The organism is Pseudomonas sp. MB-090624 (assembly GCF_003205245.1).
Lineage (GTDB): Bacteria > Pseudomonadota > Gammaproteobacteria > Pseudomonadales > Pseudomonadaceae > Aquipseudomonas > Aquipseudomonas juntendi.
In genome coordinates, this window is the sequence record NZ_QJRK01000013.1 from 1 (window position 1) to 53,832 (window position 53,832).

Below are 53,832 nucleotides of genomic sequence, written 5' to 3' on the forward strand. Positions count from 1 at the left end.
CGATTACATCGAGATGTTCTATAACCCTAAGCGTCGACACAGCAGTGCTATGCAGCTGTCTCCAGTAGAGTATGAGAAACGCTATTTCCTGAGCTTGGAGAGTGTCTAGGAAAGCAGGGGCGATTCAACACGCCCTGCAAAGCCTCCATGCTTTCAGGATTCAGTGCAAATGGCGTTTTGGTGTTTGTGTACAAGACATCCCCAGAATCAACCGTGATCAGGTTGTACTCCGGCGAATTAAGGAATGGGCCTGAAACATCGTAACCGATCACAAAGCCCTGATGCTGGTCTGCGTAATGAGCCCACATTAGCGGATTTAACGCACTGCGAGTCATGCATAGAATGGCAACCTGATCCTTCAATTGGTCGATCCTTGCTTTTAGCGTTTCCTGCTTGCCGACTGGGCCAACGCTGTTTGACAAGGCGGTAAGCTCGAAGGGATCGTTGAAGTATTCGGGCTTCCTGAACCCTAGGTTTTGGCTCCTGATGGCAGCCTTGCCACCGGCATAACTGTAGTATTTGTAGAGGATGGTCACGCGCAACTCCTTGTCTCGACAGCTCTTGAGATGTTAGCGCGCATGCCGTCTATAGTCTTTCCGACCGACTGGATAAGTGCATCGCTTCCGCATGGAGGCGCTGAAAACCGGCAGCAGTAGTCAAAGCAGGGCACACGATGGGCACAAGCGGATCAACCTCAGAGGCTGTTGTGCCCTATGTGTGCCCTAGAAACGAGGGCACATAAAAAATACAGGCATAAAAAAATCCAAGGACCGCTAAGTCCTTGGATTCTTTGGAGTTTTTTGGTCGGGACGGAGTGATTCGAACACTCGACCCCTTGCACCCCATGCAAGGGGGCGGGTTGAACTGAGAATAGAGTTCGACGCTTTTTTCGATCAGCCGGTACCACGGGTCCGAAGGCTCCACACCAAAGCGCTGTCGAGCCGCACGACCGACAGTCCAGCCAGCTTCAGGTTGTGCAAAGCAGGCATCAGGCTTTCCCGGGCGACCAATTTGAACAAATACAGCGGCCCGCGAAAGGCGGACGCAGGTTAATCCCACGAGGCCCCTGGCGCACTGCCCAGGCAACCAATCATCCATGCAACCGCCTAGTGAGTCGGGTCTGACGTACACTAAAAGCCGCCGGCGACCATCCTGATCCGTGTCAGAAATCGCCATTCTCGATCGCGCATCCAGCTGGGGGTATCGAGGGTATTTTTGGGGGTACATTTCTGCTTTTTCCACCCGCAAAACCCGCCCTAGAGCCCTGTCCAAATGTTCTTTGGGGATCCCGATAGTTTGTGACTTACTTCCACTGAGATCCAGAAATTACAATAAATACATTAGCTTAACTTAAACTCAAGCCCAATGCCGCCCGTCGTATTCCGCCCATTTCCAACGCGTCTGCGGGTTTTTGGGTACTTTTTCTGTTTCGAAAAAAGTACCCGCACATGACGACTTCCCTCCCTACGCCCGGACTGCGGCGAAAACTCAGCGATGCTTTCCTGCGCGCCATTGCCGAACCCGGCAAGTCCGCTGATGGCGGGGGCGCTGTCGACTGGCCACTAGGTACCACAGAACAAAAAACGATTGCAGCCCGGAACAAAGATGGGGATGTCTACCTGACCGTAGCTTTGAACGAGTCACCTTACCAGCAAGCCATCCAGTAACAAACTCAACGCCACTCCACCCTCGGCCAGGCGTGCCTGGCCCTCTTCGGCCTCGGCGATCCAAAACGCAGCCTCGGCCAGGCTGCCGTAGATCAGTGACGCCAGGGCATGCGGGTTGACAGGCACGACAATGCCCTGCTCTATCAGGTTGGCGATCAGGTGTTGCAGCGAGTCCACGCAATGGCGTTGCGCATCCGGCGACGCACCGCCCAGCACCGCCCGGGCGTCACGCAGGACGATGCGCTGGATCGGTGGTTCGACGGCCATTTCGAGGTAGGCGTGGCAGCGCCGGCAGAAACCCTCCCAGGCATCTTCGGCGCTGTCGGTGATCGCTCGCAAGCGTGCGTCCATTTCAGCGTCGAGTTCCGCCACCACGGCCGCCAGCAAGCCTTGCTTGTCGCCAAAGTGGTGATAGAGCGCCCCCCGCGTGAGCTGAACCTGGGCAGTCAGGTCATCCATCGAGGTCTGCGCATAGCCGCGCTCGCCGAAAAGCTGGCGCGCGGTGGCCAGCAAGGTGGCACGGGTTGCTTCCATTTCGGCACGGGTACGGCGAGCCATCCGGCGGTTTCCTTGTTCTGCGGCATGACGGGAGCATCGTCGTCGATGCGATCCCGGCATTCTCACGGCCTGCTGGCGCCGTGACAAGCGCGCCAGCACCGCGGGCTCAACGTGCGAGCAGCTCGCTGATCGCGCGCTCGATCACCTGGGTATCGGCATCGTTCAGGCCCTCACCGGCCACATGGCCCCAGTCGGACTCAAGCACGCGCAACTCGGCGCGGACGATGCCGCGAGCCTCCTGCTCGGCATCCAGCACCGGGAAATACAGGTCGCTGGACGACGGCATGATCACCGTGTCGGCCTTGATCGCCGCCAGTGCCTGGTCGATGTTGCCGCGATAGCGCGGGTTGGCACTGATGTCCGCATGCTGCCCCATCCACAGCTGGGCGAGCAGGTCGTTGGCATCACGCTTGAGGAACCAGCCCTCCCAGAAGTCGATCAGGAAGTCCTCGAGCGAGGCATAACCCAGCACCCGCTGGTCCAGGCGTTCACGGTAGAACGCCTGGGAGAAGCCCCAGCCGGCATAGATACGCGCCGCGACCCGCAGGCCACGGTGCGGCGGCTGGTCATAGAAGCCCTGGTCGAAGGCCGGGTCGAGTTCGATCGCGGCCCGCACGCTGTCGAAGAATACCTGGAAGTGCCGCGACGTCCGTGCAGCGCTCTGGAAGGTGAACAGCCGATCGACCTGGTCAGGATAGGCCGCCGCCCACTCGAACGCCTGGGAACCGCCCAGCGACCAACCGATGGCCAGGCGGATCTTGCCGATGCCGAAGCGTTCGCTCAGCAAGCGCTGCTGCTGGATCACGTTGTCATGCACGGTGATGTGCGGGAAGCGATTGCCGTTGTGCGGCGCCGGCGTGTTGCTGGGGGAACTGGACACACCATTGCCGAACGCGTCAGGCACGACGATGAAGTACTTGTTCGGGTCCAGAGCCCGGCCTTCGCCGATCAGCCACGCGGTGTCGTCATGGGTGGCGGCGAACGACGTCGGGTAGACGATGACATTGTCCTTTGCGGCATTGAGTTCACCGTAGGTCTGGTAGGCCAGCCTGGCTTGGCGCAGGCACCGGCCGGACTGCAGCTGGATGTCACCCAGTTCGAAAATTTCTGCGTTCATGAATCGCGCTCCCTCGGCCAGGCCGAGTGCAAGGGTCGAATGGGGCCGACTGCCGGCCCCGGTTATCGGTCAGGGCAGGCGGTAGGCGATGACGTAGTCGCCACGCGCCTTGCCGGGGCCTTGGGCGCCGCCAGCGGTCACCACCACATACTGGCGCCCGCTGCGGTTGCCCTGGTAGCTGATCGGGGTAGCCTGGCTGCCGACGGGCAGTCGGCCCTTCCACAGCACATGACCAGTGCGGCTGTCCATGGCTCGCAGGTAGTGGTCCATGGAGCCTGAGAAGAACACCAGCCCTCCCTGGGTGATCAGCGGCCCGCCCATGGTGGGCATGCCGATGGGCATCGCCAGCCCCGGCAGCCCTCCAGGCAGCGGCGTATCCTCGGTGCTGCCCATGGGCACCTGCCAAGCGATCTGCCCTGAGTTCAGGTCGATCGCGGTCAGGGTCCCGTAGGGCGGGGCGATGCAAGGCACGCCCAACGGCGAGGTGAACATGCCGTGGATGACGCCATAGGGTGCGCCGCGCTGCTCGGCATAGTTGCCCGATGCGCCGGTGGGGTTGTAGCCGGCCGCCAGGGCCTTCTCGTGTTCGATGAACTGTGCCCAGTGGGCGATGCGGATGTCATTGACCAGCAACAGGCCAGAGGCTTCGTCGACCGCGCCACCGCCCCAGTTGATGCCGCCGTAGTAGCCGGGGTACATCAGGCTCTTGCGGGTGCTCAGCGGGGTAAAGTCACCGACGTAGTGCATCCGCTTGAACTGGATGCGGCAGTACAACTGGTCGAGGGCGGTCATGCCCCACATACGTTGTTCGGTCAGGGGCGCATATCCCAGCGACACACTGGAGTACGGCTGTTGTGGCGCCGGCCGCTGCCCAGCGGGCGCGCCCTCGGCACTGACCGTGCGCGACTCCGCCAGTGTGCGGGTGAACATCCGTGTACCCCTCATGCCCTCTCCCCAATTCTGTAAAGACCTTCCAGGCGCGAGCACGCCTCTCCTGCGACGGGAGACGTGCACGTACATGGTGTGGAACGCCCGGGCGTGACGCCGCCCGGGCCGTGCGTCATTTTGCGGCATTGGCCTGGGCGGCCAGCGCTTCGGGCTTGTGCCCGCCCATGCTTAGCGCCAGCAGCAACCCCAGTGCGGCCAAGCCGGCCGCCAGCCACAGGTTGGTGGTCAGGCCCAGGCCATCGACGGTCTGCCCGCCTGCCCAGGACCCCAGCGAAATGCCGACGTTGAATACGCCGACGTACAGTGCCGTGGCAATTTCCACCGCGGCGGGCGCCGCCTTCATCATCCAGGTCATCAGACCCACCGACACCCCGCCATAGGCAAGCCCCCAGGCCAACAGCACCAGGCTGCCACCGAACTGATTGGCACCGATGCCGAGAAACAGTAGCGGGGTCAGCAGCAGCCCGACGGCGATGGCCACCAGGGTGAGCGTGGTGCGTCGCGCAGCGATGATGCCGGCCAGGAAATTGCCGATGATGCCGGCGATGCCATAGGCGAACAGCAAGGCGCCGATCCACTGCGGGTCGAAACCGGATACCGAGAGCAGTAATGGGCGCACGAACGTGAACGCCATGAAGTGCCCGGCCACCAGCAACAGGGTCAGTCCCAGGCCCGCCTGGAGCTTGCGATTGCCCAGTTGCTCGGCGAACTGGCGCAGTGTCACCGAGCCGTGCACCGGCAATGACGGGATGACCGCCAGGTGAATCAGCAACACCAGGGCACTGAGTATCGCCATGCTGCCGAACGCCCAACGCCAGCCGGCGAAGTCACCGATCAGCGCCCCCAGCGGCACGCCCAGCACCGAGGCGGCCGCCACCCCACCGAAAATGATCGAAGTGGCCAGGCCGATCGATTGCCCAGGTACCAGGCGTGCGGCCAGGCCGCCGGCAATGGCCCAGATCCCGCCCATGCAGAACCCGACCAGCACCCGCGCGGCCAACATCCAGGCCATGCTCGACGCCAACGCCGAGGCGACATTGGCGACCACCAGCAAGCCCAGCAGGCCGCAGAGAATCCAGCGGCGGTCCAGATTGCCCGCGGCCATCACCACCAGCGGTGCGAAGAAGGCCGCCAGCAAGGCTGGCAAGGTGATCATCAGACCAGCGGTGCCCGTCGTGGTACCCAGCGTTTCGACGATGGTGGTCAGCAGGCCGACCGGCAGCATTTCAGTGGTGACCACGGAGAACGTGGCGAGCCCGACGGCCGCGACCGCCAGCCAGGGGTGGCGGACGTTCGGTGCACTGGCGGTGTTTGCAGATGCGCTCATGATTGCAGATCCCTTGAATGAAAATCAGGCGTCGCCGATGACACGAGGCCCGGTGGCGCCCACGGATGATTCGAACTTCCCTGCGACAAGGCGTAGGTGCCCTGCCGGCATCATACATACAGAATGTATGTAAAAAGACACTACCACGCCTCCCAGGCCCCTACAACAGCCCACCCGTCGGGCGTTGCTCAGCCGGCGCGCGGTCGCGTCGACGCCGCGTGATCGATGGTCAGCAGCACGTACAGCGTCTCGCCCTGCACGGCCCAGCTACCGTGAAACACATGGCCATCGGAAAACCTTTCTCCCAGGCGCTGCGAACGCAGCGCCAGCTCGAAACGCCCTTGGTCGTCCCAGTCGGTCAATTGCGCTTCGTCCATTTCCAGCTCCACGTGGCAAAGCGGAAATACTGCCTTGTAGAAGGCTTCCTTGGCACTGAAGCACAGGTAGAAGAACCGCAGCGCCTCGTCACCCCGCATCCGCTGGAAACGCTCCCGTTCCTCCGGGTGCATGGCATGCTCGGCCATCTCGGACAATTCCGGGTAGCCGACCATGTCCTCGATATCGATGCCCAGGCCAAGACACAGCCCGGCATCGGCCACGCACGCCAGCGCCAGCTTCCGGGTGTGCGATATCGACCCCACGGTGCCCAGCGGAAAACGCGCGTAACGATAAGGCCGGGCAATCGGCAACCAACCCTGCTCATGGCCCAGCGCCCCCAGCGCCGCCGCCGCACACACCCTGCCACCGGCGAACTCGCGCCGACGGGGCGCCAGTGCCGGGCCCAGCCAGCGAGCGTCATGCAACACCGCGTCACACGGCGTGCGGTAGCCCTCCAGGTCCAGGGCGAACAGCGCCAGCCCCGCCGGGGGCGGCCCCCGTCGAGGGTGAGGTCGCGATCTGATGCTGCAGCTGTCTCGGGCATTGATGACTGGGAGAACGTCCTGGCGGGCAGATGCACCCAAGTGCATGTTCGTGCCGTCGCGCATTGTGCCGACAGTGTTCGCCTGGAGCATCATGCCCGCCCTGCAAAGCACCTACCCTCCCCCGGTCAACGGTGTAAACCCGCCACCCCACCACCCGATCCCATGGAAGCCCTGGACATGCTTACCCACTTCAGACCTGCCGAGGCCTCGGACGCGCCCGATATCGCGCGCTTCTTTCAACTGACATCAGAAGGCATGGCCGATTACATATGGAGCAAGCTGGCCGCGCCGGGAGAAGCATTGCTGAGTGTGGGCGCGGCTCGCTATGCCAGGGAACAGGGCGATTTTTCATACAGGAATTGCCTGATGGCCACCTGCGAAGGTCGCGTCATCGGCATGATGCACAGCTATGCACTGCATGCGGCCCCTGACCGGCAGGTCGAGACAGACCCGGTACTCGCGCCTTACGCCGACATGGAAATACCCGACACCCTGTACATCTCCAGCCTGGCCCTGGATGAGGCCTGGCGCAGCCAGGGCCTGGGCGTGCAGTTCCTTCGCCACGCCCAGCAACGCGCCGAGGACCTCGGCTTGCAGGGCCTGTGCCTGATCGACTACGCGCAAAACCACGGTGCACGGCGCTTCTACGAGCGTCATGGCTTCAAGATCGTGAAAACCTGCCAGATCGTGCCGCACCCGATGCTCGCCGTCACCGGCGAAGCCTATTTGATGTATCGCCCTAACCCCCAACCTGCACGAGAAATAACCATGACCCAGAAACTGACCGTGTTCCGCGAAATGGATATCCAACCGGTGCGCGACGTGCCCTTCTTCGAAGAGGTGGTGGAAGGCGACCCGCACACGCTGACGTCCAAGTACTACCACGATGAACAGCAAGGTCGTATTTCCGGCGAATGGGAGGCCAGTACCGGAGCGTGGCGTATCGACTACAAAGTCTGGGAATTCTGCCATGTGTTGAGCGGGCGCTGCGTGATCGAGCTCGACGGCTGTGCGCCGGCCACCCTCGCCGCTGGCGACACGTTCATCATCGAGCCCGGCGCCAAAGGCAAGTGGACTGTGCTGGAGGACATGAAAAAGAACTTCGTGATCCTCGTTCCCGCAAACTAGTCGGCGCAGGCGCGTGGGCGCGCCTGTCAATTCAGCGGCGTGACGCTTCCACGGCGCTGAATACCACCATGCCCACGAGCATGGCCGCCACGAACAGCCAGGCTTGCCAGTAGCCGCCAACCAGCAGCACCAGTGCCGGGCCCGGGCAGATGCCAGCGATCCCCCAGCCGACCCCAAACATGAGGCTGCCGCCCACCAGCCGCCGGTCGATGTCGCGCCGCGTCGGCAACTGCATCCGGCCACCCAGCAACGCCACGCTGTGCCGCCGCGCCCAGGTCATGGGCAGCAAAGCGATGCCGATGGCGCCAACCATGACCAGCGCCAGCGAGGCATCCCAGCGCCCGGCCAGGTCGAGAAACCCGAGCACTTTCGCGGGGTTTGCCATGCCGGATAGCAACAACCCCAGGCCGAACAACACGCCAGCCAGAAAACCACTGAGCCGCTGCATGTCAGTTACCTGCCAGCACATGACGAAGGATATAGACGGTGGCAAACCCGGCCACCATGAAACTCAGCGTTGCTACTGCCGAGCGCGGCGACAATCGGGAAAGGCCACACACACCATGGCCGCTGGTGCAGCCTGCGGCGTAACGGGTGCCGAGGCCGACCAGCAACCCGGCGACCACCAGCCACCCGGGCGAAACCGTAAAGTGCGCAGTCGGCAGGGCCGTAAACAGTTGCCACAGCAACGGCGCGGCGAAGATGCCAAGCAGGAATGACGCTTTCTCGCCACGCCCCTCCCCGCCACGTTGCAGCAACGACCCGAGCAGGCCGCTGATACCCGCGATACGCCCATTGGCCACGGCAAACAGCGCAGCAGCCAGGCCGATCAAGGCGCCGCCTGCCAGCGCCGTCCAAGGGGTGAAATCGTTCATGCACAGCGCCTCGAAGAATGCCACGTAAGGGAAACACCGACGTCGTCATTATGGCATTGCTGGCAGGCAGCCTCCATTGACGGTCGCGAACAGTGTCTGTGCCAACGCACCGCAGGTGCTGTCGTGCAGCCCATCACAACTGCCAAGTCAACCTTGAGAACGCTCGGGCGAGATCACCAGCACACTGGACGACAAGCGATGCAGTACCCGTTCGGCCGTACTGCCAATGAACCAGCCAATACCGCGGTGGTGATAGCTGCCCATCACCAGCACGTCGGTGTCATGGTTGTCCATGAACAGGGCCAGCGCCTTGGCCGGGTCACCGATGCGCATATGGCGGTGCTCGGCCGCTATGCCGTTGCGCTCGGCCAGCGCCTGGAAGGCATCGCTCTGGGCTTCATGAAGTGTGTGCGCCAAGTTGGAGTCGAAGATGATCTGGTCATTGAAACCCTCGATCTGATCCTCTGGCCTGGACAAGTCCACCGCCGCCAGGATGGTGCGGGGCAACGCATGGCTTGCCTTGTGCACCAGGTGCAGCGGGATGCGGGTTTCGCGCAGCAGTTGTATATCCAAGTTGTATATCCAGGGAAGTGAACATGGCGCGTGCCCACCAAGGCTCATGCTCGAAGGCCTTGATCAGCATGGCGAACGGCTGTTCGCGCAGGTGCACCAGGATCTCGTCGAGCGGGTGCTGCACCCACAGCACTTCGGTGGTCACGGTGACACCGCTGCGGCGCATCGGTTGCGCCTGGGCTTCGAGCCAGTCGCGGTGCTGCTGCACATAGCTTTCGCGCATTGCCGCCAGGTTCATTGACCAGGCCTGGGGTTGCAAGGCCTTCCACATAGTCGAACGCCACGATATGCAGCGCCCTGCCCTTGGCCTTGGCCAGCGCGGCGGCGCGGTCGTAGACGGGGGTCCGGCGCATCAGCGGCGATGCTATCAACAGCAGTCTTTGCGGGGTTTGCATGGCCCACCTCGGCGGTTGCGTTACGTGCTCGCAGCATCGTTCAGCCATGCTCGGCAGACTTGACGTTTGTCAACTGACGCGCTCACGACAACGGCATTCATCACAACGCGGGTATTTGACGCAGATCAACCGGTTGCCGGACGCCAGGCACAACCTGATCCCATCGCAACGCCCTCACCGTCAGGCAAGGTATCGTCAACCTGCGCGGCAAGCTGGTGGAAACACCCGACATGCCGGCCCTGCTGGCGCTGGAGAAAGGCGAGCCTGCCAATGGAAGACTGCAAGCCCTGACCGTGCCATGCTAGATACGCTGATGGCAGCAGCACCGCTGCTGCGCAATCGATAGAGGTTCACTAGCATGGACGACCCGCTCGCCAAACTCGACCACTACATCGAAACCCTCGGCCCCATCGCCGATGCCCTCGAGCAGCAGGTTGGCCCCTGCCCCGGTACGCGCCCAGCGCTGATCGCGTGGCTGATGGAATGGAAGGGCAGCCACCCGGCACACAGTAAAATCGAGGGTGATCCGCCCTGCTTGCCTGCCAGCCTGAAAGCGGCCTACCGCCAATGGGCGAAACTGGAGGCCAGCGAATAAAGGTAATCAGCCCGCTGAACGATTGCCGCGGGCCGCTGCGCACGGAGCATTGCGAGGTTACCTGCGGTCGAACGCCTGACAGACCTCTGGCACTGCGCTGGGCGGCGGTTCATGCCAGCCGCCGATAAGCGCGTGCCAGGCGTGATTCGGCCCACATTGAGGGCTTAACGGACGGGAAAAGACAAGTATGGTCACATTCGATCTGCACAGGATGTTGCTCGGCGAACTTCCGGTCACCTTTCTCCTGGAAGTCGCCGCTCGGGTATTGGCCGCCTTTCTCGCTGTGTTCTGCTTTCTCAAGTTCAGCGGGCGCCGCGGGATCAAGCAGCTATCGCGCTTTGAACTGGTGGTGATTCTGACCCTGGGGTCTGCGGCGGGCGACGTGACATTCTACGAGGATGTGCCGCTTCTGCCGGTAGCCCTGGTGTTCATTACCCTGCTCGTGCTGTACCGCGGCACCATCTACCTCATGAAGCGAAGCAAGACCTGCGAGGCGTGGATTGATGGCCTGCCCATCACCGTGGTCAAGGACGGCATGTACGAGGTCCATTCGCTGCGTAACCTGAACATTTCAGCCAGTGAACTGTTCATGGAGCTGCGCCAACAAGGCGTGGAGCACCTGGGGCAAGTCCGTTTGGGCCTGCTGGAGACCGATGGCGACCTCAGCCTGTATTTCTACACTGCCGAGGATACCCGCCCGGGCTTGTCCGTGCTGCCTGCCGAACACCGGCCCGAATACAGCTCGCCGCCCGCGGCCGGGCTATACAGCTGCGTAGGCTGCGGCTTTGCGACCTACCATGAGGCTGAAGATACGCGCTGCTGCGAACGTTGTGGCCATGGCGTCTGGTCGCCGGCCCTGGACACCTTGCGCAGTCGATAAAGCAGGCTGCCAACACCGGCAAGGCTAGAGCTTGAAGCGGACATGAATACAGCTCTTGCTGGCCTGGCGGTCAATGGTCACCGCGGCGCTACCATACCCGGAATAGCTTTTGACCAAGCGCATACCCAGGCCGGTGCCCGTCGGCTTGGGGTAGTTGTCCGGGAAGCCATCACCTTCATCGCGAACAGTGAGCAGTGCATGGTCGCCTGCATGCTTGACCAGCACGTCAATGGTGCCTTTGCCGTACTTGAGCGCGTTGGTGATCAGCTCGGAGATGACCAGGCCCAGGGGCGCCATACGTTCAGGCGGCAGTACGAAATCATCTGCCTCCAGAACGATCTTGCGGTCTGCCAAGGCCTTGCCCAAATCCTCGAGCAATGCGTTCAGGTAATCTGCAGCATGCACGCCTTGATCTTCAGCGGCCTGGTACAGCCGCTCGTGAACACTGGCAATGGTGACTACCCGACCAGCCGCTGTTTCGAGCTGCAGCTTGACCGCCGCGTCAGCTGCCAGGTTTGCCTGCAACAGCAATAGTGTGTTCACCAGATGCAGGCTGTTCCTGACCCGATGATGAATCTCCTCCAGGTAGAGGTCGCTGCGGTCTTGCCGAGTGTTCTGCGCCTCAATCAGTGACAGCAGTTGGGCCTCGTACTGATGCCGTGCGGTGATGTCCCGCGACACGGCGATCACCCGTTCAACCTGACCATCCACGGCCATGATCGGCGCCACCGTCACATCCCACCATTTCGGCTCAGTGGGCGATAAAGGGCAGTACGCTTCAAAGCGAATGGTCTCGCCAGCGCCGACTTTACCCAGCGCCTCCCACACAATCGACCTCGATTCCTCTGGCCACAGCTCATGCCAGCGCTGGCCTGTGACTTCGGCAGCGCTGGTGTTCATGAAGGTCAGGCCAGCTTCGTTCATGAATTCGATGTGCCCGTCGGCAGACATGATCTCCACCCAGTCAGGGCTGGCATTGAGGATCGTCTCGGAATAGGGGTCGGGGTGAGGCGCCTCGACCCCTGCGGCAATCCGTTCGGCAGCCAGTGAAATGACGGTAGCGATCCCTTCCAGGAACACCAGGTCGCTTTCCACGAAATCCTCACCATTGCTGCTGTCGGCCTCAAGCACGCCGAATGGGCCGAGTACACCGCGAATCGGTACATTGATCGCGCGCTCGATACCGTATTTTTTCAGCAGCTCAGGGGTGCGGAACCTATTTTCCATGCCCAGATGGTTCGACAGTACCGGCCTGTAGGTGGCCAGCGCATACCCTGCCGGGCTGGCTTCATCTGCACCCACGGTAGCCCTGCCGATGTCTGCAGCATCCCAGCCAACCCCATGGGACAGGACGAAACCGTCGCCGTCCAATTCAGGCTGGAGCACCTTGGCGTAGCGCGTATTCATGCCCTCGGCAACCACTTCACAGGCGCGCGTCAGCAGCAGGTCGAGTTCTGTGACCTGCAACGACACCACGCCAAACTCGACAACCAGCTCATGTTGTCGGTGAAGGCGTGCATGGGTTCGATTCAAGGCTGCACGGATCGTTTCGTCCGTAGGTAGCTGCTGCATAGGGTTCCCTTTGTAGTGTGCAGGAACGCGTCCAGCCTCCATACGCAGCGAAGGCGGTTCGCTTACCGCCCTCCTACGATAGCCGCTAATCGATATACGCGCGCCAGTGCTCGCCCCGCTGCGCCAGCGTAGGGCTGGACTTCAATGGTCACTTTACGCGGTAAATTCAGGGGGCGGTGCATATTATGACGAGGCGTGCAGCAGCGCTGTGCCTGTTCAGCCGGTGGGTGGCGCCCCCTGCAGCGTTGCTACAGCTCATACGGGGTGGCCATGGGCCGCGTAGCACGCTGGCTCAAACCTTCCACCGCGGTAACCCGGGCAATTTCAATACCATTGCGCACGATGACAACCACCGTGCCATAGATGACTTGTTCGAGGATGTACTCAAGGCTGGTCTGGGCTTCGGACAGGTCATATTTGACGTGGTGCACGATGGCGTTCCTTTTGGGAGGTTCGATTGGGGTGAGGTTCACCCCGCAGGCAAGCGGCCCGTGTAAGGCCACATGCTGGTCAATATGATGATGCGCCCGCCGGGGAATGTGCTGCCTAAAAACGCCACCGCTGAAAAGATTTTCGATTATTTATTCTGATTCTCCAGAATTCGCACATTATCTATTCAGTGAAGTGAATGTCTGATCACTTCACAGCCCCATCAGGGCAAGCGCAAACCGGGGCCGGGTCGCGAGGCCCTCAATGCATTTTCACGCCTGCAGAGAAAGTCTTGCTTCATGCAGGCTGTTTTTCCAATCAATTGAAAGGCTTAGCCTGCACCCACTTTCCCAGCCTCTGGATACAACCCATGAAAGCCGTCGTCTATACCCAACCCGGTTTGCCCATTCAGGACCCACAATCGCTCTACGACACAGAATTGCCCCCGCCCCAGGCGGGTGCCAGGGATCTGCTGGTCGAGGTCAAGGCCATTGCGGTAAACCCGGTCGATACGAAAATACGGGCAAGCCGTGGCGGCCAACAGCCACAGGTGCTCGGCTGGGACGCTGTAGGGGTTGTGCGCGAGGTGGGCCCTGAAGTGACGTTGTTCCGGCCCGGCGACGAAGTGTTCTACGCCGGCGCCATCGACCGCCCGGGCAGCTACAGCGAGCTGCATGTAGTTGACGAGCGTATCGTCGGGCACAAGCCCCGTAGTCTGAATAACGCTGATGCTGCGGCGTTGCCGTTGACCTCCATCACCGCCTGGGAATTGCTGTTTGACCGCCTGGGCATCGCAGAGCAGGCTGGCCAAGGGCAAAGCCTGCTGGTGGTCGGCGCTGCCGGCGGGGTGGGCTCCATCCTGATCCAGCTTGCCAGCAAGCTTACGCAATTGACGGTGATCGGTACCGCCTCCAGGGCTGAAAGCCAACAGTGGATCGAGGAACTGGGTGCGGATCATGTCATCGACCACACCCGGCCGATCGCCGCTCAGCTTGCAGCGCATGAACTCGAGTGCGTGGATTATGTGATCAGCCTGACGCACACCGATACCTACCTGGACCAGTTGGTAGAAGTGCTTCGCCCACAAGGCAAGCTGGCGCTGATCGACGATCCGGCGCAGCTGGATGTGGTGCCCCTCAAGCGCAAGTCACTGTCGCTGCACTGGGAGCTCATGTTCACCCGCTCGCTGTACCAGACCGACGACATGATCAAGCAACATCATCTGCTCGAACGCGTCTCCAGCCTGGTCGACAAGGGCGTGCTGCGGACAACCCTGGGCGAGCACTTCGGTGCAATCAATGCCGAGAACCTCCGGCGTGCGCACGCTGTCATCGAGAGCGGCAAGGCCCGGGGCAAGATCGTGCTGGAAAGCTTCTGACCGGAGCGCGAAGCAATCGCGCCTTGGTTCACGAGCAGGGGTGGCACCGCTCGTCGCTTCCTCGGCGCATTGGAACCAACGCGCAGGTACCAGCCTCCTCGAACCGGTATGAGCATTCTCAACTGCAGGAGCTTTTACCATGCGCGACTACCCTACCCCGCCGTTCCCGTCTCAACCGCAGAGCGTTCCTGGTACGCAGCGCAAGATGGAGCCATACCCGGATTGCGGCGAGCAGTCCTATACCGGCCATGGCCGGCTTGCAGGCAAGATCGCCCTGATTACAGGGGCCGACAGTGGCATCGGCCGGGCGGTGGCCATCGCTTATGCCCGGGAAGGTGCAGATGTTGCCATCAGCTACCTCGACGAGCATGAGGATGCGCAGGAAACCGCACGCTGGGTCGAGGCGGCAGGCCGTCAATGCCTGCTGCTGCCTGGTGACCTGGCGCACAAGCAACACTGCCAGGCCATCGTGGCCAAGACCGTCGAGCGGTTTGGCCGCATCGATGTCCTGGTGAACAATGCCGCGTTCCAGATGGCCCACGAAACCCTGGAGGAAATTGACGATGATGAATGGGTGAAAACCTTCGATATCAACATCACCGCCATTTTCCGCATTTGCAAGGCGGCGTTGCCTTCCATGCCCAAGGGCAGCTCGATCATCAATACCAGTTCGGTGAACTCCGACGACCCCTCCCCCAGCTTGCTGCCGTATGCGGCGACCAAAGGTGCCATCGCCAACTTCACGGCCGGCCTGGCGCAGTTGCTGGGCAAAAAGGGCATTCGCGTGAACAGCGTAGCTCCGGGGCCCATCTGGACCCCGTTGATTCCGGCGACCATGCCCGACGAGGCGGTCCGGAACTTCGGCTCCGGCTACCCCATGGGGCGCCCTGGGCAACCCGTCGAGGTTGCGCCGATCTACGTGCTGCTGGCATCTGACGAAGCCAGCTACATCAGCGGGTCGCGCTATGCCGTGACAGGTGGTAAACCGATTCTTTGAGGGCAGAGCCGCCCTGCCAACCCCGGCATTATCGTTCGGGCTGCGCGCCCAGCATCGCATGTACCCTGGCCACCAGCTCGTCTACGGCGAAAGGCTTGGTCAGTAAAGCCGATGGGTCGCGCAGGAGCTCGTGCTCGAACAATCCCGGGTTGGTGAAACCCGTCATGAAGATAACGGGCAGCGCCTTGCGAATCTGGCGGCTGGACGACGCCATCTGAAGACCGTCAATGCGGCCAGGCAGCCCGACATCCGTTACCAGCAAATCGATGCGCGTGTCGGAAGACAACAGCTGCAAGCCAGCCTGGCTATCAGCCGCCTCGATGACCGTACACCCCAAACCACCGAGCACATCACTGACGAACAGGCGCACGGAGGGTTCATCGTCAACGACCAGTACAGTACGGTCAGACCACCGGCCACACAGGCCATGCTCGAGTGCTGCGCGGCCCGCCAACTGCGGCTGGCCCCTCTCTGCCGGCAGGGACAATTCAACCCGCGTCCCTACCCCCTCCTCAGAACTGATCCTTACCTGGCCACCCGACTGCTTGGCAAAACCGTAGACCATCGACAAGCCCAGCCCAGTGCCTTCGCCTATCGACTTGGTGGTGAAGAACGGCTCGCACGCCTTGGCGAGCGTATCTGCACACATGCCCATGCCGTTGTCGGTGACGCTGATGGTCAGATACTCGCCTGGCTGCAGTTCGGTATCCAGCCCAGGGCCTGCCTCCAAGGTATGGTTGGCTGTGGCGATCGTGATCGTGCCAGGCTTCTGCGCCAGGGCATCGCGGGCATTGATGCAAAGGTTCAACAGGGAGTTTTCGACCTGTACCGGATCAACCAGGCACGTGGCCAACTGCGCGTTCAGATTGACCTTGAGGGCAATCGACGGTCCGACCGTGCGGCTGATAAGGTCCTTCAGACCCTCGACCAGCTCATTGACATCGGTGCGCACGGGCAGCAACGGCTGCCGACGGGAAAACGCCAGTAACCGGTGGGTCAACGCTGCGGCCTTCTGCGCCGCCCGGTGCGCGACTTCGAGGTAGCGCTCAACGTCTGCAGTGCGCCCAGCCTTGCCGCGCATCCGGGCAAGGTCAAGGCTGCCAATGATGCCTGCCAGCAGGTTGTTGAAATCGTGGGCGATGCCACCAGTGAGCTGACCGATGGCTTCCATTTTTTGCGCCTGGCGCAGTGCCTCCTGCGCCGCCTCACGCTCGGCAACCGCTTCGCTGACCCGCTTTTCCAGCGTGCGGTTCAGCTCCAGCAGTTCAGCTTCCGCCTGCTTGCGCCCGGAAACGTCAATCGATGAGCCGATCAGGCCGATGATCTGCCCGGCTTCATCGACCAGCGGGGCCTTGACTGACAACCAGGTGGTTGCCGAGCCATCGGGCATGTCGACCCGCTCTTCAACCTGCACGGTCTTGCCGCTGCCCATCACCAGCCGATCCGTTTCCATCACCTGGCGCGCCTGGTCCTTGTCTTCCAGAAATTCCAGGTCGGTCTTGCCCAGGTAGAATTCGGGCGGTTTGCCAATCAGCTGCGTCGCGCCGTGGTTGGCAATCAGCATCCTGCCGTCGAGATCCTTGGCGTAGACCACACCCGGCACGGCGGCCGTGAATGTGCGCAACAGCGCCGAGACCCGATCGCGTTCCGCTTCGGCGGCCCTGCGCGCTTCGATGTCCATGAGCACACCCGGGAACCGCACGGCTCGCCCGCTATGGTCCAGCTCGGCATGGCCGTTGGCTTCGATCCAGTGGTAGACACCGTCCTCGTTACGCACGCGGTATTCACAGCGAAACGCGCCGCCGTTGGCCACTGCCCGCTGGATATCCTGATGCACCCGCTCACGGTCATCGGGGTAAATCGCCGAAAACGCTTCAGCCAAGGGGATACCGGCCTGACACTGCTGCGCAGGAATGCCGAACGAACGGGAGAAACGCTCGTCTGCAGTGACCCGATCGTTGGGAATATCCCAGACCCAGGTACCGACAATAGCGGCTGCCTCCAGCACAAGTCGCAATTTTTCCGAGGAATCATCTGCAATAGAGAGTAATTCAGAACGGGTATTCAATGCCGACGGTGCGGCAACCCCCTCTTTATTCATGATCCACCTCTGTGGGAGCGTCATAATCCTGGCAATGTCGGCAGCCGCTGCTCACCGACATGTGACGCTGGTACAGGTCACGGACCAGGCTGTAGACGAAGGTGTACAGAGCCTATGACCCTAGCGCAAGTGTTGGACCACAAGCAGGGGCAAACAATTCAATAACTTGCAAGGGCTTGCTCAGTCGTGCAGCCGCTGACCGCGGCTCAGGTGACGCCGGTAGGCCCATCCAGCACCTGCCTGACCCGCCGAGCCAGGTCATGGGGCTGGCAAGGCTTGGATATCACCTCGAACTCCGAGCCGCCGATGTCGGTGCGCTCGATCGAATTTTCAGCATAGCCAGTGGTGAGCAATACCTTGATCTGCGGTTGCAGCCTGCGCACCTCCCGGGCAAGCATGACGCCGTTCATGCCGCCTGGCATGATCAGGTCGGTGAACAACAGGTCGTACCGCTCGCCAGCCTGGATAAGCTTCAACGCTTCCCGCGCATTGAGCACCATGTCGGCAGCGTAGCCGTAGTCCTCGAGCACCATTTTTGCCAGCTCTGCCACATCCGGGCGGTCTTCCACGATGAGGATACGCTCTGAGCCCCCACCGCGTTCGGCGGTCTTCACGGCGGGCTGCTGGACGACCTTGGCGTCGTCGACGGGGAAGTACAGGCGCAGGGTCGTGCCTTCCCCCTCTTCGGTGTAGATGCGCGCAGCACCCCCGGATTGCCTGGCGAAGCCGTAGACCATCGACAGGCCCAGCCCCGAGCCCTTGCCCTCTTCCTTGGTGGTGAAAAACGGGTCCATGACGCGGTCACGGATGCTGGCCGGCATGCCTATACCATTGTCGGTCACGGACAGGCTGACATAGTTGCCGGGCAAAAGGCCGTCGAAGGAATGGTTGATGTCGGTGACCAGCACATTGCGGGTTTCAATGAACACGTGCGGGCGCTTGCGCCCTATCAGCGCGTCGCGCGCGTTCATGAAGATATTGAGCAGTGCCACTTCGGCCTGCGTGGGGTCGATGCGGCAATTGCGCAGGTCGGCCTCGAAGTCGAATTCCACCAGAACATCGGCGCCGAAGGTCCGCTCCATCATGGGCCGCAGGTCCTCGACCAGGTGGTTGAGGTTGAGCACGCGCCCATGCAGTTTCTGCTTGCGGGCGAAGGCCAGCAACTGCTTGGTCAGCGTGCTGGCGCGCTCCACCGCCGTCTGCGCGTGCCCCACACTGCGGCGGATGCGATTGAGGTCGACCTGAGTCTTGTCAGCCTCATTGGCGATCAGCCCCAGGTACCCACCCATCACCTGCAACAGGTTGTTGAAATCGTGGGCGATACCGCCTGTGAGCTGGCCCAGCGCCTCCATTTTCTGGGCCTGGCGCAAGGCGTCCTCGGCATCGCGACGGCGGCTGACGTCCAGTTGCGAGGCAAAGTGATAGATCAGGTCGCCGCGCTCATTGAAGATCGGCGAGATGAACAGCGCGTTCCAGAAGCTGGAGCCATCCTTGCGATAATTGAGAATTTCCGTGGCGATATCCACACGCTGTTCGATGCTAGCGCGCAAGGTTGCGACCACCTCGGTATCGGTTTCCGGGCCTTGCAGGAACCGGCAATTGCGCCCGAGGATCTCTGCCAGCTCATAGCCGGTCATGTCGAGGAACGCCCGGTTGGCGAAAATGATGGGGTTATCGTCACGGTTGGGATCGGTGACGATCATGGGCATCCGCGTGGTTTCCACGGCCGCGAAGAACATGTCGTGGGGCAGCTCGGAAATATCCCCTGAAGCCTGGTTACTGACGCGGGCCTTTTTACTGCTCACGGAAAACTCCTCGATCATTACCGATGCAGGTCCAATCTGGACAACAACAGCGGGCAGATTGCTCAATGCAGACAGCAGCGCTGCCAGGCCTGCGCTGCCGGCGCATGTGGCCCACCGAATTTGCCAATGAATTGCCGTTTCTGAACGTTGCCGACTTGCCGAGTTCCCCGGCATGGACCATCTTGAAAGCAGCCACCGCAGGAGTCGTATCCATGAGAGCACTGACTTACCACGGGCCACAGGACGTTCGCGTCGACAATGTTCCGGATCCCATCCTCGAGCACGACGACGACGTCATCTTGCGAGTCACCGCCACAGCCATTTGCGGTTCTGATTTGCACCTGTACCACGGCAGGATCCCGGAGACCAAACCTGGCGACATTTTCGGCCACGAATTCATGGGCATCGTCGAAGAAACCGGGCGCGGGGTTACCCACTTGAAGGTCGGTGACCGCGTGGTAATCCCGTTCGTGATCGCCTGTGGTAGCTGCTTCTTCTGCCAGCTCGACCAGTTCGCCGCCTGCGAAACCACCAACCGAGGCCGCGGCGCCATCGTCAACAACAAAAGCATCCCACCCGGCGCCGCCTTGTTCGGTTACAGCCACCTCTACGGTGGCGTGCCCGGCGGCCAGGCCGAGTATGTGCGCGTGCCGAAAGCCAATGTCGGCCCGTTCAAGGTGCCGACAGCGCTGCCCGACGACAAGGTGTTGTTCCTCTCCGATATCCTGCCCACCGCCTGGCAGGCGGTTACCAACGCCCAGGTGGGCCAGGGTTCGACGCTGGCGATCTACGGTGCCGGGCCGGTCGGGCTGCTGAGTGCCGCCTGTGCGCGGATGCTGGGTGCCCAGACCATCTTCATGGTCGATGCCAACCGGCACCGCCTGGCCTTCGCCCACGACGCCTATGGCGTAGTGCCGATCAATATCGAGGACGACGACCAACCGGCCGACAGCATCATCCGCCTCACCCCGGGTATGCGTGGGGTAGATGCCGTGATTGACGCGGTGGGTTTCGAAGCCAAAGGCAGTACCGCCGAAGCAGTGTTGACCGCACTGAAGATCGAGGGCAGTAACGGCAAGGCGCTGCGCCAGAGCATTGCCGCCGTACGCCGCGGGGGCATCGTGAGTGTGCCGGGGGTATACGCCGGGCACGTACACGGGTTCATGTTCGGCGATGCCTTCGACAAAGGCCTGACCTTCAAGATGGGCCAGACCCATGTGCAGAAGTTCCTGCCCGAACTGCTCACCTGTATCGAGAACGGGCGCCTGCAACCCGAACTCATCGTGACCCATCGCTTGCCCCTCGAGGAGGCGGCCTTCGCCTATAAGATGTTCGATCAGAAGAGCCACGACTGCCGCAAGGTCATACTGGTTCCAGGTGCTGCGCCAAGTAACCTGGCCGCGAGCGTTGGCACAGGGTTACCACGCTATCGTTGAGGCGAGGTCTGCTACCGGCGGCGTTGCTCAGGCCAGCTGGATGAACACCGCATAGGCACCCAGGATCAGCCAGAACACCAGGAATATCCACGGTGTACGCAGCGAGAACAACAGCGACTTACGGTGTCCGGCCTGTGATGTTTCCGTCTCACTGAACAGAGGCGACTCGTCATAGGCCAGGCCCATCAACGGCTCGCTGCGCAGCAAATGGCTCTGTTTGAGTTGCCAGTGCTCGATGATGCGATAGGCCGCATGGATACCGGGCCAGGCATTGAGCGAGCTGAGTATGCCAAGCAGGGCCAGAAACGGCGGCACCACCAGGGTGAACATTTCGCCCCAGCTCTGGTTGAGGTTACCCATCGATGACACGAACGCGATGACCAGAAATGACTGTGCGGCCAGGTAGGCGTCGGTGCGGTTGGCAAGAATACTGGTCTCATACTGGATTTCACCGCGATAGAAATCCAGCCGCTCCTTGGGTGAGCCGAACATATGGGCGTTGTGCGCGCTGACCTCATGCTCCGGCGTGGTGGGGGTTATGATGCGCGGCACAGGTCGGCTCCTGATGGGTGAGATCTGATGAACCCTAGCGGTTGCAAGCACGCCCAGCCTCAGGCGCCGTGCTCACCCTGCTCGCGCGCTTCCTTCTGGGCGGTGGAGTCATGCGAAGTGCCCCCGGAGCCATCCGGGCGCTGGGCATCGTTGTCGCGCTCCTGCTCGCCGGTGGTTTCGGCCTGCTCGGTGGCTTTGTCCTTCTCTGACGCTGTCATGGTGCGTATCCTCTGCTGTGTGGTGGTAATTGGGGCTAGTAACATGAATCTGTAGCCCCCGACGAAGTTCAGCGGGTCTTGCCAAAGCAGGATCAACGGCAGGCGGCGTGCAGGCGGTATCAGCTTTTGCCCGGCCCGCCATTCGAGAACTTCTTCACATCAATGGGCTGGGCAACGAACTCCGGGCCATCCCCCGACGCGCGCCAGCGCACATTCCCGATGCCATAGCGCTCAGCCATGGGGCGGCTGACCTTCTTGATCGTGTGCTGGCCAAAGCGGGGAATGATTCCTACGCCTGCATCACAGCTCGCCCAGTGCCAGGCCTCGGCGTTGTCCATACGCCCCAAGCGGATGATGAAGGTGCGGAATTCACCGTGAAGCTCATACTCGATCACATACAACTGCTGCCCTGCCATTGGACTCTCCTCCATCGATTCAAGCTAATGGAGTGAACCGACGCTAGAAAATTCAGAAATTTTTGACCACTTGGTCATTCCCCTGCTCAGTACGCCGGTTCGCTGATCAACCGCATTGAACCTTGCCGCTTGGCGCTGGCTCAACACTTCGCGACCGTGACCTTTTTCCCGCCTATGAGGGGTACCACATGAACGCAATCGAACTGTTGATCCAGGACCACCAGTTGGTGAAGAAACTGCTCGAAGAACTGTCCTCGACCACCGAGCGCGCGGTAAAGAAGCGTGCCGAGCTGCTTGCACGGATCAAGCAGGAAGTCGACATCCACACGGCCCTGGAAGAAGAGATCCTGTACCCGGCGATCAAGCAGGCCGGCGGCAAGGAAGAGGCCAAGATGTATTACGAGGCCAAAGAGGAACACCGCACTGTCGACTCGCTGGTCATCCCGGACTTGCTGCACACCGAAACCGGCACTGTAGAGTTCGCCGGCAGGGTCAAAGTGATGAAGGAGCTGCTCGAACACCATATTGAGGAGGAAGAAAGCGAGCTGTTCCCCACTGCCCGTAAGCTGTTGGGCAAGCAGGAGCTGGAGGAAATGGGGCTGGCCATGGAGGCGCAGAAGAAATTGCTCAAGGAAGAGCAGCGAGCGGCCTGACCTTGGCCTGCGCGCCCTCCTCGGGCGCGCAGCCACCGGCTTTATTCAGTAGGCGATTCAGTGTTGATCATCGGTGCCGCCTCTGCCAGCGCAAAGGCCCGGCGCTGCTCACGCCGACGTGCAAACGCACGCGCAGGCAACGGCTCCAGGCATTGTGGCTGGCCAGTCAGCAAGGCGCGCTCGATTGCCGCCACCACCCGCACGTCGCGCCAGCCTTCCTCACCGTCAGGTTCCGGCATTTCGTTGCGCAGGATGCAGTCGGAGAAATAAGCGGTCTCCCCGGCAAACTGGTCGACAATCGGGTTGACGTGCACACGCGTTTCGCCACCGATCGTGGCACGGTAACTGATAGCGACCCCTTCCCCGTAGCCGAAGCAGGGCGAAGCTTCGATCTCGCCTTCTGTACCCAACAGCTGGAAGCGTTCGGTGTCTGGCAACGTGTAGCTGACGGTGAACTGCGCCAGCCGCTCTTCGGGAAAGCGCAGGCTGACAGTGACCGTGTCCCAGGTTTGCAGGATGCTGCCCGGCGAGTGGACCCCCACTGCGCTGACTTCGATCGGTTCGGCATTGAACAACTGGCGGACCATGTTCAGCGGATAAGGGCCCATGTCGGGCACCGGCCCGGCAGCAAAACCGTTCTGTGCCCGGTGGTTGCCAGGTTTGACCCTTTGGGTGAAGGTCGAGGTAAACAACCGCGGGTCGCCGAAATGGCCAGCATGCACACGCTCGATCATGTCCAGCGTGCCAGGCTCGCAGTGCAAGCGGTAGGCGATCATCAGCTTTGCCCCCGAGCGCTTCGCCGCCTCGATCATCGCTTTGCAATCCGCCTCGCTGGTGCCCATCGGCTTTTCCAGCAGCACATGGATACCGGCCTCCAGTGCGGGGATCACAAACTCGCGATGGCGAAAATTAGGTGTAGCAACATACACCGCGTCCACCTCACCGGCGCTTAACAGCGTCGCATACTCCTCGTAGGCATAGGCTTTGAGCCCATATTGGGCGGCCAGGTGAGTGGCCTTCTGCGCATCGCCGGTGACCAGTGCAGTGATTACCGAGTTGTCGGTCTGGCCGATGCCGGGCATGAACGCGCCTTGTGAAATCGAACCACCGGCCACTACGCCATAGCGGATCTTGCCTGCTGCGGTAGGCATTGAGCTGTTCCTTTTCATCGGGATGGTTGAGCGCTTGAGTCATCAATTCGGGCGAGCCGATGGGTGGAGAAAATCCTGATATCGGCCTGCCCCAGGGCTGGATACGTGGTTCTGATCAGAACCGTGACGTGCGTTTGATCATTCGCGCAGCTTTCCATCGACCTGCGCCAACTGCCGCTTGATGGCCTCGGTTTCTGCTTCCTGCTCTTTGATGGACGTGGGCGTAATCACCTTGTCTACCGCCTCGGTCTTGGGGTCGGGTTTCTCAAGCACAGGGCCAGGCACCTGCTCGCCACGTTGTGCCTCTTCCGAGGAAACGGGGCGTGGAACCTTGTCGCCGGTATTGCCATCGGTGTGTTTCATGAGTTTCTCCTCAGCTACGTCAGGTGTATTCAGAAGAGCATGCAGGCTGGCAAAAGTTTGATTTGCCTTCCCTCAAGGCCCAGTGCCGGCGTTGCCGAGTGGTCAGTTCGTGTACCCCTGGGCGGATTGAATGGAACGGTCAACGCGGCCACACCGCCTAACGCCATACCCACTCACCCACAGGAGAACCACCATGATCGACCCTTCTCATCCCGACCCCTATGTTGACGAGATACCCCACAACCCCGGCGAGCCGGTACTCGAACCCGAACCCGAGCCACCGAAGCAGGCGCCCGATTGGCCGGAAGACCAGGTTCCGCCTGAGGAACAGTCCGACGGTTGAACCCAGCGTTGCGCCATCCGTCGGCAGCAAAGCACGGGAGGTGCGCTGACCAGGACCAAATAAAGGTGATCAACCTCGATGGAGACTCACCATGAAGACTTACAAGCCCCACACGCTGTTTTTGGCGCTATGCCTTGGAGCCAGTGCGCCGCTGGCCCTGGCCGCCACCGACACGAACGACCAGCGTGCCCCTGCTACCCACACGGATGACAGCGGCCACATGAACGGCAACGGCGGCGCTACCGGGTCCGGCACACCAAGCGATGGCATGGGTACCGGGGCCGGCGGTACCGACAGCAATGACACGGATAAAACAGGTGGAGATGGCACCACCCAGGGCTCGGGTAGTGGCGGGACAGGGAACGGCCCCGGAACGGGTCAGGGTGGCGGATCTGGCACAGGTGGCAGCGGCGGGAATGGCGCCGGTGGTTGAGCCAGCCAGCCCTAGCGCGGTATATGCCCACTCGGGTGGCCCGCGCGCACTCACTTGAAACTTTACCGCCAGCTGCTCAGTCCAGACCCCTATCGATCACGCCTAGGGGTAACATGATGAGCAGCACAGTAGGTGACTTTCTGGTGGAGCGTCTGTACCAATGGGGTGTGCGGCGTATTTTTGGCTACCCTGGCGACGGTATCAACGGGGTGTTCGGTGCCTTGCGGCGGGCTGAGGGCAAGATCCAGTTCGTGCAGGCACGCCATGAGGAAATGGCTGCATTCATGGCCAGTGCACACGCCAAGTTCACCGGTGAACTTGGCGTGTGCATCGCAACTTCCGGCCCAGGCGCTTCGCACCTGCTGACGGGCTTGTATGACGCGCGCATGGATCACCAGCCGGTTCTGGCGATTGTCGGCCAGCAGGCGCGCGACGCGCTCGGCGGGCACTATCAGCAGGAGCTCGACCTGGTGTCGATGTTCAAGGACGTTGCCGGGGCCTTCGTGCAGCAGGCGTCTACCCCAGCGCAAGTGCGGCACCTGCTTGACCGCGCGGTACGCACTGCCGTCGGCGAGCGCCGGGTTACCGCTGTCATTCTTCCCAATGACTTGCAGGACCTGCCTTATGAGGACCCACCGCGGGCCCACGGCACCGTGCACTCCGGCGTTGGCTACAGCAAGCCCAAGGTGGTGCCGTTCGCAGCCGACCTGCAGCGCGCCGCCGAGGTGCTGAACGCGGGGCGCAAGGTGGCGATACTGGTGGGGGCAGGCGCGCTGCAGGCCAGCGAACAGGTGGTGGCGGTGGCTGAAGCACTGGGCGCTGGCGTGGCCAAGGCGCTGTTGGGCAAGGCGGTATTGCCCGACGACCTGCCGTGGGTGACCGGGGCGATAGGCCTGCTAGGCACCGAGCCCAGTGCGCACCTGATGAACGAATGCGACACTTTGCTGATGATCGGTTCCGGCTTCCCCTACGCCGAATTCATGCCCAAGGAAGGCCAGGCCCGTGGCGTGCAGATCGACCTGCAGCCGGACATGCTCAGCTTGCGCTACCCGATGGAAGTCAACCTGGTGGGGGATGCCAGCGAAACACTGCAGGCCCTGCTGCCGCTACTGGAGCACAAGACCGATCGGCGCTGGCGGGCCAAGGTCGAAGGCTGGCGCGGCAAGTGGGACAAGACCTTGGCCAAGCGGGCCATGGCCAAGGCAGACCCCATCAACCCGCAGCGGGTCGTTCACGAACTTTCCCCACGCCTGCCCGACCATGCCATTGTCACCAGCGACTCCGGTTCCTGCGCCAACTGGTATGCCCGCGACCTCATGGTGCGCCAAGGCATGCAGTGTTCGTTGTCAGGGGGCCTGGCGAGCATGGGCGCGGCGGTACCTTATGCCATCGCCGCCAAGTTCGCCCACCCGCAGCGTGGCGTGGTCGCGCTGGTAGGTGACGGCGCGATGCAGATGAGCAACCTGGCCGAGCTGATTACCGTTGCCAAGTACTGGCAGCAATGGGACAACCCCCAGTGGATCTGCGCGGTGTTCAACAACGAAGACCTCAACCAGGTCACCTGGGAACAACGGGTCATGGAAGGCGACCCGAAGTTCGAGGCTTCACAGTCAATTCCTGATGTGCCTTATCACCTGTTCGCCATCTCCATCGGCCTGCAGGGTATCTACGTGGAGCGGGAGGAGGATATCGCCGACGCGTGGGAGCGGGCGCTGGCGGCTGACCGGCCTGTGCTGATCGAGTTCAAGACCGACCCGAATGTGCCTCCCCTGCCCCCGCACATCAAGTTGGAGCAGGCCAGGAACTTCGCCAGCAGCCTGCTCAAGGGCGACCCTGACCAGGCCGGGGTCATCGTGCAGGCGGCCAAACAGGTGCTCAGCACGGTGCTGCCGGGCAAGAAGTAACGCACCACGTGACTGCGCTACCGGAATAGGCCTCGGCTGTTCCGGTAGCCACCGAGGCACAGCGCTTTGCCCGTTGCCTCAGTTGCGGCGGCGGCCGCCCAATTCGACCCACACAGGGGCGTGATCGCTGGCCTTGGCCTCATTGCGCACCCAGGCATCTACCCCCGCCCCTTTCAGGTAAGGGGAGAGCTCGCGGTTGAGCAGCAGGTGGTCGATGCGCAGCCCGGCGTTACGTGCCCAGTGGTTGCGGAAGTAATCCCAGAAGGTGTACACGCGCTCGTCCGGGTACAGGTGGCGAACGGCATCCGTCCAACCTTGCGTCAGCAGACGCTCGAAACAGGCACGGGACTCTGGCTGCAACAAGGCATCCTTGAGCCAGGAACGTGTGTCGTAAATGTCCAGGTCCGTGGGCACCACGTTGAAATCACCCGCCAGGAGCGCTGGGTGCCCATTGGCATACAGCGTTTGCGCATGCTGGATCAGGCATTCGAACCAGCGCAACTTGTAATCGAATTTCGGCCCAGGCTGCGGATTACCGTTGGGCAGATACAAGCATCCGACCAGCACCCCATGCGCCGCTGCTTCCAGGTAACGGCTCTGGGTGTCGTCCTCCATGCCTGGCAAGCCACGTCGCACCTCTAGCGGCTCGCTGTCACGCGCCAGAATGGCCACGCCGTTCCAGGCGGGCTGGCCCTGATAAAGACTGCCGTAACCTGCAGCCTCGATCTCCTGACGCGGAAACTTGTGATCAGCAGCCTTCAATTCCTGCAGGCAGGCGATGTCGGGCCGTTCGCGCTTCAACCACTCCAGCAATGCGGGCAAGCGGCTGCTGATACCATTGATGTTGAAGGTCGCGATGCGGAGGTTTTTCATGCGTCAGGGTCATTCACGTGGGCCTGAACTGCGTCTTCCAGCGCTCGCACATGGGCTTCGTCGGCCAGTGCCTTGAGCGCCAGCCAGTCGTCCCAGCCGAGGGTGCCATCGTCGCGCAGGGCCTCGGCGGTGCGCAGCAGTTCATGGTGGTAGGCGTCTGGCGATTCGCTGCGGTAACTGACGTCGTCGTACTGCGCGTACCACGCTGCCAGTTCGGGAATGCTGCGTTCGATACTCATGGCGCTGCCCTCGCTCAATCATTATGGGTGAGAGCACCTCGAGCGCGCGATGTTCAGTCCGGGTACATCGGCGGTAGAGCGCGGCCGGCCACTGCACAACAGAACGGCGCAGGAACCAGCCCCAAAAAAAACCCGTGCTCCAGGCACGGGCCGCTCAGTGAGCAACACCCGCTCTGGATCAGTTATCCAGTTCGTCCTTGACGACCTTGCCGTCGCGCGGATCGACCTTGAACTCGTACTGCTTGCCATCGGCTTTGATGCCCTCACCTTCCCAATGGCCGTCATCGGCCTCGATCTTGGTGATTTGCGTGTAGCCAGCGCCCTTCAGCGTCGCTTCCGCCTGGTCTTTGCTCACCTTCCAGTCAGCACCAGGCTGGTCCGCCCACGCCGCCGTACTGCCCAGCGCGGTCGCCAGCGCCAGGCCAGTGAACAGTCGAGTCATTGTCTTCATCGCCAACATCCTTTTTCATGAAAGTTAGCGGTACGACTGGCGGCCGCACCTCAGCGTTCAGTTTTGTTTCGGGGGGATGGATGCGATGTCATCAGCCAGCACCGCCGGTGAATTGCGTTGGAACTTCGCGGCGGGACGATGGCCTCCTTCTCAGGCCTATCGAAAACGGAGAATCACGATGTACGACAAACTGAATGGCAAACGCGTGGCATTCCTGGTGACTGACGGTTTTGAACAGGTCGAGTTGACCGGCCCACGTGAAGCCCTGGAACAAACAGGCGCGGTGGTCGATATCCTGAGCGAAAAGGACGGCACGGTACGCGGCTGGAACCATGACAAACCGGCTGACGAGTTTACCGTGGATGCCACCTTCGACAGCGCGCAGGTGGACCTGTACGACGCCATTGTGTTGCCGGGCGGGGTGCAGAACTCCGATACCATCCGCCTGATCGAGGGCGCGCAAGCACTGGTGAAAAGCCACGCTGCGGCAAACAAGCCACTGGCAGTGATCTGCCACGGGGCCTGGCTGCTGATATCGGCGGGCCTGGTAAAGGGCAAGCGGATGACCAGCTACCAGACCTTGCAGGACGATATTCGCAACGCCGGGGGCGAGTGGGTGGATGAGAAGGTGGTGGTAGACGGCCACCTGATCAGCAGCCGCAAGCCGGACGATATCCCGGCCTTCAACGATCAGTTGATCAAAGCACTGAGCGAATGAACCGCGTCAGCCAAGGCAGGCTGAGGTCGCGTTGATGCTGTGAGTTTTGCGCACCCGGTCCTGCAGCGGGTGCTCAAAGCTCCAACCGGCCTGCCAGCAAGGCACTCAGCACCCCGGCAAGGTCATCGCCATGTTCATCCAGCAGCCGCAAGGGTATGCCTTGCAAGACCGATTGTGACCCGGCGAGGTCCGCACCGACCAACGCCAGCGGGCACGCGACATCCATCTGCAAGGCGCGCAGTTGGCGGGCCAGTGTTGCGCTCACCGAGCCCTGTACGGCAATCACCAACGCTGCAGGCTGCACGGCGGCGCAGACCAGCGCCAGCTCTTCCAGTGGCTGATCACAGCCAAGCACGTCAATGCGCTGTTGCTCGCTGCTCAGCAACAGACCGGTGCACAGCAACTGCGCTTCAGCATGCCCTTCAGTGCCCGCCATGATCACGCGCGGCGCATTGGCCTGGTTCATCTGCAGGCGCATCAGGAGGCGCGCACGCAAGAAATTATCGAAGAACACCCATTGGCTGCGTTGGCCGAAGGCTCGCCCGGCGGCCAGTTGCTGCCAGACCGGCATCAGCACTTCGCGCAGCACCGTCGCCTTGGGCAACAACGTGAACAACTGGCCATGCAGCGCATCCAGCGCTTGGGCATCGAACGCCTGGGTAGCACGCAGCAGCGCTGCGCGCCATTCGGCAAAGGCCGAATCCGACTGCATGGCGGCTTTCGGCTGGGCGGCGAGGCGCTCACCGACCTTGCTGATCGGCAGCCCATGGTTGGTCCAGTGCAGAATGTCGCGGATACGCTGCACATCCTCGGCCGTGTACAGCCGGTGACCACCGTCGGTGCGCTGCGGGCGGAGCAAGCCGTGGCGCCGCTCCCAGGCGCGCAGGGTCACCGGGTTGATGCCCGTCAGGGTAACCACATCGCGCATGGGCAGCAGGTCGGCTTGAGTAGTATCAGTCATTGCACGGGTCGTCCGGGAAGTGCCCCATTCTAAACCGATACACACCTTCTGCGCAGTGCCGAACTGGGTCATCATGCAGCAAACTGCGCGCGAAGCCCTGCACAGAGGCTACGCTGCGCTTACTGAACATGACATTTGCGTAGGTAGCGCTACATGATCACTGCAAAACTCCTGCAACTGATGGTCGAGCAATCCAACGACGGCATCGTCGTAGCCGAGCAGGAAGGCGAAGACAGCATCCTCATCTATGCCAACACAGCTTTCGAGCGGCTGACGGGCTACCAGGCCAGGGACATCCTGTACCAGGACTGCCGCTTCTTGCAGGGCGCCGACCATGACCAGGAAGCCGTACAGCGCATCCGCGAGGCGATACGTGACGGCAAGCCGTGCCGGGAAGTCCTGCGCAACTACCGCAAGGATGGCAGCCCGTTCTGGAACGAATTGTCCATCAGCCCAGTGTTCAACCAGGCGGATCAACTGACCTACTACATCGGCATTCAGCACGATGTTTCCCGGCAGGTAGAGGCCGAGGCGCGGATCAAGGCGCTGGAAGCCGAGGTCGCTGAACTGCGGCAGCAGTTGGCGCAACGCGAAAGCTGAAATAGCTATACAAAAACTTTGACTTGTACAATTTTTGTCGTAGGCTTCGAGTATACCTGTACAACAATCGGGTGTTGTACAGGATTGTCCGGAGCCGAGCATGTCCGCTTACCTGCAGCAGTTCGCCGAACGCTTTGCCCACCTTGACGTGGACAGCCTCGATTCACTGAACACCCTGTACAGCGAAGACGTTGTCTTCCGCGACCCCCTGCATCAAATTCACGGGCTCGACGCCCTGCAGGCCTATTTCGCCCAGTTGTACGCCAATGCCCGCGATATCCGCTATGCCTTCGCCGCGGCGGACGAGGTGCTACCTGGCCAGGGTTACCTGCGCTGGACCCTCGAGTTTCGTCACCCACGGCTGGCACGGGGGGCACCGATAACGGTGCAAGGCTGCAGTTTTCTGCAGTGGCGTGACCGCGTCCATTTCCACCAGGATTTCTTCGACGCGGGCGCCCTGTTGTATGAGCACGTTCCACTGATGGGCGGGGCCATTCGCTGGCTCAAAGGCAGGCTGGCATGAGCCGCTGCTGGTTGACAGGCGCTAGCAGCGGCCTTGGCGCAGCCCTTGCGCAAGCGCTGCTGGAACAAGGGCACCAGATCGCGTTGGGTGGCCGTCGCAGCCAGGCACTGCTGCCGTTGGCCGAGCGGTATCCGGGGCAGGTGCTGTTGGCCGAGGGCGACATTGCCGACGCTGCACAAGTGGCACAAATGGCCGCCCGCATCGAGCAAGCCTGGGGTGGGCTGGACATGGCGGTCTTCAATGCAGGCACTTGTGAATACCTGGAGCCCGGCCACTTCGACCCGGCGCTTGTCGAACGCGTGGTACGCACCAACCTGCTGGGCGTGAGCAACTGCCTGGCCGCCGCCCTGCCCTTGCTGCGGGCAGGCGTGCGCCCGCACCTGGTGGTGGTCGGCAGTTCGGTAACCTGGCTGGCCTTGCCCCGTGCCGGGGCCTACGGGGCGTCCAAGGCAGCCGTGCGTTACCTGGTGGAGTCGCAGCGGATCGACCTGGCACGCGAGGGTATCGACATGACGTTGGTCAGCCCGGGCTTTGTCGATACGCCGTTGACCCGCCGCAACGACTTCCCCATGCCGCAACTGTGGTCTGCCGAGCGCGCGGCACAACATATTGCCAAGCGCTTGCCCCGGCGCCCGCTTGAAATCAACTTCCCGAGCCTTTTCACCTGGGGCCTGCGTGTGCTCGGGGCCCTGCCCCCGCGTCTGCGCCTGGCCCTGGGCCTGCGCTTGGCCCGCCACGAACAGGACTGACCCATGCGCATCGCCATTATTGGAAGCGGCATTGCCGGCCTCACCTGTGCCTACCTGCTCTCCCGTCGCCACGCGGTCACGGTGTTCGAAGCCGCGAGCTGGGTCGGCGGCCACACCCACACCGTGGACGTGGACTGGGCAGGCGAGCGCTATACCATCGATACTGGCTTCATCGTGTTCAACGACTGGACCTACCCGAACTTCATTCGCTTGCTCGAGCAACTGGATGTGGGCTCACAACCCACGCAGATGAGCTTCTCCGTAAACGACCCACTCAGCGGCCTGGAATACAATGGTCATAGCCTCGACACCCTGTTCGCACAACGCAGCAACCTGCTGTCACCGGGTTTCTGGGGGATGCTGCGCGAAATCCTGCGCTTCAACCGGCAGGCTATCGCCGACCTGGATGCAGGGCGAATAGACGATCACACCACGCTGGGCAGCTATCTTCAGGCGCAAGGCTACGGGCAACGTTTTGTCGATCACTACGTGGTGCCCATGGGCTCGGCGATCTGGTCGATGTCCCGGGCCGACATGCTGGCTTTTCCGTTGCAGTTCTTCGTGCGCTTTTGCCGCAACCACGGCCTGCTGTCGGTCAATCAGCGGCCGCAATGGCGGGTGATAGAAGGTGGTTCGCGCAGCTATATCGGCCCGCTGAGCCGGCGGTTTGCCGAACAGGTACGGCTTGACTGCAAGGTTCACCGGGTCGACCGAGACCAGGGTGGGGTGACCCTGCACAGCGCTGCCGGCACCGAGCGCTTCGACAAAGTGGTATTCGCCTGTCACAGCGACCAGGCCCTTGCCCTGCTGCAGGCACCGAGTACACAGGAACAGGCAGTACTGGGCGCCATCGGCTACGCCGACAATGATGTGGTGCTGCACACCGACACCCGCCTGCTGCCCCGCCGGCGCAAAGCCTGGGCCAGTTGGAACTACCGCCTGGCCGGCGACGGTCAGGCACCGGCCGCGCTGACCTACAACATGAATATCCTGCAAGGCCTGCAGGCGCCGGTGACGTTCTGCGTGAGCCTGAACCAGACCGCCCTGATCGACCCCGCCCAGATCATCGCCCGCTTCAGTTACGCCCACCCGCAATACAGCCTGGCGGCGCTGGCCGCACAGGCCCGGCATGCGCAGCTGCAAGGCGGTCAGCACAGCTATTTCTGCGGGGCCTACTGGGGCAACGGCTTTCACGAGGACGGCGTCACCAGCGCGCTGCAGGTGGCCAGCCATTTCGGGGAACAGCTATGAACAGCGGTCTGTGCCTGGGCTGGCTCAGCCACCGGCGCCTGAGCCCGCGGCCGCACGCCTTCCGCTACCAAGTCGGCATGTTCTACCTGGACTTGGACGAGCAAGCCTGGCTGATGACCCTGTCGCGCTGGTTACGGCGCTCGCGCCTGGCGCCGCTGAGCTTCCGTGAAACCGATTACCTGCCGGCCTTTACCGGCCAAGGGCAATCGCTGGCCGGCGCCGCGCGGCGGTTGGTGGGCCGAGCCACGGGCCAGGTGCCGGAAGGGCCGGTACGCCTGCTGACCCAGCTGCGTTGCTGGGGACTGGCGTTCAACCCGGTGAGTTTCTACTTCTGCCACGACCGCGATGGGCACCTGGCGGCAATCCTGCTGGAAGTACGCAACACCCCTTGGCGAGAGCGCTTCCACTATGTGCTGCCCGTACAGGGCGGGCTGGCGCAGCCGTTCGCGGTGAACAAGGCCTTTCACGTGTCGCCGTTCATGCCGCTGGACATGGACTACCGCTTGCGCTTCCACCTCGACGAGAGCCGGGTGCGCATCCACATGGAAAACTGGCAAAGCGGCCACAAGGTCTTCGAAGCCGACCTGGCACTACGGCGCCAACCCTTGGACCGTCCCGCCTTGCACCGCTACATCCTGGCCTTCCCCTGGATGAGCCTGCGCACCCTGACGGGCATCTACTGGCAAGCCCTGCGCCTGTTCTGCAAGCGCACGCCTATTCACGACCACACCGCCAGCCAGGGCGACCTGGCACTTGGCCAACCTTGCGAGGACTCCGATCATGTCCAATCCCACCCTGAGCGTTAGCAAGTCAGCAGGCATCGCCCCTTGGTTGGGCGCGCTGGCGCGCAACGCTGTGCTGGCACAGCTGGGCAAGTTGCGCCATGGCCACCTGCGTGTGCTCTGCCATGGGCAACAATGGGCCTTCGGTGATGCCGCCAGTGCCCTGCAGGCGGAGGTGGAAATTCTCGATGATGCTGCCTGGAACCTGCTGGCGAGCAATGGTTCGATCGGTGCCGGTGAGGGCTATATCCATGGTTACTGGCGCAGCCCGGACCTGGCCCTGGTCACGCGGTTGTTCGTCGCCAACCTCGAGGTGCTCGACGCCCTGGAAGGGGGCCTGGCGCGGTTGGGCCGGCCCGCCCTGCGCCTGCTGCACCGGCTCAACCGCAACAGCAAGCGCGGTGCGCGACGCAACATACTGGCCCACTATGACTTGGGCAACGCGCTGTTCGAACAGCTGCTGGACCCGACCATGATGTACTCGGCTGCCCAGTTCGAGCACCCCGACCAACCCCTTGAACAGGCCCAGCTTCGCAAGCTGCAGCGCATCTGCGAGAAGCTTGAACTGGGCCCGGAAGACCACCTGCTGGAGATCGGCACTGGCTGGGGCAGCCTTGCCATCCATGCTGCCAGCCATCATGGTTGCCGGGTCACCACCACCACCCTGTCCCAGGCGCAATACAGCCATACCCTGCAACGGGTCAAAGACCTGGGGCTGGAGCGGCAGATCACCGTGCTGCAGGAGGACTACCGCGACCTGCGCGGGACATTCGACAAGCTGGTCTCGATCGAGATGATCGAGGCTGTAGGCCACCGCTACCTGCCCACGTACTTCCGCCAGTGTGGATCGTTGCTCAAGCCCGATGGCCTGATGCTGATCCAGGCGATCACCATTCGCGACCAGCGCTATGCCCAGGCACGGCGCTCGGTGGACTTCATCCAGCGCTATATTTTCCCCGGCGGCGCCCTGCCCTCGCTCAGCGTGCTGGTCGATACGGCCAGCCGCCAGACAGCGCTGAACCTGGTTCACATGGAGGATTTCGGTGTCGACTACGCCCTGACGCTGCGGCACTGGCACGACAACCTGAAGCAATCGCGCGCGGCGCTCGCGGCGTTGGGTTATGACGAGACGTTCCAGCGCCTGTGGGAGTTTTATCTGTGCTACTGCCAGGGCGGTTTCGAGGAGCGTGCCATTGGCGTGGCGCAGCTGTTGTGGGCGGCGCCGAACGCGCGTCGCGCGCCACTGCCTGTACCAGCGTGATGGTTACCCGCGGCCAGATTGCCAATGCGCTGTGGCTGCAATTGGGCTGGTGGTTGTGCATATGGGGTGCCAGCACACCTTGGGTGCTGATGTGGGTGCCTTTGGGGCTGGCGCTGCACCTATGGACATGCACACAACCGCGGGCAGAAGCTTGGGCGCTGTTACGCGTGACCATGGCTGGGTGCCTGCTGGACAGCCTGCTAGGCAGCCTTGGTGTATTTGATTTTCACGCCTGGCCGCTGCCCCTATGGCTGGCATCGATGTGGTTGGTGCTGGCCAGCGGTTTGCGCCATAGCCTGGCCTGGGCAGGCCGGCCGTTTTTGCGCGGTGCCGTGGTCGGCGCGGTTGCCGGCCCCATGGCGTATCTGGGCGGCGCCAAGCTGGCCGATGTCGCGCTGCCCCTGGGGCCTTTGGCAACCACCCTGGTTCTAGTGCCGATCTGGGCCTTGGCCCTGCCCTTGCTGGTGCGCTTGGCTGCGTGGCGCTGAGCGGCGGCAGCGCTCGGAACAATAACGCACCTCGTCCCAGCAACGCGCCCAGCGCTTGCGCCAGGTGAATGGCCGGCCACACACCACGCACACCTTGCTTGGCAGGTTTTGCTTCTTCACAGCGGCCTGCCTGCATCCAGCTCGGCGAGCAACTGCTCGCCACGTTGCCACACACCATCACGGCGCGCGGCAGCCATCCGGTCGAGGTTGCGGTAGACCATTGCCAGGCGCGGGTTGGCCGACAGGCGTTGACGGTGGCGCATAAGAAAATGCCAGTACAGCGCATTGAACGGGCAGGCATCGCCTTCCACCACCTTGTCTACCCGATAGCTGCAGGCCTTGCAGTGGTCGGACATCCGCTGGATGTAGCGCCCACTGGCGCAATACGGTTTGGAGCCCAGGTAGCCACCGTCGGCATGCATCACCATGCCAAGCGTGTTGGGCAGTTCGACCCAGTCGAATGCGTCGATGTAGACCGCCAGGTACCATTCACAGATAGCGGCAGGCGCGATGCCTGCCAACAGCGCGAAGTTGCCGGTCACCATCAGCCGCTGCACGTGGTGCGCGTACCCAAGCCGCAGCGTTTGCCCTATCGCTTGCGCCATGCAGCGCATGCGGGTGTTGCCGGTCCAGTAGAACTCGGGCAAGGCGCGGGCGTTGCCGAAGTGGTTCAATGTGGCGTAGTCGGGCATGCGCAGCCAATACACACCGCGGACATATTCACGCCAACCGATCAGTTGGCGGATGAAGCCTTCGGCGGCGTTGAGCGGCACCCTGCCTTCGCGCCAGGCCTGTTGCACGTCTTCGCACAACTGCCGCACATCGAGCAAGCCTATGTTCAGGGCCGCGCTGATGCGTGAATGGAAAAGATACGGCTCACCTTCGGCCATGGCGTCCTGGTAGTCACCGAATGCCGCCAGACCGAAGTCGAGAAAGTGCTGCCACAGCTCAAGCGCCTGCTGCTGGGTGACGGGGTACTCGAACCCGTCTATCTCGCCGTAGTGGTCGCCGAAGCGCTGGCGTACCAGCGCCATCACCGCCAGGGTAATGGTATCGGGCGTGAAGCGCGCCGCGAACGGAGCGCCCAGGTTGCGAGGCAGTGGTTTACGGTTTTCACTGTCGAAGTTCCAGGTGCCCCCGGCAGGGCTGCCATCGGGCTCCAGCAGCAGGCCGCACCGCTTGCGCATACCGCGATAGAAATGCTCCATGCGCAACTGCCGGCGACCCTCGGCCCAGCGCGCGAAGGCCTCACGCGAGCACAGGAAGCGAGTGTCGCGGTGCCACGTCAAGGGCAGCCCGGACTCGCGCAACGCGTGCTCGAGCCGCCACTCGCCACATTCGGTCAGGTCGATCTGCGCCGCGCCAAGCCGTTCGCGCCAGCGGCGCAGCTCACCGACGATGGTGCCGCTGTTTTCGCTGTCATCGATCGGTACGTAGTGCACTTGCCAGCCGCGCTCGCGCAGCGCCTGGGCAAAGTGGCGCATGGCGCTGAAAACGAGCACGATCTTTTGCGGGTGATGGGGCACATAGCGCGCCTCGCCCTCCACCTCTGCCATCAGGATAGCGTCCTGGGCAGGGTCCAGTGCCTTCAGGCTTGGCAGCTCCAGCGATAACTGGTCACCCAGCACCAGGCCTAGGCGCACGGGGCGGCCTACCACTGGCTGGCCAGGGTAATCGGCACGCGCAACGGTGCAATGGGGCCGTCACGTTGCCCGCACATCTCATCATGCACCGACTGCTGCACCAGCACGCATGGCACCTCGGCCATGTCAGCCAGCAAATCGCGCAGTTCGGTAGTGGAGCGCAGGCGCACAGGCTGCCCCTGCGCATCGCTCAAGGTAACCGGGCCGGTTGCGGTAATTGCACGCAAAACGTAGAAGCCACCTTCCAGCGACAGCACTTCAAGCTCTTCGATTTCGCCAGCATCCACGTGCTGGGCCAATGCATTCAGGTTCATGGCGTAGCCTCCGGCAGGCGGCGGAAGAACAGCGTGATCTGGCCGATCTCCACACCTAGTTTGCTCATGCTCGAGCGGTTGATCAGGGTGTCGTCATCCATCAGGTACATCCAGTCGTCCAGGTCCACCTCCCAGTGCTTGCCGTCCACCGGCAAGTCCAGCCGGTAGCGCCAGCGCAGCGCATTGCCCGCCACTTCGCCACGGGCCTCGCCGATCACGTCGCCGGCCGTGCCCCGCCAGCGCCCAGGCCCGTCCGGCACCAAGGTCCAAGTGCGCTGTTGGCGCGTGCCGTCGCTGTACACGAAGTGCTCGTCGAGAATCAGCCGCTCACCTTCTCGGCGGCTGTCGATGCGCACATGAAACCGCTTGACCACCTCGCCGGAACGCTTCTGGAACATGCCCCAGGCCTGAACCGGCCGGGAGAAGAACGCCGCCAGGTCGAGCTTGGGTTGCTCACCGGCATAATGCTCGACCCCCACGTTGCCGCAACTGCCCAACAGCAGGCAGCCAACCAGTAACAGCGCTTTGCCAACGTTCATGTCACGGCTCTCCGTCGGTGCCGGCCAGCCCGAGCAAGCGCTGCCGTAATTGTGGGTCCCTGGCATTCGGGCCAAGCCAGATGGCGAAGAATGCCCGTGCGAAGACAGGGTCGGTGATTTCGCGGCTGAGTTTGCCGTCAACGTAAAAACGGCAGCCTTGGCCCGGCAGGTAAACACCTGTTATGCGCATGCCAGGGTGCACGTCAACGAATGCCTGTTGCAGCAGCCCGGTCAGTTGCGCGCTGCGTTGTGCCGTCATGCCGCCCCCGTCGAGCCTGCGCATTTCTGCAAGGCTGGCTTCGACCAAAGTGTCTCTGGACAGCGAGCGGTGGTAACGCAGCTCCAGCGCGAACGGCTCATCCCAGCGCTGCACGGGGCCGGCCGCCCACAGCCGCGCACTGTACAAACGCAGGCCCCACCAGCTGAAATCGCCTTCACCCAGCCGTTGTGCGGCCGGCACATCCGAGCGCCAGTCCGCCACAGCCGCCGTGGCCAGAGCGGTCAGCAACAGACACAGGGATGTGAATCGGGCTGGGACTGCCATGCTGGCCTCGGCTGCCAGGACTAATATTGTACAAACATAGCAGCTTGTACAGATTTGTCACCCGCAATGTACAGCTTTTTGCATCAGTTCAAAGGCAGCCGCAGGGTTGCCGCCAAGCCCCCGCTCGGTCGATTCTCAAGGTGAACATGCCCGCCCAGGCGGTCAATGATGGTGACGACAATGGACAGCCCCAGCCCGGCACCGTTGGGGCTGTTACGGCTGTAGAAGCGCTCGAACACGCGCGCTATGTCAGCCGGCTCGATACCTGGCCCTTCATCCTCCACGATCAGCTCGAAACGGTTTTCCAGGCGCCTGAGCAGTACGCTGATGCGCCCTCCCGGGGGCGAATGCTCGACGGCGTTGGAAACCAGGTTCTGGAACGCGATGGTCAACGCACCGGCGTCGATGCCCAGGTGGTGATCACCCTCACCAATATCCAGCGATGGCTCCAGGCCGCGGTCGAGTATCCAGGGAGTCAGCTCGGCCATGGTGTCGGTGACCACCTCACCCAGGTCGACCTTGACCGCGGCGTGCTGGCCCAGGCGCGGCTCGACACGGGCCAGGGTCAGCAACTGGTTGACCACCCGAGTCAGCCGGTCCACACCGCCAATCAGAAAGCCCAGCGCCTTGTGCCGTTCGGCCTCGCTCGCGGCCTCGAGTGCGTTCTGGGCATGCAGGCGCAACACCGCCAGCGGCGTGCGCATTTCATGGGCGGCGTCGGCAATGAAGCGGTGTTCGCGCCGCAACATGTCTTCGATCTGCGCCAGCAGGCGGTTGATGGCCGCTTGCATGGGTTCCAGCTCCGAGGGCAATGGCGCCAGGCGCAAGGGTTCGAGTGAATCGGCGTGGCGTGCGCGAATGACCGTGGCCATGTTCTGCAAGGGGCGCAGCCCCCAGCCGATCGCCACCCAGACCAGCAACACCAGGGCCAGGCTGCCGAGCAGGAAGGGGAACAAGGTATGGCGCACGATCCGGTCGATCAGGTCGTAGCGCACATCATCACGTTCACCCACCCAGATGACCCAGTGCTTTTCCGGCACCGGTAACACGAAGCCGCGCCATTGCCGGTCACCACTGGAAAAGTCGTAGAACCCGGGTTCGGACGGCGGCAGCGACAGCTGCGGGGCACTGGGTGTATGCACCAGCAACACGCCCCCCTCACCCCATACCTGGAATGCCAGCTTGCTTTCGTAGGGGTGGCCAACCCGGTGGTGGCCGGCCTGGGCCAAGGCGTCGTTGAACGCCTGGTACATGGCCTCGCGCGAGCCGCCCTGGACCGGCAGGCTCATGACCCCCTGCAGCAGGCGGGCGTTCTGCGCCAGGTGGGCGTCGTACACTTCGTTGATCTCATGGCGACTGTCATGATAGTTGTACAGCGTAAGCAGGCCTGTCCCCAGCAGCAACAGCAGCATGACCCGCCACAACGTCCTTCGCCGCAACGAGGTCATGCCTTGCCCTCGACCAGGTAGCCAATGCCCCGCACCGTGCGGATCAGGCCGTTGTAGAGCTTTTTGCGCAGGTGGTAGATGTGCACTTCCAGGGTATTGCTCTCGGGCTCTTCATCCCAGCCATACAGCAGCTGGGTCAGGCGTTCGCGGGTGAACACCTTGCCCGGCTGCGCCAGCAATTCATGCAGCAAGCGGTATTCCTTGGGGGTCAATATCACTTCCAGCCCTTGGTAATGTACCTGCTGGGTAGCGGGGTCGAGCATGACCCCGGCATGCTCGATCGATACCTTGGCACGCCCGGCGCTGCGCCTGAGCAAAGCCCGCAAGCGGGCCTTCAGCTCGTTGAGGTCGAACGGCTTGACCAGGTAGTCGTCAGCGCCAGCATCCAGCCCGGCGATGCGATCATCCAGGGCGTCCCGCGCGGTGAGGATCAGTACCGGCAAGCTATTGCCAGCGCCTCTCACGCGCCGAAGCACCTCGATGCCATCCAGGCGCGGCAAGCCCAGGTCCAGGATGGCCAGGTCGAATGTTTCATGCAGCAGCGCGTGCACGCCATTCTGGCCGTCGCGCAACCAGTCGAGCGTATAACCCTCCTGGCGCAAGCCATCGCAGATCCCCTCCCCCAGTGCGGTATCGTCCTCAACCAGCAGTAGCCGCATGTTCAGTCCTGTTTGTCCTTGATTGCCTTGAGTAAAGCCGCGATATCCGCCCGCCGGCCTTGGTCCGCCAGTTCACGCCCCGGCCGCGGCGGCGCCTGCAGGGCCTTGTGCAAGGCAGCAGTGGCTTCAGCGTAGCGCTTTTGCCGGTACAAGTGGTCGGCCCAGAAATAGTTGCTGTCGATGCCGTTGGGGTTGATCTTCAGGGCTTCGCGCAACAGCTGGTCCGCCTTGTCGCCGTCACCGAACCCTATCGGCCAGCCCGGCACCTGGTCGTAAAGCGTGCCAAGGCTGGTATAGGCCGAGCCCTGCAGGGCATCAGGGTCCAGCTTCATGGCCTGCTCCAGGCTGGCCTTGGCTGACTTGACCTTGCCCAGCGCACCGAGCCCACCCACGGCGCCAGCCCAGCTGCTGTTGATGATGCCTTCCCAGATCAGCGGCTCGGGGGTGCCGGGGTGCTGCCTGACGAATGCCGCCGCCTCACCGGACAACTTCTCGAAAGCATCAGCGCGCTGGGCCTTGGGCGTCTGATACTGGATTTGTGCCCAACGCTGTTGCAGCGCGCTGAGCTGCTGGTTTCCGGCTGGGTCCAGTGCCCAGGTGAACGGGGTGAACGCCAGCAGGCTGACGAAGGCCAGTCGCTTCATTTGCTCGACTCCTTGATATGGCCGCCAATGTAGCGGCGAATGACAGGCAATTGCTTGCGCAGGGCACGGTCGACCACCCCTGGCAACATGCCGTTGATGCGTACGAAGAGCTTTTCCGGCCACCCCAGGTACAGCTCGCTGCGCTCCGACTGGACGGCCACGAGCACGGCGCGGGCGACATCGGCCGGGTCGTCCATGCCGACCTTCAGCGCCTGGTTGAGCGCGGTGGCGGCGCTGCTGTTCATGGTGGTGCGGGTGGCCCGCGGGGCGGCATACAGCACATTCACCGTGGTATCGGCCAACTCACGGCGCAACGCCTCGGAGAAACCGCGCAGGGCGAACTTGCTGGCACAGTACGTGGCGTAGCCGGGGTAGCCGATCGAGCCGTAAGTGGAACCGACATTCACCACCAGCGCCTTGGGTTGCTCGCGCAGCAGGGGCAGGCAGGCACGGGTCAGCTGCAGGGGCGCCTTGATGTTGATGTCGAGCAATTCATCCAGCGCGTACTCGTCCAGCTGGTCCAGCAAGGCAAAACGGTTTACACCGGCGGCATTGATCAGCACATTGACCCCGCCCATTTCGCGGGCGCGGCTGACCACCTGTTCACGCCCGGTCGGCGTACGCAGGTCGGCCGTTTGCCAACGCAGGCGCTCAGGGTAGCGGTTCATCAGCCCCGCCAGCTTGCCCATGTGCCGGCTTACCGCGAGTACCCGGGCACCGGCTGCACACAATTGCTCGGCCAGTTCCAGGCCGATGCCGCCACTGGCCCCGGTCAGCACCACCACCGACTCATGCAAGCGCATGCTGCACCTCGGCATGCTCAGTGCGTGGCAAACCTTCGAACATGGCGGTATACAGCGGGTACACCACCTTGGCGGCGTGCAGCACCGCCTGCTGGTCGGCCACGTCGTCCAGCCGGTCCATCAGGCTTTTGTAGGTGACCATGTGGTCCTGGTCCAGCGCGCCGTGGGAACTGAGGTAGCTGAAGGCCTGGTTGGGCAACCCGAGGGTGCTCTGGATCGCCCCGGCAGCATGGGTGGCCAAGGCGATGCTGGTGCCCTCCAGCACGTTGACCATGCCGAACAACCCCACCGGGTTGCCCCGTGCGATAAGGTCGTACAGATAGGCAACCATCAACTCGATGGGCAAGGCAGGCAGGCCGTCGCGTACCGCCTCCCAGTCACCGCCACAGGCCTTGATATCGTTGAGGATCCACTGCTCGTGGCCGTACTCCTCCTGGATGTACTCGCACACCGCGCCGCGCAACCACTCCAGCCGCGCCGGCAGCCGCGCGCCGCACGCCATCATCAGCGGTACGGTATGGCGCACGTGGTAATAGGCCTGGGTGAGGAAGGCGATGTAGCTGGCCCGGCTGACCTGGCCGGCCAGCGCCTCGCGAATGACCGGCACCGCGAACAAAGCCTGACGTTCGTGGCTGGTTTGCAGCTGCAGGGTGTCGAAAAATGACATGGTAGACCTCATGACGGAATGTCGGACAACAAGGGTTGATAACGCTGCAGGATCGCCTCACGGCGTGGGCGGCCATTGGCGGTCAGGGTGTGCTCGGCGACCGAGAATGGCGCTGGCAAACGCCGCCAGGCATGCACCCTGGCGTAGTCGGGCAAACTGGCATTACTGTGCTGCACGGCCTGCTCGATAGCCGCGTCCGTGGTGCCCGGGGCGAGCGGCCAGAGCAAGGCCACGTTGCGCGGCATGCCCTCGCCATGAACGAACGCCTGGGCGATCACCCCGCTCTGGGTCAGCTCGGCTTCTACCCATTCAGGGTTGACGTTGCGCCCGAAGCTGGTGATGAACTGGTGTTTCTTGCGCCCGTTCAGGTGCAGGTAGCCTTCATCATCGAAAAAGCCCAGGTCGCCGGTAGCCCACCACGCGGTTTGGCTGGGCGTGTCGCCCAGATAGCCAAGCAGCAGGGTCCCGGCAACCAGCACCTCACCGTCTTCGGCGATACGCACCTGCACATGCGGCAAAGGCCGGCCGACACTGCCTGGGCGCACCGCACCGGGGCGGTTCAGCGCCACCACAGAGGCACATTCCGACAGCCCGTAGCCCTCGAATACCGGCAAGCCTACGGCCTCGGCCCGCGCCAGCAGGCTGGGCGCCACACGGGCGCCACCCACCGCAACGAAACGCAGCATGCCAACCCCCATCAGCCCGCGCTCGATTGCCGTGACCAGCCCCAGCAGCAGTTGCGGAACCAGAATCAGGCTTTGTGCGCCGCTCAAGGCGATGGCCCCGAGCAGCCGCTTGAAATCGACCTGGCTGGCCCCCCCCATGCCCAACTGGGCCTGTGGGTACAGCATGACACTGGCCCCTGCCAGCAAGGCGGCGTAAACGCCCAGGTTCTCCAGCAACACGCCCAGCGGAAGCACAGCGAGGTAGCGCCGAGGCTGCGTAGGCCGGCTGGCCTGTTCCAGTTCGTGTGCGACCCGCAACATGGCCTGCGCGCTCAGGCACACGCCTTTGGGGTTGCCGGTACTGCCAGAGGTGTAGGTGACCTTGGCGGTGCCTTCAGGCAGGGCCACCGCAGGCAGCGTTGGCCGCGACCAGAAGCCTTGCTGGTCGACGAAACCCAGCCGCCCGAGCAAGCTCTCCCAGGCGGGCGGGCCGAGCACCAGGCTGGCGCCGCTCTGTTGCAGGCAATGCTCCAACTGGGTTGGGCTGAAGAAGGTGGGCACCGTCACGCAGGCGCGCCCCGAGACCAGCGCGGCCAGGTCCCACAACAGCAGTTCGGGACCGTTATCCAGCCCCAGCACCAGCACACCGGCCTGACGCTGGCGCAGGGCCTCGGCACGCTGTAGCACCTCGGCAAGCAACTGCTTGTAGGTGTAGCGTGCACTGGCCCCTTCCAGCGCGGGCGCATCACCATGGGCCAGCAATGCCTGCCAGAAACGTTCAAGCTCAAGCGGCATGGCCGGTCTCCTCGTCCAGCACCGGAAAGCCCAGGCGGCGAAACACACCAGCGCTACGCAGCAAGTCGAAGCCCTGGCCGATTTCGCCCGCGTACACCTGCGGATGCTGGGCGTAATAGCTGCCCCATTGCGCAACGGGCTCGTCCAGGCGTGCCGGGTCGGCCTGCGCCAGCACGGTAGGTGCCAGGCCCAGGCGCTGGAAACTGTTGATCAAGGTGGAGGCACCGGTGAACGCCACCCACTTCAGCCCACGGGTGGCAAGCAGCCAGGTCACGGCGGTGATCATGATGCGTGCGCTGCCGGCGCTCAGCGACGCCAGGTTGCCGACCTCGACCATGCACTCGCGGGCAACGGGCAGGCTGGTCAGGCGCGAAACCGCGGTTTCCAGGGGCACGTCCAGGTAACGCTCGAGAAACAGCGGCCCACTGCTGGCCGGGCGCAGACCCGCCGCCGCGATCAAGTGCCCGTGGCTATCACGCAAGGCCAGCAACTCGGGCAGGTAATGGTGTACATCGGCGTGGTGAACTTCAGCGAAACAGCGATGAATGAACTGCTCGAGCGCCTCCCGGTCAGGGTCGTCCGGCAGGTGCAGGGACAAACAGCCGTGATGCGCTGCATGGGTGCCTATCGGCAATGGGAGCAGGTGGCTCCAAAGGGTATGGGTCATGGAACTCCCCCCTGATTAATGGGTTGGGCGAAGTATCAGTGACGAATCTGAAGGGAATCTGAAGCCGGCTGAACAAACGCCCGGAAACCGAACGGTCGATAGCCAAGCCGTTGCTTTTATCTACCGCCTGGCCCAAGCTCAGCCCTTCTTGCCGCCATGGACCCCCCGATGCCCAGACGCAACCGCTACCTGATCGCCGTGCTGCTGTTGATCCTGGCATCGGCCCTGTTCGGGTACCTGTGGCGCGATACTCCGCCAGCCCAGCCAGCCTTGCCGGCGCATAGCTATGCCAAGGCCCTGCGCCAGGCCCACGACGGTCGGCCTGGCGCTGCCAGGGTGCTTTACCAGCAGTTGCAACGCACCGACTTGCCCGCCATCCGGCGCGCAGCCCTGTACGCCGAGCTGCCCAACTACCCTTCGCCACTGGCCTTGAAAATCGCCCGGCAAGACCTGGAACACGCCGAGCCACTGGTGCGCCGTGCCGCCATCGCAGGTATCCGCCGGCTGCTGCCTGCGGCGCAGCGCAGCCTGGTGCTTGGCCCGCTGCTGGACGATGACGACCAAAGCGTGCGCTTCGCTGCCGTGGACGCCTTGCTTGGCCTTTCCCCGGATGACATAGGCCTGTATTTCGGCCCGCTGCAGGCGGCCCTGGAGCAATACCAGCAAGCGCTGGCGCAACAACCCGAGGAAGCAGACGCGCAAGTGCACCTGGCGCGCTTGTACATGCACGAAAATGACTACACCCAAGCTGCGGTAGCCCTGCAACGTGCATTGACCGTCGCCCCAGGCAACCTCGATGCGCTGGCCACCCAGGTGCGCCTGCTGGAACGTCAAGGCCAGCACGATGCCTCACGCCAGGTGCTCGGCAAGGCATTGGCCCTGAGCCCGGACTCGGCCTTCCTGCAATACCAGCTGGGGCGCTGGCTGATCCGCCACCAGCAACGTGAGTACGCCTTGCTGGCACTGTCCCGCGCGGTTGAACTGGACCCGGACAACGTCGATTACCGCTATACCCTGGCGGTGACCCTGCATGCGCTGGAGCAACTTGATGCGGCGCAGAAGCAGCTGGAAACCGTGCTCAGCCAGCAACCGGCCAACCGTCGCGCGCGGGTGTTGCTGATCCAGTACTGGAAAGAATCCGGCCAACTTCAGAACGTGCAGGTGCTGCTGGCCGAGCTGGAGCAGCAAAACCCGGATGACCCCGCACTGCAGCAAGGCCTCTAGGCCTGCCTGAAACCTGTTGAACCCTGAGCCCGTGCCCAGGGTCCAGTGGTTATCAGGCCACTCTGCAGGAGAATGCCTTGGCCAGTTCGTTGGCGCTGGATGAACGTGCGTTGATCCTCGCCCCACCGCCGTTGGCGGCGCAAACCTCGCACCTGCTGTCGGCGGCCGGCATCGATTGTCTGTGTGCCACCGACCTGGCGCACCTGCATGCGCGCCTGGCAGAAGGCGCCGGCCTGGCGATCATCGCCGAGCAGGTGTTCAACGCAGGCCCTAGTGCCCTGCTGCAGGCCTTTATCGACCAGCAACCGCACTGGTCGGATCTGCCCATCGTGCTGGTGACCCAGGGGGCATGGTCGGCCACCCGCGTGCACAATCACCCGGTCGGCAACCTTACCCTGCTGGTGCCCCCTTTCGGCGACGACCAACTGCTGCACATGACCCAGTCCGCGCTGCGCCACAGGCGTCGGCAATACCTGACCCGCGACCAGCTTAAAAACCTGCAGCAGCGGCTGGATAACGGGCTCGCCCAGCCTGATGAGCCGACGGAGCGCTACGCCCAGGCCCGCTTCCAGGCGCGCAAGATGGAAGCTATCGGCCAACTCGCTGGCGGCGTGGCCCACGATTTCAACAACCTGCTCACCAGTATTGGCGGCAGTTTCGAGCTGATCGACCGGCGCCTCAAGCAAGGCCGCGCCGACGGCCTGGACAGTGTGTTGCGCCTGGGCCGCGAAGCGGTGTCACGCGCCGCCCGCCTCACCCACCGTCTGCTGGCCTTCTCATGCAGGCAGTCGTTGCATAGCCGATGCGTCAACCTGCATACCCTGTTGCAGACCAAGCAGCTGAAGGCTCAACTCAAGCCAGGGATAAAGCTGCAGGTGAGCATCGCCAAAGGCCTGTGGAACGCGGAAGCTGACGACCAACAATTGCGCGAGGCCCTCGACAATCTGATCCTCAATGCCTGTGAAGCCATGCCCAGCGGTGGCCTGCTGCGGATCGAGGCAACCAACCAGCCTATCTACAGCAGCCCCATGGTCGACGGCCCCCTGACCGCCGGCGATTACCTGCGCCTGAGCGTGATCGATAACGGTCAGGGCATGGCGCCAAGTACACTGGAGCACGCATTCGAACCCTTCTTCAGCACCAAAGCGACCAGCCAAGGCATCGGCCTGGGCTTGTCGATGGTGTACGGGTTCAGCAAGCAATCCCATGGCCATGTCACCCTGCACAGCCAAATTGGCAAGGGCACGCGGGTAGACCTGTACCTGCCGCGTCACATCGACCAGGCACCCTCGCCCGCCCAACCGCTGGTACCTGCGCAAGCCACACACGGCCACCGGGTGCTGTTGGTCGAGGACGACCTGCATGTTCGCGAACTGCTGTGCCAGGCCCTGCGTGACAATGGCTTCACGTGCCAGAGTGCGGCCAACGCCGAGGAGGGGCTTGAGGTGCTACGCGCCTCGCACCCCATCGACCTGCTGATCAGCGACGTAGGTTTACCCGGCATGAACGGTCGGCAACTGGCGGAGATTGCACGTAGCTTGCGCCCCCGGTTACCGGTGCTGTTCATTACCGGCTACGCGGAAACCGCGATGGCGCGCGAGGGCTTTCTGGGGTGTGATATGCACCTGATCTGCAAGCCATTCGAACTGCGACAGCTGCAGGAACAGGTGGCCATGATCCTTGGCCAACCCTGAGGGGCTCACTGTTCAAGCATGCGCAACGCCTGGTCTGCCAGGTCTGCCAGCGAAAACGGCTTGTTCATCAACGCTGTGCCAGGCTGTTCGAGCAACTGGGGCTCCACCGGTTGCCCCGCATAGCCCGTGATGAACAGGATGTTCTGCTGCGGCAGTTGCATGCGCATGGCCTTGGCCACCTGGCGCCCGCTGAAGCCGCCCGGCAAACCGATATCGGTGATCACCAGGTCGAACGGACCGTCATGGCGAAACCGCTCCAATGCGGTATTGGCGTCGCTTGCGTCAACCACCTGGAAGCCGCGCTCAACCAGGTATTCACGCATCACCGCGCGCAGATTGAGTTCGTCATCCACCAGCAGCAGCCGCTCGCCCTGGGCCATGCGTTGCGTCCTTTGCACCGGTTTGCACTCATCAGGAAGCGGCTCGAACGTTCTGGGGAACAACATCGACACCTTGGTGCCCTGGTTCGGCGCAGACTCGATCCACGCATAGCCCCCCGACTGGCCGACAAAACCGTAGACCATCGACAGCCCCAGGCCGGAGCCACGGCCGATGGGCTTGGTGGTGAAAAAAGGCTCGAACGCCTTGGCGATTTCCGCAGCCGACATGCCGTGGCCATCGTCCTCAACATGCAAGGCCACATAGTCACCCGGCGGCAGCCCGTTCTCGTCCGGGAACGCCGCGGTCAAGCGTTCGTTGACGCTGCGGATCGTGACATTGCCCCGCTCCAGGCACGCCTCGCGGGCGTTGGTACACAGGTTGATCAATGCATTTTCGAGCTGGGTGACATCCAGGTTGACCACCCACGGGGCGACGTCCAGTTGCCAGTGCAAGCACAACTCCGGACCCAAGGTCCTGCGCAACAACGGCTCGCACAGGCGCAACTGCCGGTTGAAATCCAGCGGCTTTGGCGCCAAGGGTTGGTGGCGGGAAAAGGCCAGCAAACGGTGGGTCAGCTCCATGGCCCGCATCACCGAATCGCGGGCAACATCCACATAAGCAGCGATCCGCTCCGGGCGCCCCTCCTGGAGGCGGCGCTGGAGCAGCTCAAGGCTACCGCCGATACCAGAAAGCAGGTTATTCAACTCATGGCCCATGCCCCCGGCCAGTTGCCCCACGACTTCCATCCGTTCAGTGTTGCGCATCAGCGCTTCGGACTGGCGCGCCGCCTCTTCGCGGTCCTCGCTGATATCCTGGCCGACTACGGTGAGCAAGCGCCCGTCGAAGCGCGCGCTCCAGCGGAAGGTATGATAATGCCCATCGCGGTGCCGCAAGCGGGTCTCGATCGAGTCTGCGCTGCTGGCTTGCAGTAACGCCGACACCACCACCTGCACCTCGGTCCGATCTGCCGGGTGCACCAGTTCCAGTACCGACACCCCCTGGATCTGCTGTTCGTCCCAACCCAGCACCCGGTGCCAGGCGGGGTTGGCGGCATGCACCTTCAGCTCCGGGGTAACCCTCATCATCGCATCGCGTGACATCTGCCAGATCTGCTCGCGCTCCAGCACATGCCGCTCGATCTGCTGCTCGAAGCCTTGCGCCTGCTCGCGCCAATGCCGGTGTGCCTCGACGCTGGCAGTGGTCTCGATCACCGTGTGCAGAAAGCCCGCGACATTGCCTTGCTCATCGTGCAGGGGCGCGTAACCGAATGCGCACCACAGTGGCTCGCCGCACGGGTCACTGCCGATGCGCAAGGGAGGGTCCTCGACAAAGTTCGACTGCCCTTCCAGGGCCTTGAAAACCCACGGCCCCACTGTCGGCCAGATTTCGCGCCACAGCGTGTCGAACGCCTGGCCGAGCCCATCCGCAGCGCCGCCGCGCAATGCACGGTAGGCATCATTGTGCACCACAGTCAGGTCTGGCCCCCAGACCACGGCACAGGGGAACGGCGACAGGTGCATCATATCCACCGCGATGCGCAACGAAGCCGGCCAGCGCGGCAGCGGCCCTAGGGAGGTGCGGCTCCAGTCCAGCTGCACGATCCGGTCGTCAACCGGCCTGCGGGCTGCGACAGCAGGCGGGTGAAGGCGGATCTGTGGCTCAAGGCCATGTGATGATTTTTTGGCGACCAATGTCATGGCTCCAGCATGGCCAAGGGGGCTGCGGGTAATGCTATTGAAGTTAGCACAGCACGTTCGGCCCACCATGGCGGAGTTCAAGGTGCTGGCCCGGCTGGCAGGCCGATAGGGCTTACGCAGGTTTGCGCAATTACTGTCACGCGCGCTTTCTTCGGCCTACAGCCGAACGACCATCGAACACCTAGGCTTTGGGCTCGGCTGTTCAACTGGAACAGCGTTGCAGCGGAGCGCAATAGGTCTATGTCGTACATCGTCAACGCCGGGCGTAGCATGCTGGAGTTGCTGTTGCTGATCGTGGTGGGGCTGGTACCCGTGGTATCCGGGTTGCTGGTGATGATCCTGCAACTGCAAACGAAACTTGCGGAGAATGCGGCTGTTTCCGTGAAGGAAGCGGTTTACAGTGTCGATCAGGCATTCAACCGCATGCAGGAAACCGCGTTGCGTTCACTACCGCTGGCCGGGCAGCCTTGTGCCAGCGCCCTGAACACCTTGCAGGATCATGTCACCAGCCTGTCCATGCTCAGGTCCCTCACGCTGGTAGAGGACGAGCAGGCCTATTGCAGTACCACGCCGGACCCGCTGGAGGATTTGACCGCATTTGCCACGTCTGGCCGCCAGGTCGAGATTTCCTATGGGCTCGCCGATACCCGCCGCAAACTGCTGGTGAACCTGTATACGGCCGACAATAACCAGGGTGTCATTGTCACGGCGTATGCCTCGCAGCTTCGCAGCGAGCTGGACGCTTTCCAGGACGGGTTGACGCTGCTGCTGGAATTCGACGACCGCTACCTGTGGAGTGGCGGCGACAGCCGCGCCGGCGCACGCCCCTCGCAGGACGAGTTTTCGACCAGCATGCTTTCGCAGAAATACGGCTACCGGGTCGTAGGGGGCTATGCCGAAGGTTTCACCGCGCGGGAGATTCGCCAGTCGATGCGCCAGACCCTGCCCTCCTTGCTGCTGGTGGGGGTTCTGACCGCCTCGGTGGTTTTCCTGGCGCTGATGAAAGGGCGCGCGAACAGGCGTAGCCGCGCCGCCGAAGGGACATGACGGCGGCGCCACTACCAGCGTGTCAGTCGGTGCTCAGCACGCCGCGACGCACCTGGTCACGCTCGATGGATTCGAACAGGGCCTTGAAGTTGCCTTCACCAAACCCGTCGTCGCCTTTACGCTGGATGAACTCGAAGAACACCGGCCCGAGCAGGGTTTCCGAGAAAATCTGCAGCAGCAGGCGCTTGTCTTCCGGCTGCGAGGCACCATCGAGCAGGATACCCCGCGCCTGCAACTGATCGACCGGCTCGCCATGGCCGGGCAGGCGCTCTTCGAGCATTTCGTAATAGGTTTGTGGCGGCGCCGTCATGAAGCGCATGCCGAACCCCTTCAGCGCGTCCCAGGTCTTGAGCAGGTCATCGGTCAGGAAGGCAACGTGCTGGATGCCCTCACCGTTGAACTGCATCAGGAACTCCTCGATCTGCCCGGCACCTTTCGACGACTCTTCGTTGAGCGGAATGCGGATCATGCCATCCGGGGCGGTCATCGCCTTGGAGGTCAGGCCGGTGTACTCACCCTTGATGTCGAAGTAGCGGATTTCACGGAAGTTGAACAGCTTCTCGTAGAAGCCCGCCCAGTAGGCCATGCGCCCGCGGTAAACGTTGTGGGTGAGGTGGTCGATGACCTTGAGGCCGGCACCGACCGGGTGGCGGTCGACACCCTCGATGAAGTTGAAGTCGATGTCGTAGATCGAGCTGCCTTCCTCGAAACGGTCGATCAGGTACAGCGGCGCACCGCCAATGCCCTTGATCGCCGGCAGGCGCAGTTCCATCGGGCCAGTTTCGATTTCTACCGGCTGCGCGCCCAGCTCCAGCGCACGGGCATAGGCCTCATGGGCATTGCGCACACGGAAGGCCATGCCACATACCGATGGGCCATGCTCCGCGGCAAAATACGATGCGATGCTTTTGGGTTCGTTGTTCAGAATCAGGTTGATGCCACCCTGCCGATACAGGTGCACATTCTTGGAACGGTGGGTCGCGACCTTGGTGAAGCCCAGCATCTGGAATACCGGCTCCAGTACGCCAGGGGCCGGGGCCGCCAGTTCGATGAACTCGAAGCCCATCAGGCCCATTGGATTTTCGAAGATATCAGCCATGTTCGTGTCCTCATCTGCAGCTAAAAATTAGTGATTGCGTGGGATGCGGAACAGAAATGGCGGGGCGCACGGGATACCTCGCACGCTGCGGGCGAGGAAGTCACCTATGATCAGCTTGAACCCATGGTATGTCATATGGACCCATTCTCGGCGGGCTTGATCCTTCGGCACTGAAGGACCTTATTGTTTTATTCGTAAACCGATTCTACATTGCGTAAATGCCTTTGTCGCGTTTTTGTTAAGGCCCCTGCCCGACTAACGGCTATGCTCTGTTAACCCTTCAGCGTAGCCTTTCAACGTAGCCACCCAGCATGCCCCTTACAGCCAAACACCGCAGCGTCTTCAGTTGGCGCACCCTGTTACCGCTGGTGGTCGGTATGGTGCCGGTAGTGAGCGGCCTGGCGATCATGCACTGGCAGATCGAACGGGAAATGAAGGCCAGCAGCCACACCACCACGCAGCAGGTGCTCGGCCATATCGAACATATCCTCGACAACCTGTCGAGCGCCGCCGACAGCTTGCTGGCGCACACCGATGTCCCCTGCGAGCAAGCCCAGTTGCTGTTGCGCACCCAGGTCACGCGCAACGCCTTCGTGCGCTCCACCAACCTGTTCAGGCACAACAGCATTTATTGCACGTCGCTGTTCGGCGCATTCGATGAGCCAGTCAATCCCGCCGACTATGTCGATGGCAAACTGTGGCTGATGGATGGCAACTCGGTCACCCCCGGCCACCCACTGTTGGTGTACAGGGCCAGCCAAGGGGACCACGGTGCGATCAGCACGGTCGACGGCGATCACCTGCTGACGGCGCTGCGCCTGATAGGCGCCGACGAAGCGCTGTACATCCGCGTCGGCGACGCCTGGATGGGCAAGGACGGCATCGTGCACCATGGCCAGCCGCCGGCCGCTGATCACGCCAATGTGCTGCTGGCCTCCACGCGTTATCCGCTGAGCGTACAGGGCGGGTACAGCGCCGCAGAGCAAAGCCGCCTGTGGCGCAGCCATTACCCTGCCCTGCTCGGCATGCTGCTGGTGCTGGGCGTGATCGCAGGCCTGGTATGCCACTGGCAGGTGCGCCGCGCCAACTCACCCCGCGCCGAGCTGAGGCGGGCGCTGGAGGCCGACGAATTCCTGCCGTACTTTCAGCCGGTGGTGCGCAAGGGTGATTACCGCTGGGCCGGCGTCGAAGTGTTGATGCGCTGGAACCACCCTCAAGAGGGGCTGGTACGCCCAGACCTGTTCATCCCCTACGCAGAGCACAGCGGGCAGATCGTGGCCATGACCCGGGCACTGATGATGCACACTGCGCAAGCCCTGGCGCCCTATGCAACGCTGCTGGAGGACGGCTTCCACGTCGGCATCAACATCACGGCCGACCACTGCCGCGACCTGACTTTGCTGGAGGACTGCCGCACGTTCCTGCAGCACTTTCCCCCAGGCCGGGTGGTGCTGACCCTGGAGCTGACCGAGCGCAAGCTCATCGAACCCACGCCCGTGGCGCTCGAGCTGTTCGAAAAGCTCGATGCCATGGGGGTGAAGATCGCACTGGACGACTTTGGTACCGGCCAGTCCAGCCTCAACTACCTGCTTCAGTTCAAGGTCGATTACCTGAAGATCGACCAGCGCTTCGTGGCCATGATCGGTGCCGATGCGCTGTCGGTGCATAT

At 62.6% G+C, this 53,832-nt stretch carries 58 protein-coding genes, 1 tRNA gene and 3 pseudogenes (1 of these 62 only partly in view); 25 read left to right on the top strand and 37 right to left on the bottom strand.

Going from position 1 to position 53,832, the window contains the following annotated elements; translation table 11 throughout:
• Window positions 1–109 (top strand): IS3 family transposase (locus DMX12_RS09310; protein WP_135192744.1); only part of this gene is annotated, 109 nt, incomplete at its 5' end.
• A 46-nt stretch (window positions 110–155) separates the two neighbouring features.
• Here DMX12_RS09310 and DMX12_RS29910 read toward each other — a convergent pair.
• Window positions 156–335 (bottom strand): annotated as a pseudogene (locus tag DMX12_RS29910) (DUF2971 domain-containing protein); the annotation flags it as partial.
• A gap of 466 nt (window positions 336–801) precedes the next feature.
• Window positions 802–914, bottom strand: a tRNA-Ala gene (locus DMX12_RS29275).
• A 534-nt stretch (window positions 915–1,448) separates the two neighbouring features.
• On the opposite strand from DMX12_RS29275, the gene DMX12_RS09320 reads away from it, so the two are divergent.
• Window positions 1,449–1,667, top strand: a complete 219-nt coding sequence (locus tag DMX12_RS09320; protein ID WP_110677183.1) for a hypothetical protein — start codon at window positions 1,449–1,451, stop codon at window positions 1,665–1,667.
• Here DMX12_RS09320 and DMX12_RS09325 read toward each other — a convergent pair.
• The 5 genes from DMX12_RS09325 to DMX12_RS09345 all read right to left on the bottom strand — a co-directional run bounded on the left by DMX12_RS09325 (window position 1,641) and on the right by DMX12_RS09345 (window position 6,579).
• Complete coding sequence (locus DMX12_RS09325; protein ID WP_047149901.1) at window positions 1,641–2,225, bottom strand: TetR/AcrR family transcriptional regulator; 585 nt, start codon at window positions 2,223–2,225, stop codon at window positions 1,641–1,643. The genes DMX12_RS09320 and DMX12_RS09325 overlap by 27 nt on opposite strands.
• Window positions 2,226–2,331: 106 nt before the next feature.
• On the bottom strand, window positions 2,332–3,342 hold the full coding sequence (locus DMX12_RS09330) for an alpha/beta fold hydrolase (protein ID WP_110677185.1): 1,011 nt from the start codon (window positions 3,340–3,342) through the stop codon (window positions 2,332–2,334).
• A 69-nt stretch (window positions 3,343–3,411) separates the two neighbouring features.
• Complete coding sequence (locus tag DMX12_RS09335) at window positions 3,412–4,272, bottom strand: PQQ-binding-like beta-propeller repeat protein (RefSeq protein WP_177411256.1); 861 nt, start codon at window positions 4,270–4,272, stop codon at window positions 3,412–3,414.
• Window positions 4,273–4,402: 130 nt separating this feature from the next.
• Window positions 4,403–5,617: an MFS transporter gene (locus tag DMX12_RS09340; protein ID WP_110677187.1), complete on the bottom strand. Its 1,215-nt coding sequence runs from the start codon at window positions 5,615–5,617 to the stop codon at window positions 4,403–4,405.
• A 188-nt stretch (window positions 5,618–5,805) separates the two neighbouring features.
• Window positions 5,806–6,579 (bottom strand): 4'-phosphopantetheinyl transferase, encoded by a 774-nt coding sequence (locus DMX12_RS09345; RefSeq protein WP_177411257.1) that lies wholly within the window; start codon window positions 6,577–6,579, stop codon window positions 5,806–5,808.
• Between the two features lie 123 nt (window positions 6,580–6,702).
• Between DMX12_RS09345 and DMX12_RS29460 the strand changes: the two are divergent.
• Window positions 6,703–7,281 (top strand): annotated as a pseudogene (locus DMX12_RS29460) (N-acetyltransferase family protein); the annotation flags it as partial.
• Window positions 7,282–7,308: 27 nt separating this feature from the next.
• The gene (locus DMX12_RS29465) at window positions 7,309–7,668 is read left to right on the top strand and encodes a cupin domain-containing protein (RefSeq protein WP_177411260.1); all 360 of its coding nucleotides are present in this window, start codon (window positions 7,309–7,311) and stop codon (window positions 7,666–7,668) included.
• Between the two features lie 31 nt (window positions 7,669–7,699).
• On the opposite strand, the gene DMX12_RS09355 is transcribed toward DMX12_RS29465, so the two are convergent.
• The 3 genes and pseudogenes from DMX12_RS09355 to DMX12_RS09365 form a co-directional block, all read right to left on the bottom strand.
• A complete protein-coding gene (locus DMX12_RS09355) occupies window positions 7,700–8,116 on the bottom strand; it encodes a DUF6691 family protein (RefSeq protein WP_110677190.1) in 417 nt (138 codons plus the stop codon).
• A 1-nt stretch (window position 8,117) separates the two neighbouring features.
• Window positions 8,118–8,543 (bottom strand): YeeE/YedE family protein, encoded by a 426-nt coding sequence (locus DMX12_RS09360; RefSeq protein WP_110677192.1) that lies wholly within the window; start codon window positions 8,541–8,543, stop codon window positions 8,118–8,120.
• 147 nt (window positions 8,544–8,690) lie between these two features.
• Window positions 8,691–9,511, bottom strand: a pseudogene (locus tag DMX12_RS09365) (universal stress protein).
• Window positions 9,512–9,869: 358 nt separating this feature from the next.
• Between DMX12_RS09365 and DMX12_RS09370 the strand changes: the two are divergent.
• Together DMX12_RS09370 and DMX12_RS09375 are read left to right on the top strand one after the other, a co-directional pair.
• Window positions 9,870–10,106, top strand: a complete 237-nt coding sequence (locus DMX12_RS09370) for a hypothetical protein (RefSeq protein WP_110677194.1) — start codon at window positions 9,870–9,872, stop codon at window positions 10,104–10,106.
• Window positions 10,107–10,293: 187 nt separating this feature from the next.
• Window positions 10,294–10,986, top strand: a complete 693-nt coding sequence (locus DMX12_RS09375) for a DUF421 domain-containing protein (protein ID WP_110677196.1) — start codon at window positions 10,294–10,296, stop codon at window positions 10,984–10,986.
• Between the two features lie 24 nt (window positions 10,987–11,010).
• On the opposite strand, the gene DMX12_RS09380 is transcribed toward DMX12_RS09375, so the two are convergent.
• Together DMX12_RS09380 and DMX12_RS09385 are read right to left on the bottom strand one after the other, a co-directional pair.
• Complete coding sequence (locus tag DMX12_RS09380; RefSeq protein WP_110677198.1) at window positions 11,011–12,558, bottom strand: sensor histidine kinase; 1,548 nt, start codon at window positions 12,556–12,558, stop codon at window positions 11,011–11,013.
• 248 nt (window positions 12,559–12,806) lie between these two features.
• Window positions 12,807–12,989, bottom strand: coding sequence for a hypothetical protein (locus DMX12_RS09385; protein WP_009685512.1), 183 nt, complete (start codon window positions 12,987–12,989; stop codon window positions 12,807–12,809).
• A 368-nt stretch (window positions 12,990–13,357) separates the two neighbouring features.
• Here DMX12_RS09385 and DMX12_RS09390 point away from each other — a divergent pair, with 368 nt between their 5' ends.
• Both DMX12_RS09390 and DMX12_RS09395 read left to right on the top strand, forming a co-directional pair.
• Window positions 13,358–14,365 (top strand): zinc-binding alcohol dehydrogenase family protein, encoded by a 1,008-nt coding sequence (locus tag DMX12_RS09390; RefSeq protein WP_110677200.1) that lies wholly within the window; start codon window positions 13,358–13,360, stop codon window positions 14,363–14,365.
• A 139-nt stretch (window positions 14,366–14,504) separates the two neighbouring features.
• Window positions 14,505–15,362, top strand: a complete 858-nt coding sequence (locus DMX12_RS09395) for an SDR family oxidoreductase (protein WP_009685514.1) — start codon at window positions 14,505–14,507, stop codon at window positions 15,360–15,362.
• A 28-nt stretch (window positions 15,363–15,390) separates the two neighbouring features.
• Here DMX12_RS09395 and DMX12_RS09400 read toward each other — a convergent pair whose 3' ends face one another.
• Both DMX12_RS09400 and DMX12_RS09405 read right to left on the bottom strand, forming a co-directional pair.
• A complete protein-coding gene (locus tag DMX12_RS09400) occupies window positions 15,391–17,463 on the bottom strand; it encodes a PAS domain-containing sensor histidine kinase (protein WP_177411258.1) in 2,073 nt (690 codons plus the stop codon).
• Between the two features lie 206 nt (window positions 17,464–17,669).
• Complete coding sequence (locus DMX12_RS09405) at window positions 17,670–19,268, bottom strand: histidine kinase famiy protein (protein WP_110677304.1); 1,599 nt, start codon at window positions 19,266–19,268, stop codon at window positions 17,670–17,672.
• A gap of 212 nt (window positions 19,269–19,480) precedes the next feature.
• Here DMX12_RS09405 and DMX12_RS09410 point away from each other — a divergent pair, with 212 nt between their 5' ends.
• Entirely contained in the window at window positions 19,481–20,704 is a 1,224-nt protein-coding gene (locus DMX12_RS09410; protein ID WP_110677202.1) for a zinc-dependent alcohol dehydrogenase, read from the top strand.
• Between the two features lie 27 nt (window positions 20,705–20,731).
• Here the strand turns inward: DMX12_RS09410 and DMX12_RS09415 are convergent, their stop codons facing one another.
• The 3 genes from DMX12_RS09415 to DMX12_RS09420 all read right to left on the bottom strand — a co-directional run bounded on the left by DMX12_RS09415 (window position 20,732) and on the right by DMX12_RS09420 (window position 21,890).
• Window positions 20,732–21,256, bottom strand: coding sequence for a hypothetical protein (locus DMX12_RS09415; protein ID WP_110677204.1), 525 nt, complete (start codon window positions 21,254–21,256; stop codon window positions 20,732–20,734).
• 59 nt (window positions 21,257–21,315) lie between these two features.
• The gene (locus DMX12_RS29470; protein ID WP_177411259.1) at window positions 21,316–21,474 is read right to left on the bottom strand and encodes a hypothetical protein; all 159 of its coding nucleotides are present in this window, start codon (window positions 21,472–21,474) and stop codon (window positions 21,316–21,318) included.
• A 119-nt stretch (window positions 21,475–21,593) separates the two neighbouring features.
• Window positions 21,594–21,890: a DUF6555 family protein gene (locus DMX12_RS09420; protein WP_009685521.1), complete on the bottom strand. Its 297-nt coding sequence runs from the start codon at window positions 21,888–21,890 to the stop codon at window positions 21,594–21,596.
• A gap of 188 nt (window positions 21,891–22,078) precedes the next feature.
• Here DMX12_RS09420 and DMX12_RS09425 point away from each other — a divergent pair, with 188 nt between their 5' ends.
• Window positions 22,079–22,543 carry a hemerythrin domain-containing protein gene (locus DMX12_RS09425; protein WP_009685522.1) on the top strand — a complete coding sequence of 155 codons (465 nt, stop codon included), beginning with the start codon at window positions 22,079–22,081 and terminating at the stop codon, window positions 22,541–22,543.
• A gap of 41 nt (window positions 22,544–22,584) precedes the next feature.
• Here the strand turns inward: DMX12_RS09425 and DMX12_RS09430 are convergent, their stop codons facing one another.
• Together DMX12_RS09430 and DMX12_RS09435 are read right to left on the bottom strand one after the other, a co-directional pair.
• A complete protein-coding gene (locus DMX12_RS09430; protein WP_110677206.1) occupies window positions 22,585–23,694 on the bottom strand; it encodes a Gfo/Idh/MocA family protein in 1,110 nt (369 codons plus the stop codon).
• Window positions 23,695–23,832: 138 nt separating this feature from the next.
• Window positions 23,833–24,057: a hypothetical protein gene (locus DMX12_RS09435; RefSeq protein WP_110677208.1), complete on the bottom strand. Its 225-nt coding sequence runs from the start codon at window positions 24,055–24,057 to the stop codon at window positions 23,833–23,835.
• A gap of 193 nt (window positions 24,058–24,250) precedes the next feature.
• On the opposite strand from DMX12_RS09435, the gene DMX12_RS29280 reads away from it, so the two are divergent.
• The 3 genes from DMX12_RS29280 to DMX12_RS09445 all read left to right on the top strand — a co-directional run bounded on the left by DMX12_RS29280 (window position 24,251) and on the right by DMX12_RS09445 (window position 26,737).
• Window positions 24,251–24,400 (top strand): hypothetical protein, encoded by a 150-nt coding sequence (locus DMX12_RS29280; protein WP_156089064.1) that lies wholly within the window; start codon window positions 24,251–24,253, stop codon window positions 24,398–24,400.
• Between the two features lie 91 nt (window positions 24,401–24,491).
• A complete protein-coding gene (locus DMX12_RS09440; protein ID WP_110677210.1) occupies window positions 24,492–24,833 on the top strand; it encodes a hypothetical protein in 342 nt (113 codons plus the stop codon).
• Window positions 24,834–24,949: 116 nt separating this feature from the next.
• Window positions 24,950–26,737 carry a thiamine pyrophosphate-requiring protein gene (locus DMX12_RS09445; RefSeq protein WP_110677212.1) on the top strand — a complete coding sequence of 596 codons (1,788 nt, stop codon included), beginning with the start codon at window positions 24,950–24,952 and terminating at the stop codon, window positions 26,735–26,737.
• 78 nt (window positions 26,738–26,815) lie between these two features.
• Here the strand turns inward: DMX12_RS09445 and xth are convergent, their stop codons facing one another.
• The 3 genes from xth to DMX12_RS09460 all read right to left on the bottom strand — a co-directional run bounded on the left by xth (window position 26,816) and on the right by DMX12_RS09460 (window position 28,300).
• A complete protein-coding gene (xth, locus tag DMX12_RS09450; protein WP_110677214.1) occupies window positions 26,816–27,610 on the bottom strand; it encodes an exodeoxyribonuclease III in 795 nt (264 codons plus the stop codon).
• A complete protein-coding gene (locus DMX12_RS09455; protein ID WP_110677216.1) occupies window positions 27,607–27,849 on the bottom strand; it encodes a hypothetical protein in 243 nt (80 codons plus the stop codon). The genes xth and DMX12_RS09455 overlap by 4 nt, the downstream gene beginning before the upstream one ends.
• Window positions 27,850–28,027: 178 nt before the next feature.
• Complete coding sequence (locus DMX12_RS09460; protein ID WP_047149911.1) at window positions 28,028–28,300, bottom strand: PepSY domain-containing protein; 273 nt, start codon at window positions 28,298–28,300, stop codon at window positions 28,028–28,030.
• A gap of 178 nt (window positions 28,301–28,478) precedes the next feature.
• On the opposite strand from DMX12_RS09460, the gene DMX12_RS09465 reads away from it, so the two are divergent.
• Window positions 28,479–29,018, top strand: coding sequence for a type 1 glutamine amidotransferase domain-containing protein (locus DMX12_RS09465; RefSeq protein ID WP_054903842.1), 540 nt, complete (start codon window positions 28,479–28,481; stop codon window positions 29,016–29,018).
• Window positions 29,019–29,091: 73 nt separating this feature from the next.
• On the opposite strand, the gene DMX12_RS09470 is transcribed toward DMX12_RS09465, so the two are convergent.
• Entirely contained in the window at window positions 29,092–29,979 is an 888-nt protein-coding gene (locus tag DMX12_RS09470) for a MerR family transcriptional regulator (protein WP_110677219.1), read from the bottom strand.
• A 153-nt stretch (window positions 29,980–30,132) separates the two neighbouring features.
• Between DMX12_RS09470 and DMX12_RS09475 the strand changes: the two genes are divergently transcribed.
• From DMX12_RS09475 to DMX12_RS09505, 7 genes are all read left to right on the top strand, one after another.
• Complete coding sequence (locus DMX12_RS09475) at window positions 30,133–30,579, top strand: PAS sensor domain-containing protein (protein WP_054903840.1); 447 nt, start codon at window positions 30,133–30,135, stop codon at window positions 30,577–30,579.
• Window positions 30,580–30,679: 100 nt separating this feature from the next.
• A complete protein-coding gene (locus tag DMX12_RS09480) occupies window positions 30,680–31,102 on the top strand; it encodes a nuclear transport factor 2 family protein (protein ID WP_029887149.1) in 423 nt (140 codons plus the stop codon).
• Complete coding sequence (locus tag DMX12_RS09485; RefSeq protein WP_110677220.1) at window positions 31,099–31,851, top strand: SDR family NAD(P)-dependent oxidoreductase; 753 nt, start codon at window positions 31,099–31,101, stop codon at window positions 31,849–31,851. Before DMX12_RS09480 ends, DMX12_RS09485 begins: the two co-directional genes overlap by 4 nt.
• Before the next feature lie 3 nt (window positions 31,852–31,854).
• Window positions 31,855–33,102 carry an NAD(P)/FAD-dependent oxidoreductase gene (locus DMX12_RS09490; RefSeq protein WP_110677222.1) on the top strand — a complete coding sequence of 416 codons (1,248 nt, stop codon included), beginning with the start codon at window positions 31,855–31,857 and terminating at the stop codon, window positions 33,100–33,102.
• On the top strand, window positions 33,099–33,908 hold the full coding sequence (locus DMX12_RS09495) for a DUF1365 domain-containing protein (RefSeq protein ID WP_054903837.1): 810 nt from the start codon (window positions 33,099–33,101) through the stop codon (window positions 33,906–33,908). Before DMX12_RS09490 ends, DMX12_RS09495 begins: the two co-directional genes overlap by 4 nt.
• On the top strand, window positions 33,883–35,145 hold the full coding sequence (locus tag DMX12_RS09500; protein ID WP_110677223.1) for a cyclopropane-fatty-acyl-phospholipid synthase family protein: 1,263 nt from the start codon (window positions 33,883–33,885) through the stop codon (window positions 35,143–35,145). The genes DMX12_RS09495 and DMX12_RS09500 overlap by 26 nt, the downstream gene beginning before the upstream one ends.
• Window positions 35,145–35,633, top strand: a complete 489-nt coding sequence (locus tag DMX12_RS09505) for a DUF2878 domain-containing protein (protein ID WP_110677306.1) — start codon at window positions 35,145–35,147, stop codon at window positions 35,631–35,633. Before DMX12_RS09500 ends, DMX12_RS09505 begins: the two co-directional genes overlap by 1 nt.
• Here DMX12_RS09505 and DMX12_RS09510 read toward each other — a convergent pair.
• From DMX12_RS09510 to DMX12_RS09565, 12 genes are all read right to left on the bottom strand, one after another.
• On the bottom strand, window positions 35,574–35,753 hold the full coding sequence (locus DMX12_RS09510) for a DUF2256 domain-containing protein (protein ID WP_080709259.1): 180 nt from the start codon (window positions 35,751–35,753) through the stop codon (window positions 35,574–35,576). The genes DMX12_RS09505 and DMX12_RS09510 overlap by 60 nt on opposite strands.
• On the bottom strand, window positions 35,750–37,276 hold the full coding sequence (locus DMX12_RS09515; RefSeq protein WP_110677308.1) for a cryptochrome/photolyase family protein: 1,527 nt from the start codon (window positions 37,274–37,276) through the stop codon (window positions 35,750–35,752). The genes DMX12_RS09510 and DMX12_RS09515 overlap by 4 nt, the downstream gene beginning before the upstream one ends.
• An 8-nt stretch (window positions 37,277–37,284) precedes the next feature.
• Window positions 37,285–37,590 carry a DUF6482 family protein gene (locus tag DMX12_RS09520; protein WP_054912788.1) on the bottom strand — a complete coding sequence of 102 codons (306 nt, stop codon included), beginning with the start codon at window positions 37,588–37,590 and terminating at the stop codon, window positions 37,285–37,287.
• The gene (locus tag DMX12_RS09525; RefSeq protein ID WP_029887143.1) at window positions 37,587–38,129 is read right to left on the bottom strand and encodes a DUF3833 domain-containing protein; all 543 of its coding nucleotides are present in this window, start codon (window positions 38,127–38,129) and stop codon (window positions 37,587–37,589) included. The genes DMX12_RS09520 and DMX12_RS09525 overlap by 4 nt, the downstream gene beginning before the upstream one ends.
• A gap of 1 nt (window position 38,130) precedes the next feature.
• Entirely contained in the window at window positions 38,131–38,673 is a 543-nt protein-coding gene (locus DMX12_RS09530) for a chalcone isomerase family protein (RefSeq protein WP_110677225.1), read from the bottom strand.
• An 83-nt stretch (window positions 38,674–38,756) separates the two neighbouring features.
• Window positions 38,757–40,121, bottom strand: coding sequence for a sensor histidine kinase (locus DMX12_RS09535; RefSeq protein WP_110677227.1), 1,365 nt, complete (start codon window positions 40,119–40,121; stop codon window positions 38,757–38,759).
• Window positions 40,118–40,780: a response regulator gene (locus tag DMX12_RS09540; protein ID WP_110677229.1), complete on the bottom strand. Its 663-nt coding sequence runs from the start codon at window positions 40,778–40,780 to the stop codon at window positions 40,118–40,120. The genes DMX12_RS09535 and DMX12_RS09540 overlap by 4 nt, the downstream gene beginning before the upstream one ends.
• Before the next feature lie 2 nt (window positions 40,781–40,782).
• Window positions 40,783–41,424, bottom strand: a complete 642-nt coding sequence (locus DMX12_RS09545; RefSeq protein ID WP_110677231.1) for a hypothetical protein — start codon at window positions 41,422–41,424, stop codon at window positions 40,783–40,785.
• Entirely contained in the window at window positions 41,421–42,227 is an 807-nt protein-coding gene (locus tag DMX12_RS09550) for an SDR family oxidoreductase (RefSeq protein WP_054912784.1), read from the bottom strand. The genes DMX12_RS09545 and DMX12_RS09550 overlap by 4 nt, the downstream gene beginning before the upstream one ends.
• Complete coding sequence (locus DMX12_RS09555; protein ID WP_110677233.1) at window positions 42,214–42,894, bottom strand: TenA family transcriptional regulator; 681 nt, start codon at window positions 42,892–42,894, stop codon at window positions 42,214–42,216. The genes DMX12_RS09550 and DMX12_RS09555 overlap by 14 nt, the downstream gene beginning before the upstream one ends.
• Before the next feature lie 8 nt (window positions 42,895–42,902).
• The gene (locus DMX12_RS09560; protein ID WP_110677235.1) at window positions 42,903–44,354 is read right to left on the bottom strand and encodes an AMP-binding protein; all 1,452 of its coding nucleotides are present in this window, start codon (window positions 44,352–44,354) and stop codon (window positions 42,903–42,905) included.
• Entirely contained in the window at window positions 44,344–45,021 is a 678-nt protein-coding gene (locus tag DMX12_RS09565) for a thermostable hemolysin (RefSeq protein WP_009685551.1), read from the bottom strand. Before DMX12_RS09565 ends, DMX12_RS09560 begins: the two co-directional genes overlap by 11 nt.
• Window positions 45,022–45,189: 168 nt before the next feature.
• Between DMX12_RS09565 and DMX12_RS09570 the strand changes: the two genes are divergently transcribed.
• Complete coding sequence (locus DMX12_RS09570) at window positions 45,190–46,245, top strand: HEAT repeat domain-containing protein (RefSeq protein WP_110677236.1); 1,056 nt, start codon at window positions 45,190–45,192, stop codon at window positions 46,243–46,245.
• A gap of 77 nt (window positions 46,246–46,322) precedes the next feature.
• Entirely contained in the window at window positions 46,323–47,939 is a 1,617-nt protein-coding gene (locus DMX12_RS09575) for a response regulator (RefSeq protein WP_110677238.1), read from the top strand.
• A gap of 5 nt (window positions 47,940–47,944) precedes the next feature.
• Here the strand turns inward: DMX12_RS09575 and DMX12_RS09580 are convergent, their stop codons facing one another.
• Window positions 47,945–50,017 (bottom strand): PAS domain-containing sensor histidine kinase, encoded by a 2,073-nt coding sequence (locus DMX12_RS09580; protein ID WP_110677240.1) that lies wholly within the window; start codon window positions 50,015–50,017, stop codon window positions 47,945–47,947.
• Between the two features lie 240 nt (window positions 50,018–50,257).
• On the opposite strand from DMX12_RS09580, the gene DMX12_RS09585 reads away from it, so the two are divergent.
• A complete protein-coding gene (locus DMX12_RS09585; RefSeq protein ID WP_029887132.1) occupies window positions 50,258–51,064 on the top strand; it encodes a CSS-motif domain-containing protein in 807 nt (268 codons plus the stop codon).
• A 22-nt stretch (window positions 51,065–51,086) separates the two neighbouring features.
• Here DMX12_RS09585 and hppD read toward each other — a convergent pair whose 3' ends face one another.
• Complete coding sequence (hppD, locus tag DMX12_RS09590; protein WP_009685557.1) at window positions 51,087–52,163, bottom strand: 4-hydroxyphenylpyruvate dioxygenase; 1,077 nt, start codon at window positions 52,161–52,163, stop codon at window positions 51,087–51,089.
• A gap of 311 nt (window positions 52,164–52,474) precedes the next feature.
• Here hppD and DMX12_RS09595 point away from each other — a divergent pair, with 311 nt between their 5' ends.
• Window positions 52,475–53,832: the 5' portion of an EAL domain-containing protein gene (locus tag DMX12_RS09595; protein WP_110677242.1), read on the top strand. 229 nt of this gene lie beyond the right edge of the window; only the first 1,358 of its 1,587 coding nucleotides appear in the window; the start codon lies at window positions 52,475–52,477; its stop codon lies beyond the right edge, outside the window.

What these genes read in the sequence shown, in the direction of transcription:
- DMX12_RS09320 (WP_110677183.1), top strand. Translation starts at nt 1,449, where the DNA reads ATGACGACTTCCCTCCCTACGCCCGGACTGCGGCGAAAACTCAGCGAT.
- DMX12_RS09325 (WP_047149901.1), bottom strand. Translation starts at nt 2,225, where the DNA reads ATGGCTCGCCGTACCCGTGCCGAAATGGAAGCAACCCGTGCCACCTTG.
- DMX12_RS09330 (WP_110677185.1), bottom strand. Translation starts at nt 3,342, where the DNA reads ATGAACGCAGAAATTTTCGAACTGGGTGACATCCAGCTGCAGTCCGGC.
- DMX12_RS09335 (WP_177411256.1), bottom strand. Translation starts at nt 4,272, where the DNA reads ATGTTCACCCGCACACTGGCGGAGTCGCGCACGGTCAGTGCCGAGGGC.
- DMX12_RS09340 (WP_110677187.1), bottom strand. Translation starts at nt 5,617, where the DNA reads ATGAGCGCATCTGCAAACACCGCCAGTGCACCGAACGTCCGCCACCCC.
- DMX12_RS29465 (WP_177411260.1), top strand. Translation starts at nt 7,309, where the DNA reads ATGACCCAGAAACTGACCGTGTTCCGCGAAATGGATATCCAACCGGTG.
- DMX12_RS09355 (WP_110677190.1), bottom strand. Translation starts at nt 8,116, where the DNA reads ATGCAGCGGCTCAGTGGTTTTCTGGCTGGCGTGTTGTTCGGCCTGGGG.
- DMX12_RS09360 (WP_110677192.1), bottom strand. Translation starts at nt 8,543, where the DNA reads ATGAACGATTTCACCCCTTGGACGGCGCTGGCAGGCGGCGCCTTGATC.
- DMX12_RS09370 (WP_110677194.1), top strand. Translation starts at nt 9,870, where the DNA reads ATGGACGACCCGCTCGCCAAACTCGACCACTACATCGAAACCCTCGGC.
- DMX12_RS09375 (WP_110677196.1), top strand. Translation starts at nt 10,294, where the DNA reads ATGGTCACATTCGATCTGCACAGGATGTTGCTCGGCGAACTTCCGGTC.
- DMX12_RS09380 (WP_110677198.1), bottom strand. Translation starts at nt 12,558, where the DNA reads ATGCAGCAGCTACCTACGGACGAAACGATCCGTGCAGCCTTGAATCGA.
- DMX12_RS09390 (WP_110677200.1), top strand. Translation starts at nt 13,358, where the DNA reads ATGAAAGCCGTCGTCTATACCCAACCCGGTTTGCCCATTCAGGACCCA.
- DMX12_RS09395 (WP_009685514.1), top strand. Translation starts at nt 14,505, where the DNA reads ATGCGCGACTACCCTACCCCGCCGTTCCCGTCTCAACCGCAGAGCGTT.
- DMX12_RS09400 (WP_177411258.1), bottom strand. Translation starts at nt 17,463, where the DNA reads ATGAATAAAGAGGGGGTTGCCGCACCGTCGGCATTGAATACCCGTTCT.
- DMX12_RS09410 (WP_110677202.1), top strand. Translation starts at nt 19,481, where the DNA reads ATGAGAGCACTGACTTACCACGGGCCACAGGACGTTCGCGTCGACAAT.
- DMX12_RS29470 (WP_177411259.1), bottom strand. Translation starts at nt 21,474, where the DNA reads ATGACAGCGTCAGAGAAGGACAAAGCCACCGAGCAGGCCGAAACCACC.
- DMX12_RS09420 (WP_009685521.1), bottom strand. Translation starts at nt 21,890, where the DNA reads ATGGCAGGGCAGCAGTTGTATGTGATCGAGTATGAGCTTCACGGTGAA.
- DMX12_RS09425 (WP_009685522.1), top strand. Translation starts at nt 22,079, where the DNA reads ATGAACGCAATCGAACTGTTGATCCAGGACCACCAGTTGGTGAAGAAA.
- DMX12_RS09430 (WP_110677206.1), bottom strand. Translation starts at nt 23,694, where the DNA reads ATGCCTACCGCAGCAGGCAAGATCCGCTATGGCGTAGTGGCCGGTGGT.
- DMX12_RS09435 (WP_110677208.1), bottom strand. Translation starts at nt 24,057, where the DNA reads ATGAAACACACCGATGGCAATACCGGCGACAAGGTTCCACGCCCCGTT.
- DMX12_RS29280 (WP_156089064.1), top strand. Translation starts at nt 24,251, where the DNA reads ATGATCGACCCTTCTCATCCCGACCCCTATGTTGACGAGATACCCCAC.
- DMX12_RS09440 (WP_110677210.1), top strand. Translation starts at nt 24,492, where the DNA reads ATGAAGACTTACAAGCCCCACACGCTGTTTTTGGCGCTATGCCTTGGA.
- DMX12_RS09445 (WP_110677212.1), top strand. Translation starts at nt 24,950, where the DNA reads ATGAGCAGCACAGTAGGTGACTTTCTGGTGGAGCGTCTGTACCAATGG.
- xth (WP_110677214.1), bottom strand. Translation starts at nt 27,610, where the DNA reads ATGAAAAACCTCCGCATCGCGACCTTCAACATCAATGGTATCAGCAGC.
- DMX12_RS09455 (WP_110677216.1), bottom strand. Translation starts at nt 27,849, where the DNA reads ATGAGTATCGAACGCAGCATTCCCGAACTGGCAGCGTGGTACGCGCAG.
- DMX12_RS09460 (WP_047149911.1), bottom strand. Translation starts at nt 28,300, where the DNA reads ATGAAGACAATGACTCGACTGTTCACTGGCCTGGCGCTGGCGACCGCG.
- DMX12_RS09465 (WP_054903842.1), top strand. Translation starts at nt 28,479, where the DNA reads ATGTACGACAAACTGAATGGCAAACGCGTGGCATTCCTGGTGACTGAC.
- DMX12_RS09470 (WP_110677219.1), bottom strand. Translation starts at nt 29,979, where the DNA reads ATGACTGATACTACTCAAGCCGACCTGCTGCCCATGCGCGATGTGGTT.
- DMX12_RS09475 (WP_054903840.1), top strand. Translation starts at nt 30,133, where the DNA reads ATGATCACTGCAAAACTCCTGCAACTGATGGTCGAGCAATCCAACGAC.
- DMX12_RS09480 (WP_029887149.1), top strand. Translation starts at nt 30,680, where the DNA reads ATGTCCGCTTACCTGCAGCAGTTCGCCGAACGCTTTGCCCACCTTGAC.
- DMX12_RS09485 (WP_110677220.1), top strand. Translation starts at nt 31,099, where the DNA reads ATGAGCCGCTGCTGGTTGACAGGCGCTAGCAGCGGCCTTGGCGCAGCC.
- DMX12_RS09490 (WP_110677222.1), top strand. Translation starts at nt 31,855, where the DNA reads ATGCGCATCGCCATTATTGGAAGCGGCATTGCCGGCCTCACCTGTGCC.
- DMX12_RS09495 (WP_054903837.1), top strand. Translation starts at nt 33,099, where the DNA reads ATGAACAGCGGTCTGTGCCTGGGCTGGCTCAGCCACCGGCGCCTGAGC.
- DMX12_RS09500 (WP_110677223.1), top strand. Translation starts at nt 33,883, where the DNA reads ATGTCCAATCCCACCCTGAGCGTTAGCAAGTCAGCAGGCATCGCCCCT.
- DMX12_RS09505 (WP_110677306.1), top strand. Translation starts at nt 35,145, where the DNA reads ATGGTTACCCGCGGCCAGATTGCCAATGCGCTGTGGCTGCAATTGGGC.
- DMX12_RS09520 (WP_054912788.1), bottom strand. Translation starts at nt 37,590, where the DNA reads ATGAACCTGAATGCATTGGCCCAGCACGTGGATGCTGGCGAAATCGAA.
- DMX12_RS09525 (WP_029887143.1), bottom strand. Translation starts at nt 38,129, where the DNA reads ATGAACGTTGGCAAAGCGCTGTTACTGGTTGGCTGCCTGCTGTTGGGC.
- DMX12_RS09530 (WP_110677225.1), bottom strand. Translation starts at nt 38,673, where the DNA reads ATGGCAGTCCCAGCCCGATTCACATCCCTGTGTCTGTTGCTGACCGCT.
- DMX12_RS09535 (WP_110677227.1), bottom strand. Translation starts at nt 40,121, where the DNA reads ATGACCTCGTTGCGGCGAAGGACGTTGTGGCGGGTCATGCTGCTGTTG.
- DMX12_RS09540 (WP_110677229.1), bottom strand. Translation starts at nt 40,780, where the DNA reads ATGCGGCTACTGCTGGTTGAGGACGATACCGCACTGGGGGAGGGGATC.
- DMX12_RS09545 (WP_110677231.1), bottom strand. Translation starts at nt 41,424, where the DNA reads ATGAAGCGACTGGCCTTCGTCAGCCTGCTGGCGTTCACCCCGTTCACC.
- DMX12_RS09550 (WP_054912784.1), bottom strand. Translation starts at nt 42,227, where the DNA reads ATGCGCTTGCATGAGTCGGTGGTGGTGCTGACCGGGGCCAGTGGCGGC.
- DMX12_RS09555 (WP_110677233.1), bottom strand. Translation starts at nt 42,894, where the DNA reads ATGTCATTTTTCGACACCCTGCAGCTGCAAACCAGCCACGAACGTCAG.
- DMX12_RS09560 (WP_110677235.1), bottom strand. Translation starts at nt 44,354, where the DNA reads ATGCCGCTTGAGCTTGAACGTTTCTGGCAGGCATTGCTGGCCCATGGT.
- DMX12_RS09565 (WP_009685551.1), bottom strand. Translation starts at nt 45,021, where the DNA reads ATGACCCATACCCTTTGGAGCCACCTGCTCCCATTGCCGATAGGCACC.
- DMX12_RS09570 (WP_110677236.1), top strand. Translation starts at nt 45,190, where the DNA reads ATGCCCAGACGCAACCGCTACCTGATCGCCGTGCTGCTGTTGATCCTG.
- DMX12_RS09580 (WP_110677240.1), bottom strand. Translation starts at nt 50,017, where the DNA reads ATGACATTGGTCGCCAAAAAATCATCACATGGCCTTGAGCCACAGATC.
- DMX12_RS09585 (WP_029887132.1), top strand. Translation starts at nt 50,258, where the DNA reads ATGTCGTACATCGTCAACGCCGGGCGTAGCATGCTGGAGTTGCTGTTG.
- hppD (WP_009685557.1), bottom strand. Translation starts at nt 52,163, where the DNA reads ATGGCTGATATCTTCGAAAATCCAATGGGCCTGATGGGCTTCGAGTTC.